Origin of the sequence: Marinobacter pelagius (genome assembly GCF_900114925.1) — a bacterium.
GTDB lineage: Bacteria > Pseudomonadota > Gammaproteobacteria > Pseudomonadales > Oleiphilaceae > Marinobacter > Marinobacter pelagius.
In genome coordinates this window covers 57,672-115,342 of the sequence record NZ_FOUR01000006.1, presented here as the reverse complement: position 1 = coordinate 115,342, position 57,671 = coordinate 57,672, and the positions used below count along the sequence as shown (strand labels likewise).

The window sequence follows — 57,671 nt, the reverse complement described above, 5'->3', positions numbered from 1 at the left end:
ACGTGTCAAGCAGAAGTCAATCGAAGGCCTGGATCAAAGAGTTTCTTTTCGTTCGTGGAATGATTTCTGGTCCCGATGGTTCCCCCCTCTATCAGTACCACGTGACTGATGAAGAGCTCTCCGAATTACCGTTAATTCTCAAGCGATCAATTGCAGACGTTGAGAGCCCCTCTTTCTCTCAATACTGGGCCGCAGCCTTCTGTTTGTATGTGGCTGAAAGATATCGCCGTGAGTATGACGGCACCAATCTCAGTTGGTCATGGCAGGGATTCGAAAAACCGTTATCCGTTGAACTGCCTAGCAGGCTCCACAGCGAAGTGGTTCATAAAGGTCTCGGTTTCTGGAAGCGGCCGCTTCGGGTTCGGGCTAACGGCAATGATTACCTTGGGTCCCTGTTTGATGAGGGCGGGTTGCCTTGGCGTCTTATTAAAAGTGAGACCCATGGATTTGGTCGTGCAGTCAGGGGCGCGATTGCTAACTATTATCGGGTGAAGTTGCTGGGTGGTGACGTCGTCTCAGTCATCGCAAACTACGAGCACTACTTTCCGCAGACATTCAGAACCCACGAGAAATACTTGCTGATTGCCTCGGTTGTCGAGTGGTTAATGGGATTGGCTGAAACCTATCCTATATCAACGGTTGATAACCCGGCAGATTACCTTGACGAGAAAGCGCCGGACTGGCGAAAGCAGTCGCCTCTGCCCGTCAGTGAAAGCAATGCGCGCAATCTGATCAACGAATGGCTCAAGGACGCAGGGAAAAGTCGTTCTGAGAAAAAACGTCTCGAGGCGGATGAGAAAAACTTTACCTGTGAACACTGGTTGAAAGGCAGCCACGAGAACTGGTCAATCGAAACAGAAGTTTTCCTGCCCGCAGAAATAACAATTGAGCTGGAAGGTCATAGCATTCAGAGCACCAGACTTGAAATTGCGTTTTACGAGGGTGACAGCCTTCTGAAGCGCTCTGGAATCGCCCACGGTAAAGTCAACGACGATCGCTCTCAAATCACCGTAAAGATCAACTCGCGGGCGATACCCGTGGTTCGTTCAAAACCTGAACTCCCGCTTACGGTTCAGTTCCTTTCGAATGGCCATCGTATTCACGCCTCCTATTTTGAGGGAAGCGAGCTTGATTATGACTCTTTGCCGATGGTTTTTGTTGAAGACGGTGACCAACTGAAGCTTATCTCAACCGCATCGGTGACCATTCCGGCCTCTCACGCTGTGGTGAGGATCCCGCCGCCACTGGATCTTGAGGATGGAGTTGAGTACGGCGAATTAGGGGAGGACCAGTCGGCTGGTAAGTGGATCGATATTTCGAACGACATTACGTTAAGTGGCCAGGGCTCAAAAGTAATGCTCCGTTTCGATCCAAACGCGACGATCTCAAAGCCCACTCTCGCTGGCACCGTGGCGCTCTACGATACTCTTCCGAACCTGGTTTATCGAGGCTGGCCAAGCGTCAAATCTTTCGGATTTGAAGGGGGATCAGGATGTCGACTGCTCGCAAACGGAATCCCCCTTGAGTTCGACTATCAACAAAATGAAGTAGGTAGTTTCCAGTTGAGCGCCCTTGGCGGGTCAGGCGAAACCTTACTTCGCAGGAAGATTGGCGTAATACCGAGGGATTTGAGGGTCATGTCCGTTCCGGCTTCCTCAAACAGCCACGCAAGGATCATCCTCAGAAGTTCCAGAAGGCTCTCCGTTCGGCTGATGGATGAAAGCATCAGAGCGGACGAGCAGGAGACCCCAGACGGTTACGTGATAACTATGGAACCGAGGTCAGGGCGCCAGGTGCCTGAAAAGGTCCGAGTCGCATTGGTGGACGGCATCCATCCGGGCGAGCCGGTGGTTCTGAGGTTGCCTTACCCAAAAACTGGAGTTCAGCTTTTCGATGACGAAGGCAAAGAGGTTAAGGGCGGCTTGATATCCCTGGATCAGCTCATCGAAATGTCGATGACGCTGACGCCAAAGCCGGATACTAAAGAACAATTCTTTGTTTCTCTGGAACTCATCTGCCAGCACCTTCCCAATTTTCGCCGTCATTATCCTTTCACGGTGAACAGCCAGGCCCAGAGAATTAGTCTCTATGCGTTCCAGGAAGATATTCAGCAAATGCTGGGGACCACCTCCAACCAGGATGCATTTGTTCGTATTAGCGTCGAGACAGATCGTATTCTCAAGCAGGTGAATATTGTCCGCTATAACGCCAGGCTTGAAGGTCCCAATACGTTGGGGCGGCTCGAAGTGGTCGCTGACACCCTGAGTGAGAGTGGAGATTCCGCACGGGTCTCTGGTATGCGGCTCGATGATCCCCGTGCGGCTCCGGTGGAAGTTCCAGAGAGATCATCCCAGGGGGTGGGCATGGGGGTATTTGAAATTCCCCCGAAAATGATGAAAAACGGCCCCTGGTTGCTCTTCCCCCCGGCTGAATCCAGCGTCAAGTTTCGGCCGACGGTGTGGGTTACGGAAGATTCAATGGATACAACCGAGGCCCAGGCGAGTACGTTGCACTCGGCTGCTAAAAAATTTCACCCCACGCACAACCCTCATGTTTTTGAGGAAGCCATCTCTGCGATGGCAGAGGATTTTTCACACAGTGGTTGGGATTATCTTCGGGCCCTCAAAGAGGAATACAGTGCGTTGCCGTTATCGGCATTTGAAAGCTGGAAGGCTCTGGCGAACAACACTTCAGCTATGGCAGCAGCTGTTTTTCGGCTTGAGTTTGATCCCGCATTCTGCCGGCGCCTGAGCAATGAGCTGGCGGTGATCTGGGAGACGGTGAATGTCCAGACTTGGATCAAGGTACGGTCGGCTCAGCATGATTTTCTTGTAGATCGGGGCATACCCGAAGATTTCTCAGAAAAGCTTGTTGAAGATCGGATCAACAGTGTCTCGAGCACAATCCCTTGTTTTATGCATCTCGCTGACTACCTGCGAGATCCGAAACCTGTGAATTTGGAACAAGCGCCTTTCGTCTTCGCCAAAATTTGTTTTGAAGATTTGCGCCGGAATCATGCTGACGATCAAAGATGGCCGGAATGGTTCGGCGTAGAGCTCACAAACTGGGTTCATCAACAGGATTTGCCAGCTGAAATTAAATCGCTCCCGGATGTCGGCTTTTCAAGAGCTGTGACATTTTTACCGGTATTCATGGCGGCAGTGACCGCAGGAAAAGCCAAGTTCACGGACCTCACAGAATCGCTTCCGGAACTGAGGTTCGCTGTCCGGGTTCTCTCGGATTTTGATCGTGACGCCTGGTATGAGCCCAGCTATTCGCTTGTGCTCTCAAACCTTTTGCTCGAAACAGAATAATAAGGAATCGAAATGAGTGGTTATTTCAAGGATCTCATTAACCAATCACTAGAGCGTACCCGAGAGTCCACGCTCAGCATCTTGGGCTTGGGGGATTCCGGGCTGCGAGCTCACCTTGCAAAGCAAATGAGCAATCAGCTTGGTGAAGAGGGCTGTTTTCTGGCTCCACCAGTGTTCGAGCACACGTTTGGATGGGAGCCTGGGAATATTACCTTTAAGGCCCTGGAGGGAGATTTGCTCAGCAGCGAGGTCATCTCTGCATTGGCTGATGCTCCCAACGAAAATTATCGGTTCGACCCGAATATAAAGCCCTACACGCACCAGCTGACGGCATGGCGAACTTTGCTTGCTGAAAAGCCCAAGTCTGCTGTAATCACCACCGGCACGGGGTCAGGCAAAACCGAGTGCTTCATGATCCCGATCTTGCAGGATCTGGTCAGTGAATATCAGCAGACAAAGAGACCACTGCAAGGCGTGCGAGCGCTGTTTCTCTACCCTCTGAACGCATTGATCAATTCCCAGCGGGAACGTCTCGATGCCTGGACCCGGCCGTTCGATAAGAACATCCGGTTCTGCCTATACAACGGCAACACGAAAGAATCGAGAACCTCTGTTCGGAAAGAGCAGGCCGATACTCCAAATCAAATTCTATCAAGGGAGGAGCTGAGGGAGCATCCGTCGCCTATTTTGATGACCAACGCGACCATGCTTGAATACATGCTGGTGCGTCAGGTCGATGACCCAATCATTCAGAAGTCGAGGGAAGCCCAATCTCTTCGCTGGATCGTCCTTGACGAGGCGCATACTTATATTGGATCTCAAGCAGCTGAGCTTTCTCTGCTGCTTCGCCGGGTAGTCGAAGCCTTCGGTCGCGAAGCGTCAGATATCCGGTTTGTCGCCACATCTGCGACCATCGCCGATGAGAAGGCTGAAGAACGATTGAGGGAATACCTTGCAGGTCTGGCGGGTGTTCCTACGAGCCAGGTTGTAGTAATCGGTGGTCAGCGTCAGGTTCCTGAAATCCGGTTTGACGGTGACGACAGTGGCATGTCGCTGGCACAGTTGAAGTCGATTGAGACGGGAAGCACAACCTCATCCAAGAGATTCGATGCCCTCTGTGAGTCCAGGACGGCACAGCTGATCCGAAATACGATAGTCAACTCACCAAAGCCGGTCAGCCTCAACGATCTCGTCGGCTCTGTGGGGCCTCTGTTGGTAAGTAAGGACGCTGTTGAGCAACAGCAGGAGCTGTTGGAATGGTTGGATCTGCTGACCGATACCAAGCCGTCGGATAAACAGGAACCTTTCCTCAAATTACGGGCCCACTTGTTTCAACGCATGCTTCATGGACTCTGGAGCTGCGTAAACCCCGGCTGCTCCGCAAAATCCGAGGATCTCAAAGACTGGCCATTCGGCCAGGTTTATGTTCAGCAGCGTGGGAAATGTGACTGTGGTTCGCCAATATACGAAGTCGGCTTTTGTGACGACTGCAAGACACCTCACCTGACGGCTGAGCATGCTCATCCGTATCTGCGTCAGGCCAGCCCCTATGTCGGTGATGAGTTCTCACTGCAGGAAGATGACTCGGATGACAGCGGGCTTTCGGACAGCGCCGGGAGCTCATTGAAAGGGCGTACCGTCATTGCGCCCAAGCCCCACGAAGCCTTCGTTTCTGAAGATCTGGATCTGGACACGGCAGAGCTTGGGAAGCTGGACGCCGAAAACAGCATCACGATTTCACAGGCGGACGAACATGAATCGATCTGCGTGAACTGTGGTAGCGCCGGCAAAACGCCAGGCGGCTTTCTGCGCAAGTCGTATCTCGGGTCGCCCTTTTACGTCAGCAACGCCGTGCCAACGGTTTTGGAGTTTTGTCCTGATCCATCTCGTGAAGATTGTGAGGGTGCCTCTCCCGAATCCCTGCCAGGCCGTGGCCGTAAACTGATCACCTTTACCGATAGCCGCCAAGGCACCGCCCGCATGGCGGTGCGTATGCAGCAGGAGGCGGAACGTTCACGTTTGCGGGGATTGGTTTTCCAGATACTGAGGAATAAACAGGCACAGTCTGATTTGGAACCCAAAGATGCACCGACTGGTAGTTATGAAGAGCAGATGGCGCTGGTTGAGCAGCTTGAAAAACTGGGCTATTCAGGGAAGGCGGCTGAGGTCAGATCGGCTGCGGAAAAACTTCGGAGTGGCGCTGCGTTAGAGAACAAGCTGGAAGTAACTTGGTCGGAACTGGTCGAGGATCTGGCCGCCACGAACGACCTCAAATACTCCATCCTGGATTACAACCGCTATGCCAATCCCCAACTGTTCAAAGGCAATGAGGGCAGTTATTCAATGGCACGGGTGCTCCTCTTACGAGAATACGCCCGCCGGCCCAAAAACCAGAACAGTACGGAAACGCTGGGTCTCGTGTCTGTTGGCTACAAAGGCCTGGAGCAGGTCACCAACACGCCAGACTTCTGGACGGAAACTCAGGCTCCGTCGGCGAATGGCAAAGGCGAAGCCCGGTTAACCCTGGAAGATTGGAGAGATTTTCTGAAAGTCGCCTTGGACTTTTACGTGCGGGAAAACACCTTTCTGCGCTTCGGTGAGACGGAGCGTTCCTGGATGGGGGCACGGTTTGCGCCGAAAGAGCTATACGCTCCGGGCAGCGATGTCAGCGGTACCAGAGACAAGGCGTGGCCTCAGCTTCAAAAGGGTTCGCAGTCGCGCTTGGTCAAGGTGCTTTCTCTCGGAACAGGATTGAACACCGAGCTGGAATCGCACCGAAACAAGCTGAACGGTTGGCTCAAGGCCGCCTGGCAAGCATTGGTAAAATCACAGATTCTGCAAACTCAGGGTGGGGGCTATGCGCTTTCCCGCGAAACGCTGACCTTTTCTCTGCCCAAGTCGGCTTGGGTATGCCCGGTCACAAACCGGCTCATCGACACTACATTCCGTGGGCTGACTCCCTACCTGCCCAACAAGGCCGAAGTAGAGAAGTATCGATGCACAAGAATTGAGATGCCTGAATTCACCTCGCTTGCCCCGGAAGGGGAGACGGAAGGTGTGCTCCGGGCTATCCGAAACCGCGTTGCGGCAAATGACGTTATTGCGTCACTTCGCGAGCAAAACCTCTGGACGGACATTTCAGATCGCACGGCTGAGGGCGGCTTTTACTATCGCACCGCCGAACACTCTGCACAGCAAGCTGCAGAGCGCCTGCAGAAATACGAGGACGACTTCAAAAAAGGCAAAATCAACGTTCTCAATTGTTCCACCACCATGGAAATGGGCGTCGATATTGGCGGTATTTCGGCGGTGGTCATGAATAACGTACCACCCCACCCAGCCAATTATCTCCAGCGAGCGGGTCGGGCTGGCCGGCGTAGCGAGCCGAGAGCCGTCGCCTACACGCTGTGTAAACCAGATCCCCACAACACCCGGGCCTTCCAGAACCCCCAATGGCCCTGGGTAACGGCCATTCCCGCACCGGTGATTACCCTCAGTGCGGCGCCGCTAGTGCAACGCCACGTAAACTCATTCTTGCTGGCGAACTTCCTCAAGTCCGAAACGGACAGTGATGATGATCGCACCCGATTGAACGTTCATTGGTTCTTCGGCGGCAACCCGTCGGTGTGCGAACGGTTTGTCGATTGGCTGGATACACTGGCATCCGGATCCTCTGAAAACGAGGTGGTAAAAGGGGTTGGCCGAATCACGCGAGAAAACACAGCGCTATCTGCCACATCCTTTGCCGTGTTGGCGGCTGACTGTAAAGAAGCGATCCAGCAATTGTCATCGTCTTGGCGGGAAGAATATCGCCGCTTGAACGAACGGCATCGCGATGCGTCGGATGATGCATACAAAAAAGCATTGGAACTTGAGAAAAAACGCCACGAAGAAGAATACCTGCTGCGGGACCTGGCGGCTCGCGCCTTCCTGCCTGGTTACGGCTTCCCCACAGACGTCGTGAACCTCAATACCTACAACGTCGAAGACTTCATTGATAAGAGCACCCGTAAGCAGGAGAAGTCTCGCGAAGACAACATCTTTACCTACAAGGAAAAACCATCACGGGGCCTGCCAATTGCCATCCGGGAATACGCACCCGGTGCCCAGGTCGTTATTGATGGCCGCGTGTACCGCTCTGCCGGGGTGACGCTGTATTCCTATTACGACAGCGCTCAGGGAGGAACACAGAAGTTCGATCTCGCCTGGAGTTGCCAGAATTGCGGTGCGCATGGCTACCGAGAGTACGCCTACGTGAACAGCGATGAGCTGTCATGCACACAATGCCACAACATGATTAACCCGAAATACGTCAAGCAGGTGCTCAGGCCGGCTGGCTTTACCACGGATTTCTACGATTCAACGAGCAACGATGTCACTTCTCAGAAGTTCATCCCCGTTGAGAAACCTCGGATCAGTGTAGATGAGAATGTGATTTCGCTGCCTGACGAACGCTGCGGTTTCATCCGGTTCGGTGACAAAGGGCATGTCTTCCATCACTCGGGCGGTGAACACGGGACGGGGTACGCCGTCTGCCTGAGCTGTGGGCGAGCGGATTCTATGTCCGCCAATCACGAAATACCGAGTGATCTCCAGCCTGACAAGTTCCACCGGCCCATTGGCGGAAATGCGGGTAGCCACAAAGAGAAGGATTGTTCTGGTGAACAGGTAAAGTCCGGGATTTACCTTGGTTATCAGGCCCAGACAGATGTGCTGGAGCTGATTCTCAAAAGCCCGATTACCGGTGAATGGATACCGGCCTCAGAAGACGGCCGGGTCATTGCCACAACCCTGGCGGTCGCGTTGAGGGATACCATTGCCGACCAACTCGGCATCGCGACCACAGAGATGGGCTTCGGGGTCCGGCAAGACAAAGATCTCGACACAGGAGCAACCCGTTATGTCATCCAGGTATACGACGACGTCGCCGGTGGCGCGGGCTTTGTTCTGACCGGATTAGAGAATCTGGCAGAACTGATTGAAAAGACCCTTAAAAAACTGGAGTGCCCGGCCAACTGTGACAACGTCTGTTCCGCCTGCCTTGCCAGCAAAGACAGCCGGGTAGAGTTCGATGAGCTCAACCGTAAGGCTGCACTGGAATGGGTGGCTCACAGCGGCATCAGAGATCACCTGAGCCTGCCTGAGCCATTCGCATCTGTTCCGGGCGCAGCCTACTGGCCGTACGATCCTGAGCGCTTCGTCCGGCATTGGATCAATAAAGGCGCTCAGGCGGTTGCGCTGAGACTGAAAGGTGAGCCTGAGGCATGGGATCTCGGTAATCCGGAGTTCCGGCGTAAACTGATGAGCTGGCGAGCAATCGATGGCCTCAGAGTTCGATTGATTCTACCGAAAGGCACTGATTTAACGGAAGAAGTGAAGCAGGAGCTCTCCATTCTCGGGCGGTTTGGGATTGACGTTGCTGAAACCAGCGACGACCATCCCAACCCGGACATCAGGATGCCACTGCAGTTTGAAATCGAGAGTGGTGAGCCTGTGACGCTGATTACCAACAGCACGACCTCCCAGAGCCCAGGTGAAGCTTGGCTGAGCGGAGACGATCAATCCCTCTGGGTATATACCCAACAGGAGCCCGTCTTCAGCAGTGAAGCATTGGATATGACAGGCTGGTCAGCACAGCCGACGGGCGCTGCAGTGGTAGAATTGACGACGGATTTGAACGGCTCCGTGAAGGATCTGCCCGGGAAGTTCTGGATGTTGCTGGAGCATCACGCGCCGAGCTATGCGGAAGCCATTGAGAAGGACAATGTCGTCTCACTGACCTATGAGGACCGTTACCTTAAATCGCCTTGGGCCGTGGTGTTGCTAGCCAGTGTTCTCAAAGCACTAAAGCCCTCTGCGGAAACCTCTGTTTCTGTCATCACGATGCCTGGCGACGGTCGGTTAGAAAGTCGGTTTGCCAAGCACGACTGGAAAGATGCCCAGACTCATCAGGTGGTTTCAGGAACTTTCCTTCGCGCCACACTGAAAGTTGGGCAGGTGGACTTCCGAGTGCATAACGACAGGCGCGATCTCACTCATCGTCGAGTTCTGAGTGTTGGGCTGGCATCCGGGCGCACCATCAAGCTCGCGTTCGACCAGGGAATGGGTTACTGGGACATGAAGTCCTTCCGCCGCGATCTCAAATGGTTCGATTTTGAGCTGGGTTTTGAAGGTCAGGTGCATAGAATGCTGGAACTCGAAACGGACGGCCGCCTCGTTAATATCGGTGGCTGGCCAACGGATATTGCTATTTACGAAGACAGTCACTAATTACCGGAATCTAAATGTTCGAACAAACCTTCAGAAATATTGATGACGTCCTCTGGAAAGAGGCGGGCTGTGCTACGGAGCTGGATTACACCGAGCAAACCTCTTGGATGCTGTTCCTCAAGTATCTGGACGACCTGGAGTTCGAACGTTCGCAGGAGGCCGAACTGAGAGGCCAGTCCTATCAGTTCATTATTGATGAAGACCATCGCTGGTCGAAATGGGCCGCGCCCAAGAAAGCCGATGGTAGCTTCGATCACGACAACGCGCTTACGGGCGATGACCTCATCCAGTACGTCAACTTCGAGCTGTTTCCGTACCTGCATGGCTTCAAGGAGCGTGCCTCAGGCACGGATACCATCGAATACAAGATTGGTGAGATCTTCGGCGAGATTCGCAACAAGTTCGCCAGCGGTTACAGCCTGCGGGATGCGCTGGAGTTGATCGACACCCTCAGTTTTGGCTCACAGGCGGAAAAGCACGAGCTTTCCCATCTATACGAGGTGAAGATTCGCAACATGGGCAACGCCGGTCGTAACGGTGGCGAGTATTACACCCCACGCCCGTTAATCCGCGCCATGATTAAAGTGATCAACCCCCGAATCGGCGAGCGTATCTACGATGCGGCTGCCGGCTCCGCGGGCTTCCTGTGCGAGGCCCACGATTACCTGCGCTATGGCCCGGACGGCGAGGGCGATGATCGTCGGCTTTCAACGGAAGATTTGGAGACCCTCCAGACCCGCACATTCTACGCCAAGGAAAAGAAGAGCCTGCCCTATGTGATCGGGATCATGAACATGATCCTGCACGGCATCGAAACACCTAACATCGTTCACACCAATAGCCTGACTGAAAACCTGAGCGATATTCAGGAGAAGGACCGTTTCGACATCATTCTTGCCAACCCGCCGTTTGGAGGCAAAGAGCGGAAGGAAATCCAGCAGAACTTTCCCATCAAGACCGGGGAAACGGCGTTTCTGTTCCTGCAGCATTTCATCAAGTATCTGAAGGCTGGCGGCCGTGCGGCCGTGGTGATTAAGAATACCTTCCTGTCGAACTCGGACAATGCCTCCAGAGCCTTGCGCAAGGAACTGCTGGAAAGCTGCAATCTCCACACAATATTGGATTGCCCCGGCGGCACCTTTCTCGGTGCCGGGGTCAAAACAGTGGTGCTGTTCTTCGAGAAAGGTGCCCCCACTCAGAACATTTGGTACTACCAGCTCGAACCCGGTCGTAGCCTGGGCAAGACTAACCCGCTGAATGACGACGACCTGAAAGACTTTGTCACGCGGCAGGAACGTTTTGAAGACTCCGAAAATTCCTGGACCGTCAGCATCAACGAGGTGGATCCGGAGACCGTTGACCTGTCGGTGAAAAACCCGAACAAGGCTGAGGAAGAGCCGCTGCGCGATCCAGAAGTGATCATCAACGAGATCGAGACGCTGGACAAGGAAAGCGAGGAAATCCTGGAAGGGATCCGGGGGATGTTATGAGTGACCGATGGGAATGGAAGTTCATAGAAGATGTCGCACAAGTTGTTAACGGTGGTACTCCCAAGACAAAAGTGCCTGAATTTTGGGACGGTGAAAATTTGTGGATTACACCCGCAGAAATGGGCAATCGCGAGACACCGTATTTGGGCGAGAGTCGACGAACTCTGTCAAGTCAAGGTTTAGACAACTGCTCCGCTTCTCTCGTGCCCGAAAAGTCCGTGATCTTATCTACTAGGGCACCGATTGGCCATTTGGTCATCAACACGGTGCCAATGGCGTTCAATCAAGGTTGCCGTGCACTCGTGACTGGAGATAGGCTCAACTACAAGTTCTTGTATTACTTTCTATTTAAGAATGTCGATACGTTGAATGATCTTGGAACTGGGACCACATTTAAAGAATTGGCTGCGGGGAAGCTAAAGAAACTTCGGATCCCAGTTCCCCCACTCGCCGAACAAAAACGCATCGTCGCCATCCTCGATGAATCCTTCGCAGGCATCGACGCGGCGATCGTCAACACCGAAAAGAACCTCGCCAATGCTCGGGAGTTGTTTGAGATATGTACAAGTGAAGTGATTTTTGGTGATCCTGAGAAGCGAGGCTGGCAAAGAAAACACGTATTTGAGTTGGCGCTACCAGAAAAGGGAGCAATCCGGACAGGACCTTTCGGGAGTCAGCTTCGGCATGGTGAGTTTGTAGAAAGTGGTGTCGCTGTCTTAGGAATTGACAACGCCGTCAACAACAAGTTCATGTGGGGAAAAAAACGATATATATCTGAAGAAAAGTACCAACAGCTCAAGCGATATACGGTTCGACCGGGAGATGTTCTCATAACGATTATGGGAACTTGTGGAAGATGTGCCATAGTGCCCGAGGATATACCCGCTGCAATCAACACCAAACATTTGTGCTGCATTTCTCTCGATAGAGGCCTCTGTCTACCTGAATTCCTTCATGCTTACTTTCTTTATCATCCCGTTGCTAGGCGATTTCTTGAGTCAAGGGCAAAGGGTTCGATAATGGCGGGCCTGAATATGGGGATCATTAAAGACCTACCGGTCTGGTTGCCTAGCCTCGAAGAACAAAAAGAAATTGTAGAGAGAGTCGGTGAGTTAGGTGAAGAAACACTGCGTCTGCGATCAGTTTATGAGCAGAAAAAGTTGGCACTGCTAGAACTAAAACAGTCATTCCTTCAGAAAGCCTTCTCAGGTGAACTTGCAGCAGAGAATAGCGAGAAAGAGTTGGATGGGGCCGTAGCATGAACGAAGCCGAAACCCGCGCCGAACTAATCGATCCCGCCCTGAAAGTTGCAGGGTGGGGTGTGATCGGTGCTAGCCGCATACGCCGTGAGGTCATCGCGCCGGGGCGGCTTCAGGGTGGCGGCCGGCGTGGGCAGTCGGACATTGCTGACTATGTGCTGATCTACAAGGGCCAGAAACTGGCGGTGATAGAAGCCAAGAAACGCTCTCTGTCAGCAACCGAAGGGCTGGCCCAGGCCAAACGCTATGCTGAGCGTTTACAGGCGCGTTTTGCCTACAGCACCAACGGTGATGGCATCTATAGGGTGGATCTGGCGACGGGTGAGGAAGGCCCGGTAGAAAGCTACCCCACGCCAGAGGAGCTTTGGGTGGAGACCTTCGCCGAACAGAATGTATGGCGTGAGCGCTTCGGTGCCGTGCCTTTTGAAGACAAAGGCGGTTTCTGGGAACCGCGGTATTACCAGCACAATGCCATCACTCAGGCTCTGGAAGCCATCGCGGACGGGCGTGACCGTGTTTTGCTGACGTTGGCTACCGGAACGGGCAAAACCGCCATCGCGTTCCAGATCACTTGGAAGTTGTTCCATGCCCGCTGGAGCCGGTCAGCTCAGGCGTCCGGAGAGCCCGGCCGTCGACCACGCATTCTTTTTCTGGCAGACCGGAATATCCTCGCCAATCAGGCTTTTAATGATTTCTCGGCTTTCCCGCAGGATGCGCTGGTACGCATTGATCCGGAAACCATTCGAAAGAGGGGCCGGGTGCCGAAGAATGGCAGCATCTTCTTTACCATTTTCCAGACCTTTATGACCGGTCGGGACAAAAATGGGGACCCCGCACCGAATTTTGGCGATTACCCGCCTGACTTTTTTGATTTCATCGTCATTGACGAGTGCCACCGGGGCGGTGCCAATGACGAAAGCAATTGGCGCGGCATTCTGGAGTATTTCAGCCCCGCCGTTCAGCTTGGCCTCACCGCAACCCCTAAGCGGGACCACAACGCCGATACCTACGCCTACTTTGGCGACCCGGTGTATGTCTATTCCCTGAAGGAAGGCATCAACGACGGCTACCTGACACCCTTCAAGGTTAGGCAGATAGCCACCACGGTGGACGATTATGTCTACACCAGTGATGACGATGTGGTGGAGGGCGAGATCGAGGAAGGTAAACGATACACGGAAACCGACTTTAACCGGGTGATCGAGATTGAGGCGCGGGAGAAGTACAGGGTCCGTGTTTTCATGGATCAGATCGATCAACGCGAAAAGACCATTGTGTTCTGTGCTACTCAAGAGCACGCACTGGCAGTGCGGGACCTGGTCAACCAGATGAAAGCCAGCAAGGACCCGCACTACTGCGAGCGGGTTACCGCCGATGACGGAGCAGAGGGCGAGCGCTTCCTGAAACAGTTCCAGGATAACGAGAAGACCATTCCCACCATTTTGACCACCTCACAGAAGCTATCCACGGGTGTGGACGCGCGTAACGTGCGCAACATTGTCTTGATGCGTCCGGTGAACTCGATGATTGAATTCAAACAGATCATCGGCCGGGGCACGCGGCTGTTCGACGGCAAGGATTACTTCACCATTTACGACTTCGTTCGGGCGCACGAGCATTTTAACGATCCGGAATGGGACGGCGACCCGATACCGCCAGAGCCTTGCGAGCAATGCGGTGAAACCCCGTGCAAATGCGCTGTCGAGCCACCCAAGCCTTGCCCGGTCTGCGAACAGCGGCCCTGCATCTGCGAAAAGAAGCCCCCGGAGCCCTGCCCGGAATGTGGCCAGCGCCCTTGCGTATGTCAGAAGAAAAAGAAAGTGAAGGTCAAACTGGCGGATGGCAAAGAGAGAACCATCCAGCACATGACCGCCACCAGTTTCTGGAGCCCCGACGGAAAGCCAATGTCTGCGGCCGAGTTCATTCATCGACTTTACGGTGACTTGCCGGAATGGTTCGCCGATGAGGAAAAGCTGCGGGATATCTGGAGTAAGCCGGACACGCGGAAGAAGTTGCTGGAGAGCTTGGAAGAAAAGGGCTATGGACTGGAGCAGCTGAAAGAAATCGGGAAGATGATTGAGGCAGAGAACAGCGATATCTATGACGTGCTGGCATTCATCGCTTTCAATCAACCACCTATTTCGCGCTCAGAACGTGTAGCTGCCCACGCTGAGGAGATATACAGCCACCTTAGCAACTATCGTCAGCATGAATTCCTGGAATTTGTATTGGGCCATTATGTTGCACGTGGTGTTACTGAACTGGATCCGGAAAAGCTGCCACAGCTGATTGAACTGAAATATCACACTGTGCGGGATGCGGTGAGAGAGCTTGGGCCAGTGGGGAGTATTCGCGAGGTATTCGTTGGGTTTCAGAAGGAACTGTACTGAGTTCCGGAACGGTGCGAAGGATATTTGGTATTCAGAGAATTTTAGGTGAGCGGGAAGACCTCGTTCGCATGAAACTAGAGATATGAATGGGAAACCAGTTCAAGGAGTCCTAGTGAAATCCGCAATATTGGAATCAGGCACCAAGAATTTGGCCCAGTTGTTCGAAGTCAGGTCAGATATACTCAAAGATTTAAGAAGTCTTATTGATTCCTGGAATGGTTTCAACGGGATGCTTAAGGGTGCTGCCACATTTTCGATAGTTTTAGATACAAATGTTGTGATCACCGATCTCCTATGGTTAGTAGTTAAACGACGGAATCCTGATGCCAGAACGGATCTCATGGAGATTGTTGATGCAGGAACAGCAGTTGTATATGTGCCCCCTCGTCTGTTGGAGGAGGTTCGTGAGCAGATACCTTTAATCGCAGAGGAGAAAGGTTTAGACCCGGAGAGATTATTTGCTGAGTGGGAAAGTTACAGAGCTAGTCTAGAGGTGGTAGACCCCGGTCAAGAGAGCATCAATGCTCATTCAAATGGGGTTGATCCTGACGATGCTGATTTTGTCGCACTGGAAAAAACTATTTCTGCTGCAGGTGTTTTTAGCAAAGACAAACACATTGCAATGATGGGCGGTAATAAGATTTCAATCGAAACTATTGCTTCGCTTCGTGGCTATTCCAGGGCAACGGCTATTGAGCTGACAATCAAGGTTAATGGACTGGTTATGACTCTTATCGGTGTGGCAACTATCCGCAGTCTTTTCTCTGCTTGTAGTGCATTGATTGAGAGCCTGGCTCGTGCTCCTGAATGGGTGAAGGTTGCGTTGTTGGTTGGTGGTGCTTTTGCAGCCTTACATCCGGGTACTCGAGAATATTTGACTCGTCAGTTTAGATATGCCTTTGACGGAATTCGTGGGGTCAGTCCACATGTCATGGAGGAGTTGGGGGCAGCGATTGCGCTAATGCAAAATCAGCAGAACCTCGCCAAGGAACATCTGGGTAACGCTATGAAGGAACTTGAAAGAAGTAGCCTTGGGGATTCCGAACCAACAATGGCACTGCACGGGAATAACACGCAAGGCCGGTAGTTCTCTCAAGAAAAATCATGATATTCACGTTTTAGGTCTTATAAGGTTGTTATGGACATTTCGCCGGATAAACAGAATATAGATGCGGTGTTTTCGAACACGCTTTATCACATCGATTTTTATCAGCGGGACTATCGATGGAATGACGAGCCGGTGCTTCGATTACTGGATGATATTTTCTATAAATTTAATGAGCATTACGAAGAAAATAGCTCTTTGCCTCCGAGCGCAGAAGTGATCGACGCAAAATATTCTTGGTATTATCTCAATACGTATGTAACCAACAAAGTCGATGGGAAAGTGTTTATTGTGGATGGGCAGCAGCGCCTTACCACTTTGTCTTTAATTCTCATCAAGCTTTTGCACTTGGCCAAGGAGCATGACTCTAAAGCCGCTAAATGGCTGGATAGTAAAATTTCAGGGCAGTCGGGTTTTGAAACCCGCTTCTGGATGAATCATGAGGCACATCGTTCGACTCAGCAGGCAATTTACGACAACGAGCTTGACAATGTTGATACATCGACAGGCATCACTTCGGTCAACATGGTGAGGAACTTTCAGACTATAAGTCGATGGTTGGAAAAGGACTTGGTAACCAAGCATAAATTGGAAACCTTCATCTTCTATTATCTGCGTCGGCTTGTTCTGATTAACCTTACAGTGGAGCAGACCGATGTTCCGATGGTTTTTGAGGTAATCAATGATCGCGGCGTCCGGCTGAAACCCTATGAGATTCTCAAGGGCAAGCTCCTTGGGCAGATTGATAAAACAGTGATGGCCTCAAAAAACTATAACCGTCTTTGGGAAGAAAATATTCGGGCGATTAATGCCTTTGATGAGGATGAGGCAGATCGGTTTTTCAGGTTTTACTTGAAAGCCAAGTACGCCAATTCAAGGGCAGAAGGGCAGAGATTCGATGGCGATTATCATCGATTGATTTTCAGCAACGAATTTGACGATAAGTTGTCCATTGCACACAACCAGGCTGGCGTTATTCAGTTCCTCGATGACCAATTTTCATATTACATAGAGCTCTATCGAAAAGCGCGCGACGCCTATACCAATGATGAGGCATCTGCCTTTACTTACAACCGGGTTAATGACCTAGACGGCGCCTTAATGTTGATCTTGTCGTCTTGTAGCCTATGGGAAGACGTTGAGAGTGAGAAGCTTAGCCTGATTCCAGCTGAGTTAGATCGGTTGTTTGCGCTGTTGCAGATACAAGGTGCATACGATAGCAATGCCTTTCAGGAAATGCTCTTCCGGATTTCAGCCACCATTCGAGATAAGGGTTTGGATGAGATTCGCCCAGCTTTTGATCACGAATTGATCTCTACATTGGCAAAGAGACGCCTGACGGAAGTTGAAGAGCCTTTCAAGTATGCGTTCTTCAAGCAAACGGGAATCGGCCTGAATACCCGCTTTAAAAGGTACTTTTTTGCCAGGATCGATGAGTTTCTCGCCAGGGAGCTTAATCTCAATATGAAACACAGTATTTCCGATCTTGTCTCGAAGACCGGCGCGAAAACTGGCTTTCATATTGAACATATCCTGGCGCACAACGAAGAAAACATGGCGCTGTTCGAGGGCGATGAAGAACGTTTCGACATGGAGAGGAACAGGCTAGGGGGTATCTTGTTGCTGAAAGGAAAGGACAATATTTCAAGCAATAACGAAGCCTACTCCGATAAACTGAAGACCTACGCCAATACACTCTATTGGAATGAAACCCTGCGGGCTGACGCATATAAATCAAAACTAGATATGACGCAGCTAAAGGAAAGATTTGGCCTTGAGTTAGAGCCTATTGATCATTTTGGCCCTGATGAACTTGAAGCGCGCCAGAAATTGTTGTTCAAAATAGCCTCCATCATATGGCGGTAATTTTTTAACCCAGATATTGAATATTCGGATGTGAGCGGACGGGAAAATGCCATTAAAGAATAGGGTAAACCCAATGGGCCTTATTGAGTCCTCCAAGGCTCGTGGCACATTAATGGGTAATCGCGGCGTACTGCATAATTCCAAAAAAGAGATCCGGCGTCAGTTCAAAAATCTGGCCTGGATTACCTGCCTATTGGAGTTCAAAGGACGAAAAAGGGAACTGATGTCTCCAGGCGGATACACAGAACTATTTTTCCTGGATGAGGTTACTGCATTTGCGGCTGGCCATCGTCCCTGTGCGGAATGCCGGAGGGCTCGCTATAACGAATTCCGCGATGCCTGGAGTACTGCGAATAACTGGTCGGGGACTTCCAAAGTCCGTGCTCCCGAGATGGACAAGGTGCTGCACCAGGAGCGCATCGAGAACGGGCAGAAGGTCACTTGGATAGGCAAGCTGGCTGATCTTCCACATGGTGCGATGTTTCAGGTGGATTCAGAAGGCTATGCCGTTTGCGAGGATCGAGTACTGGCCTGGAGCTTTGAGGGCTACCGCGAGGCATCAATTGAAGGGCTCCCGGAAATGGTGGATGTTCTGACGCCGCAATCAGTAGTGAAGACTTTTGCGGCAGGCTTCAGGCCAGAATTTCATTACAACGCGAGGAATTTGGGTTGATCGGTAATTATCCGGAGTGGGGTCCCGACGGCCATTGTTTGAACTCCATTCACGGACCATGATGCGGGAACCGACAAATCCAAAAAAAATCAGGACGATCCCATGCTCCAATCCCCCCTGGCCCAACCCCTGAAACTCCCTTGCGGCGCCGTCTTACCCAACCGAATCGCCAAGGCTGCGATGACCGAAGGGCTGTCAGACGACTATTTACATGCCACCCACCGCCACGAAACGCTCTATCGCCGCTGGTCCGACGGCGGTGCCGGACTGCTGATCACCGGCAACGTGATGATTGACCACCGGGTACTGGAGCGGCCGGGCAACGTGGCCATCGATCCGGCGCCGGCGGAGGGCGAGCCGGAGGGTATGGCGCAACTGCGTGCGTGGGCTAAAGCCGGTACCCGCAACGGCAACCATTTGTGGATGCAGATCTCCCATGCCGGTCGCCAGTCGCCGCGCTACGTTACTTCGCGGCCGATGGGGCCCTCTGCGGTCCAGCTGTCCTTGATGGGGAACTATGCCCGTCCGCGTGCGTTGACGGAGCCGGAGATCCTCGATTTTATCCAGCGCTTTGCCAACGTTGCGCGGATTGCCAAGGATGCGGGCTTCACCGGTGTTCAGGTGCATGGGGCGCACGGCTATCTGTTGTCGTCGTTTCTTTCGCCAGTGACCAATCAGCGGACGGATCGCTGGGGCGGTTCTCTGGAGAATCGCGCCCGGTTCCTGCTGGAAGTGGTCCGGGCGACTCGGGCGGCCGTGGGGCCGGAGTTTCCGGTGGCGGTCAAACTGAATTCTGACGATTTCCGCAAGGGCGGGTTCACCCTGGACGAGAGTGTGAAGGTGGTCCGCTGGCTCAACGAGGAGGGGATTGATCTGCTGGAGGTGTCCGGCGGCACCTATGAACAGCCCCGTCTGCTTGGTTACAGCGGTGATGCAGAAACCGCGAGCGAGGGGCCGGCCGTGCGGGAAAGCACCCGCAAGCGGGAGGCCTATTTCCTGGATTATGCCCAGAAGATTCGTGAAGTCTGCGATTGCCCGCTGATGGTCACGGGCGGATTTCGCACGCGGACGTTTATGGAAGAGGTAGTCGCCAACGGTGAGACCGATGTGATTGGCCTGGGCCGCCCGCTCTGCACGGATCCGGACACGCCCAGGGATCTGCTCGAGGGGCGCATCGACAAGACGGTTTGCCACGAGGATCACATCAAGCTCGCCCAGTCCGGCTTGTTCTCGCCGGCCAGTCCGCTGATGCCGCTCAAGGTGATTAATGTGCTGGGTGGCCAGGCCTGGTATTACCAGCAGATTTTCCGGCTCGCGGATAATGAGGAGGCTGATCCGGATCTGGGAATCCTCAAGGCCGTCGGTGCTTACCTGAAGGATGAACTCACCCGGGCCCGGCGGGTGACAAAAGCCCGCCGGCGGCGCAAGGCTGGCGGTGAATACTTGCGCCCGAAACTTTGAGAAACTTTTCATGGTTAGCCCATGGATTCGAAACAACTCGCCCAAGGGCTTCCTCTTGAGAGCGCTGTGATAGAATTAGTCAGAGTTTGTCTTGGTGGAGGCATGTGTTATGGAAATACAATCACTTACCGTATCTGAGCGCATCATTCTTGCAGAAGCGCTGTGGGACAGCGTGGTTGCGGAAGGCTCCGAAATTGAACTTACAGAGGCCCAGAAGCTGGAACTGGACCGGCGATTGAAAGCCTTCGAGTTAGATCAGGATCGAGGCGCTCCGTGGGCCGATGTCAAAGCTAGGATATTGTCAAAGTAATGGCTTACACCCTCACACTCCGAAAAGATCCTGCGTCCTGGTTCGACCGGGCATAGGCAACCCAATCTTTGATCCCTGTGGCACGAAAGTCGCCACGATGGTTCTTGCAGCTCGAATACACAGTCTCCCAGTTCACATCGTCGTACATGTAAACCAAAGCAATGCCCACACACATATGCACCGCGCGGCGGAACCGGGCACCAAGGCCATTGGTCCGGAAATTGGCATTTGTGTTTGTGTATGGGCGGATGAGCGAGTTGTTTTCGGGGCTTTCCGCCTGAGCGACCTGAACTGGATACAGGGCGTTGGGCCGTTTGCCGGAGCTATTAGGTGGGTCGGGCAATCCAGTTAACCACCGTTCTGTGAACCATGTTTACTGGAAGGAACTCTTGTTCCAGCCGGCCACGGTCCGACTGACGCAGCAGGTGGTAAAGCCCGGCTTCGCTCTCGGTCAGTCCTGGCGGGACGATAGCAGGTGCTGGCAGTGGTTCCTCAACAGCACTTTCATCGGCAAACCTTTCAAAGGTGGCCCTGTCCATAAGCAAGGGTGTTAGCTTCGGGAGATGCTCTCTGGCACGGCCAAGCATGGTCAGACCCCAGGTGTCCAGGTCACCCCAGTAGGCCACGGCTTTGTTGGATAGCCAGCTTGCCTGCAACCAGGACAGGTTGAGGCCGGATCCGAGCACCGCGATGGTATCGGGCACGGAGGGCAGCTGGTGAAGGCTACGTTCGTTTTCTACCAGGATCAGGCGCTGGCCTGGCAATGGGGTGCTTTGCAGTTCATACGCCCGGACCCGAATCTGTGAGAAGGGCAGCAGTGAGCCATCCAGATCCGCGATCAGTAGCCAGTGGTGGCCCTCGTCCTCGGCGCCCAGGAAGGTTTCCAGTCCGGTTTCGCTGGTCCGGCCGTCGAACAGGATATCCAGCATCAGGGTGACCAGCAGGTGATTACGTTCGAAGAATTTGCTGTCGGTACCGGCGACAGAAAGCGCCCTGAGGGGCTTTCCATTGGCGCAGCCCGGCTGGAGCTGAAGAGCCACTTCACCGCTCAGGATGACGTCACGCTCTGGTTTATCCATGACCAGGCTACGCCGGCGTACAATCAGTGAGTGAAAGCGCGGGTCCAGGGCAGAGGCGAGGCGATTGAGCGTATCGTATTCCCGCTTGATGTCACTGCTGCCGGTGGCCTTTACCCACTGGCTGGGAGACTCCAGCCTCCAGTTGGAGGGAATGTTGATGGCTTCGCTGGTGCTTTGAAAGCGGACAGGCTGCCACTGGACTTGCCCGATCGTAACCTCCCGCCATTGCTGGAGGTGTTTGCGAACCTCTCCGACCTGATCCCTTACCACGGTGCCAGTGGGCTTTCCGATTGTAAGGGTCAATGGCCAGCTCTCCGGCCTGAGCAGGCGTTGCTCGCGCAGGTCTGCATTCTGCCATTGCCGGGCCAGGCGACTTGCCAGTTCATCCGGAGATTTCATGGGCTTTCCGGGCTATTTTTTCGGCGTGGGCTTCTAGCTCTTCCCAGCTCAGTGAAGTAAGGGTGGCGCGCAGGTCTTTGCGGTGCACCAGGATGGCCGAGCGGGTATGAGCCCGCAGCAGCCGCATCTCTTTGTTGGGTGTGACGAACAGTGGGTGCAGGCCAAATTCGTTGAGGGCCGAGATGATGCGACCTGCTACCGCGTGGGAGCTTTTGGAGAATGCCTCGTCCAGCACGATGGTGCCAAACAGCGGCTGGGTGGCGCCGTCCGGGCAAAGGGCGTAGCTCAGGGAGGCAGTGAGGATATAGCTGGCGATGATTTCTTTTTCGCCACCGCTGCCGCCCTGGGAGCCGGTGCGGGTTTCGATCACCGTGCCGGAATCCCTATCAAGAACCGAGACCTCGAACTGCAGTCGGTAGCGTGGGTCCAGCAAGGCCCGAGCACCTACGGTGCGTTTGTTGTCTGCGGCATCCCGCAGCAAGGCTACCATGTTCTGCAGGGCCTTGAAGTGGCTTTCGCCCTGGTCGTCTTTCAGGGCGTCAGCGCGGAGCTGTCTCTGGGCCCGCTCCAGGGTCCGGAGGGATTCGTGGGTAACCCTGCGTGGCTCCAGGCGCAGGTACCGGCCCTGCTGGAAGTCGACCCGCCGCAGGGTGGCGTTCAGGTCGGAGATACGTTCCTCAATGATGGCTACCTGGTTCTGGATATGGGCCAGCAACTGGGTGACCCCCTGATCCGATGACTGGTTCAGGTAACTGAGGAAACGCTCGAGTTTCTGGGGGAGTGCCTCTTCTTCCAGCACCCGCAGGCGTTCGAGGTATTCGGGAATGTCCCGGATATCGCTGCCGGTTTCCGCGAGCGCTCCGGTATCGATGGTGCGGGCTTCTCCCATCAGTCGGGTCAGGTTGAGCTCGTAACCCTGAATCTGTTTGCCCAGTTTGCCGATGGCCCTATCCAGCTGTTCGCGCTGGTCCCGCTCCAGGGCTTCCAGACGTTCGTACTGGTCTGCTGCCGGGGCGCGGAAGTGTCCGGCGGCCAGTGTTTGCTGGTCGTCTGTCAGGCCCTCGCCAATCCGGTCCAACAGTTCCGTGCATGTCCGAGCGGCCTGGTTGCGTTTTTCTTCAAGCAAGGCATTGGCGGTCTTTTGTTCTGAAAGCCTGTTTTGACTCTGTTCAAGCTCCTTCCGGACGGACTCAAACTCCCGCCGGGCTTTCTCAACATCCGAGTCCGGAGCAGTCAGCGCCTCCATCCGGTTTTGAAGGGCATCCAGTTCTCGCTGTGCGCTGGGCAGGTCGATGGTGCTGAATTCGGTTTCGCCAAGGAGCTCGTAAAGCCTTATCTGGTCCTGGGTGTCCTTCAGGTTTCTGCGGGCTGTTTTGAGTTGCTGCTCCAGGGTGTCCGCTTCCTGGCGGGTTTCTGTCAGCTCGTTGTTAAGGGCAGCGAGACGGTCACGATTGTTGAACCCGGTCATCCAGCCCTTGTCGAGCCGCTGGTTGTCCCGTTTTTCGAAATAGCCCTTCTTGCCAGACATGAGGCCTTGTTGCGTCATGCCTTGGGGGGTCTGGCGCAGGGTTTCCGGAGAACCCACGCAGTGCCGGTCGATTCCGGCCAGCAGGTGTTTCAGGGCTTCCCGGTGAGGATGGTCCTTGAAATTCAGCTTGCGGGTGAAGCCGTCGTCCATGAACCGGGCCGGGGCCTGGGGTGTCTGGGCCTCCAGAAGTCGCACGTGAAGCCGGTTGTCACGGCTGTTTACTCTGTCCAGGGCGGATTGCATTGCCGCCGGGGGCACCAGCAGGCGCAAACGGTGCCCGCCAATGGCCCGTTCGATCGCGCCGCGCCAGTCGCGTTCTTCGGCTTTGACTTCCACCAGTTCTGCCACGAAGGGCAGGCTCTGCTCGTCCAGGTTCAGCGCCCGGGCCAGTTCGCTGCGGAACTCCTGGTAACGCCCGTCGATGTTGGAACCCGGGCGGGCCTTGATGCGATCGATTTCTTCACTGAGTTCGGCCAGCGTTTCATTGAGCTTGCCGTAACGGATGCGCAGGTCCAGCAGGGATTTGTCCTGCGTGTCTGCGAGTTCGGACAATTCACGCAGCTTTGTCTCGGCGAGCTGGCGGTTCCGGGCCAGAGCCTCGGGGGCCAGTGTGCTGTCCAAATCAAGTTTGCCAGTCAGGGTTTGATAATCCCTGGCGTGGCGGTCTCGTTCTTCCACCCAGCGCTTCTGTTGGGAAATCTGCTCTTTGAGTTGTTCAATGCTGGCGCCGCCGGCCTGCAGGTAGATATCTTTCAGGGTGTCGGCTTTGCTGTTCAGTTCCTGGACGGTCTCATCTAATGAGTGGAGGGCTTTTCGGCCCTCGTCGAGCTGCTTTTCAAGTTCCTGTTTCCGGCTGTTCCATAGCTCGTAACCGGTTTGGGCAAACCACACTGGCAGAATTTCTTTCAGGGCCAGTTGCTGGTCCAGCTCGGTAGCGACGGCCTGGTGTTTTTCATGGGTTTCCGCAATGGGCAAGAGCGATTGGTGCTGTTTGCGGGCGGTTTCCAGTTCGCTGTGAATGGCGGCCAGGTCGTCGAACTCACTGGCTACTTCAGCGGCTCGGTCGAATGCAGAGTGGTCGTCCAGCACCAGTTCCCGGAAGATTTCGTCAATGCTGTTGAGTTGTTTCAGGCCCGCGGCGCGGTTGAGCAGAGTGAAGGCATTTTCCCCCACTTCGAAAAAGCGACGTACCTGGGCCAAATAAGCTTTCTTGCTGTCGTTGGCCTGCAATCCCGGGTTATCCCTTGCGTGCTGTTTAAGCTCCCGGGCCCCGCCCTCATGGTGGATGGCCAGCCAGGTATCCAGGCTCTGGTCATCCCGTTCGGAGAACAGCCACAGGCGCTTGAGGTCGCTGGCGGCGGAGCTGCTGCCGTCTATCCAGAACAACGCACCGATGCGAATGGCCTCGTCACCGTTGGAGAAGCGGGCGCTCACAGCGGTAACGGTTTTGCCGGGGCGGGCAATGTGGCTGTTATCGCCGCTGTTGTTACCGGCACCGGATACGCCCCGGATGTAGGAGATGAGGTCACGGTCGCTTTCATGGCCCCCGGTGGAGGCCAGGTTATACCGGGGCTGATGGGTGAGCAAGGTCATCAGCGCATCTACCAGAGTCGTTTTGCCGCTGCCGGTGGGGCCGATGATAGCGGTGCCTTTGGGGTCGATCTCGGCACAGTGCCGACCGCCGAAGGGCCCCCAGTTGTACAGGTCCAGGTGGGTCAGAATATAGGCCGTGGGCGGAAGAAGTTCAGTGGCAAAGAGGTCGGTCTGGGATTGGCTCATAGATCCTCTCCGTCAGCTTCTTCCGGGGCGGATTGGCCGGCCATGCGCCGGAAATGGTGCAACAGGTTCTGCAGGTTTTCAGGGTTTGCCAGATGGGTGATGATCGGGCGTATGACAACCTGGTCATTGCCGTCGATGTCCGAGACAATGCCGTGGTTTTTCAGGTTGTCCAGCAGGCTGCGCAGGCGCTTCTGGTCGCGGGTGTCGCTGCCGGTGTCGCCCAGGTACAGCTGTAGTTGAGGCAGTAATTCATCCAGTTCTACTGTAGCCTCACCGGCTCCGATCCCGGCTTCCTGTTCGTGGGCGATGAAGTGCTGTCGCAGTATGGCGACCAGCAGGGACTGTTCCATGGTTAGGCGCTGGCGGCGAACCAGGGGGTGGGACCACTCGTCATCCTTTTCTTCACCTTCTGTGAATAGCTGTTCAGAGACCACCAGAAAGGCCAGCCCGCGCACGTCATCCACCTTCAGGCGCAGGTCGAGCGGCTCCAGGATCTGGTCGATGGCGGCGGTCTGGGTAATGGCGACCTGGTAGAGATTGGGCTTCCGGTCCGCTTCAAGCAGTCCGTATTTCAGCAGCTCCTGGGTGGTGGCTTTCACATTGGCGGGCGTGTAGTGGCCAGCCTCTGTCAGCGGCCGTTGCTGGTCTGCATCGTCCGGGGCCTCTGATGTTTGTTGCGGTTCTTCCGTAGCTTGTTCGTTATCGGCCTGGCGTGTCAGGCGGTCAAAATAGTCAGACATGCGGCTTTACAGCTCCCAGTCGATGGATTCTGCGTCTTGTAGGGTCAGCATCAGTTGCGGCACGTGGAAGCGCAGCCGCTGGCCATTGCTGTCGGTAATGTCGACGGCTTCCCGGTCTTCAGTGATCTCCACTTCCGCCTCACGGGCCATCGCCAGCCAGAGGGCAATGGTTTCCAGGTCATGGGTGGGCGGCAAATGAGTGGCCAGGTCGCCAATGGTCATGGGACGGTCGGTGACTTTCAGCAGCTCCACCGTTTCCTGATACAGGGCTTCCCGGTCGAGACCATCAAAAGCACGCCAGAAGTCTTCATCGACTTCTTCCAGATTTACGCTCTGGTCGGTCAACTCCAGACTTTGTTCCTGTTCTTCGGTGGCCGATTTGAATCTCAGTCGTTCAACTAGTGGCAGGCTGGAAACCGCCACGGCAACCGGTGGCAGGGGAGTCTCGCTTTTGCGGACCCTGTGGCTGGACCAGTCAATGTCGAGCGCAGCATTCAGTATGCTGCTGAGCAGTTCGCCGACCCTGTGGTTCTCGGCGGCCAGGCCCGTTTTCAGGAAGCCTTTGACGTCTTTTTCGCTACGAGCCCTTGCCCTTATTACGGCAGCGGACTCCTGAATCAGCCGGATGACCAGCCAGCGCAATTCATCCTGCTGCTGCCGGGACAGGGCGTGGCGGGTGGCCGGATTTTTCAGGATAGTCCGCAGCCGGTGTTTCATATTGTCCAGCTCGGTGGACCGGCTGAGTTGCTCGTTGAAGTTGTGGAAGACCTTGCCTTCGGCGGTTTCCAGCAGGGTGTCGTGACCATCCAGCAAGCGGTCAACGATTTCGCCCCGGTGATGCTGTTCGCTGACGATGGACTGGCGCAACTGCCGGTCAGCCTCCCGGTAGGAGTCCTCCACCCGGCGGAAGTCGGCCCGCAGGCTGGTGGCAAGATTGTAAACTTCGCGAATGCCTTCTGCCGCTTCGGCACCTGCCAGCACTTTGAATCGACCGGCTTCCACTTCAGCCAATTCGCGCTCCAGGTCTTTTATCTTGCGGCGTATATGGTCGGCGCGGCTTTGGGCATTCGGATTCAGGCGGGTTTCCAGGTTTTCGATTTCCCGCTGCACAGTGGCCAGGCGTGAGGCCGTGGACGTCATGATTTTTTCATCGAGGCCCTCAACAAAGGCAAGGGCCTTTTGCAGGGCATCGGTGGCCATCAGGCGGCCGTCCCGCTCAACAATCAGCCCTTTGCGAATCCAGGAGCGCAGCTCTTTTCTGGCATCGGCGGCCGGGTCGTCAGTGGATAGCTCGAGGTCATCGCTGTTGGCGTGCTCCCGCAGGATATCCGTCAGCATTTGCTGGGCATCCTCGAACAGGATTTCTTCCCGGTTCTGCTCCATTAACGCCTGCAGGCAGCTGAGCACCAGGGGGCCTCTGGTGGCTGAAAGCAGCTTCCAGGCCGGATGCTGGTGTCGGGCGACCAGGTAGGCGCGGGTTCTCAGGTGGGTTTGTTCGTCCATGGGCAATCGGAAGTACCATCTGAAAAGGTTGGGCGAGAATGATAACCCCTATAGTAATGGTGGGGCGGTTCCCGCTACAACGGAATAGTCACAAGCACACCCGGGCTCTACTTTGCAGGCTCCGGTTTCGGATACCCCGTGTCTCGTTAATCTGGCATTTGTGGTAAATTCCGCCGCCCGTTCAATCCTTTCAACCGGAGCCTATGATGTCCAGCGGGCAAACCACGTTCTTCCGTCCCCTTCTGCAGTTGGGTCTGATTCCCCAGATCATGCTCGGCATCATTGCCGGGGTAGCACTGGCACTGCTTTCTCCTGAAACCGCCAAATCGTTTTCGCTACTCGGTCAGTTGTTTATTTCAGCACTCAAGGCCGTCGCGCCTATCCTTGTGTTTGTGCTGGTGGCCGCCGCTATTGCGGCCCATGAAAAAGGTCAGCCAACGCATATCCGCGGCGTACTGGTGCTATACGTAGTTGGTACGCTCATCGCTGCACTGGTCGCGGTTGTTGCCAGCTTTCTGTTCCCGACGGAACTGACGCTGGACCTGCCGGAAGTCACTGGTGAGCCCCCCGGGAGCATCACCGAAATCCTGAGAGACCTGTTGCTCAGCATGGTGGCCAATCCGGTAACGGCGTTAATGGAAGGCAACTTTATTGCCATTCTGGCCTGGGCTGTGGGGCTCGGATTCATGCTTCGCCAGGCCAGTGATGCCACCAGCAAGGTGTTGAAAGACCTATCAGATGCGGTTTCCGATATTGTCCATATTGTGATTCGCTTTGCCCCTCTCGGTATTCTGGGACTGGTCGCCAATACATTGGCCGAGACCGGCGTTGGCGCCTTGCTGGAGTATGGTCAGCTTCTGGGCGTAATCGTGGGTTGTATGCTGTTCGTGGCGCTGGTGACCAACCCGCTGATTGTTTTCCTGAAAACCCGCCAGAATCCTTTCCCGCTGGTTTTTGCCTGCCTTCGGGGCAGTGCCGTCACAGCCTTCTTTACCCGCAGTTCTGCCGCTAATATCCCGGTTAACATGGAGCTGTGCGAGCAATTGGAACTGGACCCCGATACCTACTCCATTTCTATTCCGCTGGGTGCCACCATCAACATGGCTGGCGCGGCCATCACCATTTCTGTGATCACCCTGGCCGCGGCGAATACGCTCGGCATCCCCGTGGATTTCGCTACCGCCATGTTGCTGTGCGTGGTGTCAGCTCTTGCAGCTTGCGGGGTGTCAGGTGTTGCGGGCGGGTCTTTGCTGTTGATTCCGCTCGCGACCAGCCTGTTCGGTATTTCAACGGAAGTGGCCATGCAGGTGGTGGCCATTGGCTTTGTGATCAGCGTGGTTCAGGATTCCACGGAAACCGCCCTGAACTCATCCACCGATGTTTTGTTCACCGCAGCCGCCTGTCGCGCGGCCGAGCAAAAAGAGGGGTAACCAGTCGATGGCTCGAAACCTGGTCTTTATCGGTATGCCCGGCAGCGGCAAAAGCACCGTCGGAGTGCTGGTCGCCAAGCGACTGGGGCTGGGCTTCGTGGATACCGACCTGCTCATCCAGCAGGAAGCGGGACGCACATTGCAGGAGATCGTGGACCAGAACGGCTACCAGGCGTTACGGAAAATCGAGGAGCAGGTGTTGCTGAACCTGACCATCGAGAACCACGTTATAAGTACCGGCGGCAGCGCGGTATACAGTGATGTAGCCATGCGCCACCTGAAAAGCAACGGAACCGTGGTTTTCCTGGATATCCCGCTGGACGTGGTGATCGAACGTATTGGCGACTACAGCCTGCGGGGCATTTCGCGCCGACCGGATCAGTCGCTGGCCGAGTTGTTTGACGAGCGTTTTGCGCTGTATTCCCGTTATGCAGATGTAACGGTGAAAGGGGCTGGCCTCACTCACGATGAGGTGTGTGAGGCGGTGCTTTCGGCGGTGAGTTAAGACATGAGGAGCTACATCGCGCGCGCAAACACCTTGAACGGCAACGCCTTGATCACGTAGCTCAGCGGCGTCCACGGCCACCAGGGCACGTAGGCGCGGCGTTTTTCCTTGTCGATGGCGCTCACCAGCGCGGCGACGCCCGTCTCCAGATCCACCCGGAAGGGGGCGTTTTTGGTGCTGCGGTTGATGTCGGTGAGGATGTAGCCGGGCATGATGTTGGTGACCCGGATGGGGGTGCCTTCAGTGTCCAGCTGCAGGCCTTCGGCCAGTGAGGCCACGGCGGCTTTGGTGGCGGCGTAGACGTTCATGGCGCCCCGGAAGCCGCGCACGCCACTGACGGAGGAAATCAGCACCAGGTGGCCCGCGTTCTGGGCCCGGAAAATCTCCATGGCGGCTTCGCACTGGGCGATCGCTGCGACGAAGTTGGTCTCTGCCGCCTGACGGTTGGATTCGAAGTGCCCCTGGCCAATGCCGTGGCTGCTCGCCATGCCGGCGTTGACCACGATGCGGTCGAGGCTGCCCAGCTCCTCTTTGAAGCTCTGAAATACCTCCGGCACCCGGTCGTAATCGCACACGTCCAGAGCCTGGATGACCACTCGGATGTTCGGGTAGCTCGTGGTCAGCTCATGCTGGAGCGCTTCCAGGTTCTCCTCGCGTCGGGCACACAGGGCCAGGTTGCAACCTTTGGCCGCCCACGCCCGGGCCATGCCCATGCCCAGACCACTGCTGGCTCCGGTAATCAGGATGTTACGTCGCATTCTCCACTCCTAGTATTGGCGCCGGCTTAGCCGGGACTCTTTATGTAAACCACATTCTTATCGCCAACCCGGATCTCGAACAGTTCACTGGCCTTGATCAGGTCGCTCAGTTTCTTGTAACCGTAGTTCACCGGCGAGAAGGAGCTGTTGTTGGAGATGTATTGGCCCACCTTGCCAAGGTGCGCCCAGCCATCGTCATCGGCGGTTTGCTCGACGGCTGTACGCAAGGTTCTTACCAGCACCGAGTCGCCCCGGAGCTGGTTGCGGCCCCATTTTTTCTGGGTTCTGGCGGCCGGCTCTGTGCCGTTGTCACCTTCCTCTTCATCCGCTTCGTCCCGGAGATTCTCGGTGTAGATGAACTGGGAACAGGCATTCACGAAGGGCAGGGGTGTCTTCCGCTCGCCAAATCCGAATACGGGCAAGCCCGCTTCCAGGATGCGCATCACCAAAGGTGTGAAGTCGCTGTCACTGGTCATCAGGGCGAAGGCGTCCACATTGCCGCTGTAGAGCAGGTCCATCGCGTCGATGATCATCGAGGCGTCGGTGGCATTTTTGCCGGTGGTGTAGGCGAACTGCTGGATGGGGCGGATGGCATTGGGGTGGAGTTTCTCGATCCAGCCGCCCAGCTGCGGGCCGTTCCAGTTGCCGTGGGCGTGCCGTATGTTCACGGCACCGTACTTGGCCAGTTCCTGGAGCACACCCTCAATGGCTTGGTGGCTGACGTTGTCGCAGTCGATCAGCAGGGCAATTCGGTAGTTGGAGCTCATCTTCCTTGAGGTTTCCTTTTGGTTGGGGGGGCTGAATACGGTTAGTTGTCACTCTAACCGTACTCGAAGTGTGCAGTCTCAGGCCAGTGGGTCGGCCATCGGTAGCTTCAGGGTGAACGAGGTTCCCTCTCCGGGAGTCGAAGCGACCGAAATCTCTCCCCGATGTTTTTCCACTACCGTCTTCACGAATGACAGCCCCAGCCCCGCGCCGTGAATGCCGGCCAGTTCGCTGCTTTTCTGGCGCATGAAGCGGTCAAACAGGTAGGGCAGTTCCTGCTGGTCAATACCGGTGCCTTCATCGGTTACCGTCAGGCAGGCCTGGTGCCCGGCACGGAATACCTGCACGTTAATGGTCGAGCCGGGTGGGCTGTACTGCACGGCGTTGGTCATCAGGTTGATCACGGCCCGTTCCAGCAACTCCGCATTACCCCGCAGCCAGAGATCCTCGGTGCCTTGCAGGGAAAATTCGATGTGTTTCTCGGCGGCTTGTTCGCTGACGCTGTCCCGGGCGTTCTCGGCAATGGCCAGGAATTCGCACTCGTAGAAACGGGTTTCGGTCAGCTGTTCGGCGCGGGCCAGCTGCACGAACTCCTCGGCCAGGTTGTAGCTGCGCCGGGCCAGCTTGCCCAGCTGTTCCAGTTGTGCCGGTTCAATGTTGGAAGGATCCCGCTTCAGCTGCTCGATGAGGGCGAGCTGAGACACCAGTGGCGAGCGCACATCGTGGGAGATGAAGTCGATAGCCTCCCGGTGTTGCCGCTGTTGTTCCCGCAACTCGGAGATGTCCGAGATGTTGGCGATGATGCCGTGCTGGTTTGTATCCGGCAGGGCGAACGGCGCAAAGTGGATGAGGAAGTCCTTGTCATGGATGTGCAGGTCCACCGTGCGGCTCTGCTGCATGGTCAGGGTTTCCGAGATGGTTTCGTGCCAGGGCGGAATTTCCCGGGGGTCGTGACCTTCAAGGAGTCGGGCCAGCGGCATGCCATCAAGGCTCGGCATGGGGTCACCGAACCATTCCTCGATGTGGCCGTTGGCGAAGCGGATAACGCCCAGCTCGTCGGTCACGATGATTCCATCGGGCATGTGCTCGAAGCTGCGACGGATGAACTGTTGCATCCTGTTCATGCGCTCGGTTGCCGTACGCAGCCTTTCTATGCGCGCTGAAATGTTTTCCCGGATCTCGGAATGATCGGCAATGGGCGGCGATTCTTCCAGCCGCAGGCGCCTGAGGTAGCGCTGAATCGCCTCCCGGCCCAGGTCGTTGGGCATGGTAAAGCCCAGTGTGTATCGGGTGTCGCCCCGGTCCAGCCGGATCCAGCTTACCCGGGGTTGATGCAGCCACTGCCCGGTGGTCAGGGAGTCGGGGATATCCGCCACGGTGAGGTCGCGGGCAGAGAGAATATCCTGGCCGTCGGTGAGCAGCCAGCCCTCGGGCTGGAACAGCACCCGGAGGTAGTTCAGCAACTGGGCCGGATGGTTCCGGGAAGGTGCCTGGAGGTTGACCCTCGGGCTGGTGACCAGCCTGTCCAGTTGCTGGTTGAGAAAGCGGTTCGCCGTGGCCAGGCGAAGGCCGCTGGAGACCGGGAAGGCGATCAGGGGAATCAGTATGGCGTTCGCCACAGGTATCCAGACCCCGGCTCCGAACAGTACCACCATGCATATCGCGGTGGCGGAACCTGCGATGGCAATGCAGGTCAACAAGGTGCGGCTCGGGCGAATCCGGGGCAGCAGGATAGAAACCAGCACCAGCACGATCAGGCTCAGCAACGCGCCGGCCCACGCGGGAGCCTCCCGGATAAACAGGGCCTTGCTTTGTTCCGGGAAGGCCAGCTGGCTGCTGGAGAGTGCGGTTTCCAGCAGCCCCTGGTCAAGAATCTTGGGCAGGACTGACAGTTGGATCAGCAGCAGTATCGCGAGCAGGATCAGACCCAGGTTCCAGGGAGTCGTTCGGATGATTGGCAAGTCCCGGCTCATGCGCCCTGCTGTCGGTGTTGGTCGTTCAAGGTATTGTTCCAGAAAGAACTCTCAGCCGGACAAAATACCGTTTTCAGGGACGAGTTCCAAGGTTTGGATCGTATTGTTCTAGCCGCGATTGCCGCGGTCGGGAAGCGACGTAACCTGTTCGCCGGAAACATCGCCCGAATTGCCAGGATTGGCGATGCGGTTGGGATAGACGGTGAGAGCGCGGGGTTCGGTCGCCGCCACCGACTTTCCGCCGGCTTCCGTCACTACGCGCCAGTAATACACGCCCGGCTCAAGGGGCCTTGAGGGCAGGGCCTGGGTCTCGGGCGCCCACTCGCTGGTGGCAATAACGTTCCGGAAATTCCTGTCACTGGCGACCTCCACCCTGGCGATCTCGTTCTCGCCATTGAGCTGCCAGCGGAATTCGGGCATGTCGTCGTCGGCGCTGGCACCCGGGGCGGGGTAAGACAGCGTGGCGGTTTGCGCCTGCAGGCGGACTTCCATCGGAACGGTGGCGGGCATGCCTGCCAGGCCGCTGGCGTCCAGAGTTGCGATTTGGATCTGGTAGCCGCCGTTGTCCAGCAGGCCGATATCGAACCGGTTGCCGGTGACTTCACGACTGCCGATCCATTCGCCGCTGGCGGTCTCGAAGATATCGAGCCGGTAGCCGGAGGCATCCTCGCCTTGCCAGGTCACTTCGAGTGGAAGTGTTGAGACCACTTCTGGCAGGGAGGTGACGTCGGGAGCATCAGGCAGCTGCCGGATGGTAACCCCGGTGTGTCCATCGGTGCCGACGCTGGCCCGGTACCCGGCCGGAATCCGCTGGGCTTTACCCGGAGCTCCGAAATCCACCATGCCTTCGGTAACCCGCACCAGCGTTGACTCGGCAGAAGCCTGAACTGTGAAGGTCGAGTGCTGCGTCAAGGCTACGGCAGTTGCTGTCTCGATGTATACGGGAAGGGGATTCCAGTCGCCGGAGTGTGCCCGGGCATGAACCTTTCCTTCGATCAGCCGTACCCGGGGTGAGCTTTCGGTTGCCAGTTCGACAATCTGCAGGCGTGTGCGGGGGAACAGGCGTAGCTCGACGTCTTCGTTCAGCTGGATCGTGGCAGTGCCCGCGCCGGATACAATTTCGTCGCCGGCCCGGAGGGAGGTTCCCCCGTTCAGCGGTACCGAGCGTTCGGACTGGCTGGGCAGAAGCTGCACGCTTGCCGTGGTGTAGGACACCCGGGTCGTTTCCGCCGCGCTGTAAGTCGCTGCCATTGCCAGCGAAGCTGTCAAGGCAAGCAGGGGCAGGGTTCGGCGGAGCAGGGCGTCACTCATTGGCTGCCAGGGGTCTGTCCAGTTCGTCGTTGTCCAGGGCTTTCATGGACTCAAGCCGGTAGCCCCGTTGGTAAATGGTCTTGATCCGGAAGCCGTTCTCCGGGTTCAGGCCCAGGCGGCGGCGCAGGCGGCTCATGTGAGTATCCACCGTGCGGGTGTTGATATCACGGGCCAGGCCCCAGACGCGTTCGAGCAGCATTTCCCGGGTCAGCAGGCGGCCCTGGTTCTGGAACAGGAACAGGGTCAGGTCAAAGTCCTTGTCTGTGAGGGTCAGTTCCTCACCGTGCAGGGAGATAGAGCGCTGCTGGGTATTGATCTCGAACGGGCCGTACACCAGGACTTCTTTCTCGTTGTCCGGGTTGGTGCGGCGGGCCAGCGCGTTGATCCGGGCAGACAGCTCGGCGGCACGGGGAGGTTTGGCCAGGTAATCGTCGGCACCGGCATCCAGCGCCCGAACGATGTCGGATTCACTATCGCGCTGGGTCAGAAAGATGACCGGGATAGGCCAGTTCAGCTGCGCCCGAACACTCTCCAGCACATCGATGCCCGTCATGTCGGGGATCTGCCAGTCCAGGATCAGCAGGTCGTAACTGCGGTGCAGTACGGCACTCAGAAAACTCTGGCCGGTCGGAAAGCTGTCGCAGTGGTGCCCACGTTCCGCCAGGATGTTTTGCACGTTCTGCGCCTGTTCGTGTTCGTCTTCAAGCAGAGCAATGCGCATGGTGATGTTCTCCCTTCGATATCAACCGATTATGGCAAAAAGCAAGGGTCGGTTCAGTATCGTTATGTATTATTGCGTAAACCCAATGCGGGTTTGCCGTTGTCATCGTCGACTGTTTGCCGGCAACCCGGGAAATTGCTGCAGCCCCAGAACCAGCCTTTCTTGCCTTTGCGCCGCACCAGGGGCGAAAAGCAGTGGGGGCAGGGGATGGGCTTCTGGCCGGTGCCATCGGCCGGGGCGTTGTCCTCGATCGGGCGGGTGCCCTTGCAGTCCGGGTAGCGGGTGCAGGCGTGGAAACGGCCGAACTTGCCTTCCCGCTCCACCATCGGAGCGCGGCATTTGGGGCAGTGGATTGCCTGGCCGGCTCCTTTGGATTCTGGCTCCGGGCTGGCCTTGCCCTGGGGCCGGTTCATCAGGTCCCGGATTTCCTGCTTGAGGGTGTCGAGGAATTTGCGCGGGTCATCCTCGCCCCGGCGAATGCCCTCCAGCGTCGCTTCCCAGACTGCCGTGCGATCCGGCTTGCTGACGGATTCCGGGAGTGCCTCGATCAGGGTCTTGCCCTTGGCGGTGGCCCGGATGTGTCGTCCTTCCCGGAACAGATAGTCGCGCTTGAACAGGGTTTCGATGATGGCCGCGCGGGTGGCTTCGGTACCCAGACCATCGGTTTCCCGCAGGGTCTTGCGCAACTCCGCATCGCTGACAAACCTGGCGATGTTGGTCATCGCCGAGAGCAGGGTGGCGTCGGTGAAATGCTGTGGTGGCTGGGTCTTGCGCTCGGAGACCGTTGCCGCGTCACAGTGCACCGGTTCGTTTTTCTCCAGCCGGGGCAGCGGTGCTTTCTGGGGTTCCTGGCGCTGTTCCCGAAGTTTCAGTTCCAGGTTCTTCCAGCCCGGCTCGAGGATGGCGGTTTCCGTGGCCCGGAACCGGTGGTCTGCCACGCGGACGGTCAGCCGGCCTTCCCGGTGGATGGCATCCGGGGCGAACTGCATCAGGTAGAAGCGGCTTATCAGGCCGTAGATATTCTCTTCGGCCTGGGTCAGCTTGCCATTGGGAGAGGGACGGTTGGTGGGGATGATCGCGTGGTGCGCATCCACCTGTTTGTCGTTCCAGGCCGCGCTCTTGCGGTCAAAGTCGGCTTGCCCGCAGTGGCTGGCAAGCGCCGGTGCTACCCGGGAGATGGCCTGCACTACCTGCTGGCGCTGGCCGAAATGTTCCTCCGGCAGGTAACGGCAATCGGACCGGGGATAGGTGATCAGCTGGTGCCGTTCGTACAGGTTCTGGGCAGTATCCAGAACGTCTTTCGCGCCCATGCGAAACAGGCGGCCGGCCTCGATCTGCAGGGCAGAGAGGGAGAGCGGCAATGGTGGCGCTTCAGGCCGGTCCCGGAAGCGGGATTCGACGATGGTGCCCGGCCGGTCCTGGACACTGGCGGCGATCTGCTCGGCCACCTCCCGGTCCATCAGGCGGTTTTCTTCGTCCAGGTAGTCCTGGAATTGCTCGTCCGGCAGCCAGCGGGCGTTGAACGGTTTCGGGTCCACGCCTTCTTCGTGGGCCCGGAATTGGCCTTCGATGCGGAAGTAGGGCTTGGGCTCGAAGTTTTCGATGGTGTTGTCCCGCTCCACCACCAGGCCCAGAACCGGGGTCTGTACCCGCCCCACGGAATAGACCCCCTGTTCGCCCTGTTGCTGGTAGTTGAGGGTGTAGAAGCGGGTGAGGTTGATGCCGTAGAGCCAGTCGGCCCGTTGCCGTGCCAGGGCGGAGTGGGACAGGCGACGGAATTCGCGGTTGTCCCGGGTGCTGCGGATGGCCTTGGCGACGGCTGAGGGCGTGAGATCGTTGATCAGCAGCCGCTGGATTGGCGCCTGGGTGCCCACGTAGCGCAGCACCTCGTCCACCAGGAGCTGGCCCTCGCGGTCCGGGTCGCCGGCATGGACAATGGAATCGGCCTGGCGAATGAGGGATTCGAGGACTTTCAGTTGCTGGCGGACGCTGTCCTTGGGGGTTACCTCCCAGCGTTCCGGAAACAGGGGCAGGTCTTCGGCCCGCCATTTTTTCCACACCGGGTTGTAGCGCGCGGGTTCCGCCGGTTCCAGCAGATGGCCGATACACCAGCTAACCGTGGCCGCGTCTTCGCCCTGGCCACAGCGGATCCAGCCCTGGCCTTTCTGGTGCGGACCGGGCAGGGCGGCGGCGATGGCGCGGGCGAGGCTGGGTTTTTCGGCTATGTAGAGGTGCATGGCTTTTGGTGTTTGCTGATTGGCGAGGGAATGTGGCGTGTTAGCCGGTTGCTGTCAAGCGGCTCGGGTTACGGTTGAAATCTGTAGTAGACTGATGAGTGTGGAGTAAGTGGCTGTGGGAGAGGAGTTTCCAAAACACGCCGTGAACCCATCCATGGGGGCTTGGTGTTGCCATCCCTGGCAACACACAGTTTTGGAAACTCCTCTCCCACATCCACTTTAAACTCCGTGCAATTCGCCACATCAATATTCGAGTGTTGGAGCCCGGTATTAATGAAAGTACAGCAAGCCATTGAATCAAAACTGAAGGGTGCATTCGATGCAAACATCCTTCAGGTGGAAAACGAGAGCCACATGCACAGTGTGCCGCCGAATTCGGAGACCCATTTCAAGGTGACCCTGGTGTCGCCGGCTTTTGAGGGGCAGATGAAGGTGAAGCGGCACCAGACTATCTATAAGGTACTGGCGGATGAGTTGGCGGGGCCGGTTCATGCGTTGGCGCTGCATCTGTATACACCGGAGGAGTGGGAGGCCAGTGGCCACGCCACACCGGATTCACCGAACTGTATGGGCGGGTCGAAGGGCGATCCGGCCATGGCGATGAAAACCGGTCAGGGAGAAGGTTCATGAGTCAGTTTTTCCAGATTCATCCGGAAACGCCCCAGAAGCGTCTGATCAACCAGGCGGTGGAGATTCTTCGCCGGGGTGGGGTGATTGTCTACCCTACGGATTCGGCTTACGCCATTGGCTGCCATCTGGGTGACAAGCAGGCGGCGGATCGGATCAAGCGGATTCGTAAGTTGGATGACAAGCACAACTTCACCCTGGTGTGCCGGGATCTTTCGGACATCGGCGTTTACGCCAAGGTGGACAATACCCAGTACCGGTTGCTGAAGACGTTCACGCCCGGGCCCTACACGTTCATTCTGGACGCGACCACGGAGGTGCCGCGCCGGTTGATGCACCCGAAACGCCGCTCGATCGGGGTTCGGGTTCCGGACAACGCGATTGTCCAGGAGCTGTTGGGTGAGCTGGGCGAGCCGATCATGAGCAGTACCCTGATCCTGCCGGGTGAAACCGAGCCCATGACCGATCCGGAGGAGATCCGGGATGTGCTGGGCCATGAGCTGGATCTGATTATTGACGGCGGTTTCTGTGGCATGGAAGCGACCACGGTGGTGAATTTCACCGGGGAGGTGCCGGAGGTGACCCGGGTAGGCAAGGGTGATCCCGAGCCGTTCCAGGTCTGATCTGGCGCCTTTCGGACAGATCGCGGGGCTGGTTTCAGCCCCGGCGATCGGAAACAAACGGGTTGGTGGCGCGTTCCTGGCCGAAGGTGGACATGGGGCCGTGGCCGGGGATGAATGAGACCTGGTCTCCGAGCGGGAACAGCTTTTCCCGGATGGACCGGATCAGGGTGTTGTGATCGCCCTTGGGGAAGTCGGTACGGCCGATGGAACCCTGGAACAGCACGTCGCCCACCAGCGCCAGCCCGGATTCCCGGTGGAAGAACACCACGTGCCCCGGTGTGTGGCCCGGGCAGTGCAGTACTTCCAGGGTCTGGTTGCCAACGCTCACTTCTTCACCATCTTCCAGCCAGCGATCCGGCGTGAATACTTCCGGCGCCGGGAAACCGAACATCTGCGCCTGCTGGGGCAGGCCCTGGATCCAGAAATTGTCTTCCTTGTGGGGGCCTTCGATCGGCAGCCCAAGTTCCTTTGCCAGCTCCGCTGTGCCGCCAGCGTGGTCGATGTGGGCGTGGGTCAGCAGGATTTTCTCGACGGTCACGCCTTCTTCCCTGACCGCCGCCCGGATGCGGTCCAGATCTCCACCGGGATCTACCACGGCAGCCTTGCCGGTTTCCTCGCACCAGATCAGTGAGCAGTTTTGCTGGAACGGCGTGACGGGAATGATTCTGTATTTCAGGGACATACCTTTTCTCGGATGGTGTCGGAAATTGATGAAGGCCTTATGGTACCAGTTTCCGGCGGCATCAGGATTCAGGCAAAGCTGACCCCACCACGCCCGGAGGCCTTGGCCCGGTACATGGCGGCATCGGAGGCTTGCAGGAGTTCGGTCACGGTGGTGCCGTTGTCCGGATAGATGGCCACGCCCACGGAGGCGCCCACCCGCACGGCGTCATCTTCGATCCGGAACGGTTGGGCGGCCACGGCAATGATTTTTTGCGCGATGACCTCGGCATCATCGTTGTTGGCCAGGGGCGAGGTGATCACAAGGAATTCATCACCGCCGTGGCGGCCGACGATATCTCCTTCCCGGACACACCCGCCCAGTCGCTTGGCGATGACTTTGAGCAGCTCATCCCCGGTCTGGTGGCCGTATCGGTCGTTGACCGGTTTGAAGTGGTCCAGGTCGACAAACATCAGGGCGAAACGGCTGTTATTCCCTTTGGCGCGCGCGATGGCCTGCCCCAGAGAGTTGAGCAGTGCTGCCCGGTTTGGCAGGCCGGTGAGCAGGTCATAGTCGGCCTGCCGGCGGATCTTGCGCTGCGCAAGCTGGAGCTCTTCATTGAATTTGGCAAGTTCGGACGCCTGGTGGGCCATTCGATGCAAAACCGGTCTCAGGGATCGCCACACCAGCAAGCCGGCCAGCAGCGAAAGCGCGAGGGTGACCAGAACGCTGAACACAATGTCCCGGACAACCGTGCCGAAGATTTCGTTGGTTTCGGCCCACACATGCATTTCCCAGTCATAGCCGGGCAGGGGGCGAAGGAAGGACATCACCCGGGTTCCGTCTTCCAGCTTCGCCCGGAAGGATTCACCGGCTTCTCCCGTTGGCACCTCCAGCTGATCTGCCAGGCAAGGATCCGCGCCGCTCATCACAAACTCACCGGTAGTTCGGTCAATGGTGATTCGTTTGGTTCGGTCGCTGTCCAGCAGGCAGATCTGTGAGTTGTCCGGGCCCTCGAAAATGCTCCGGAGTGAATCCAGGCTGAACAACAGCAGGTCAAAGCCCACCACCTGGTCCTCTGAGGAAATCGGGCTGGCCACATGCAGCAGGGGCGGGCTGTCCGCTCCGCTTTCCAATGGATAGACCAGAATGTCGAGCTGCTCCCGGAACGGCAGGCGGGCAGGCAGAATGTCTGCCATCGGGCCGATGCGAATCAGCTCGGTGCCATTGGCGTCATAGCGAAGGATGGCCTGCAGGTTGGTAAGGCCTGCGGCGGCGTCCTCAAGGCGTGGCCGGGTGAAGTCCGCCAGTTCCGTTTTTGTGAAGTCTCCATCGTGGTATTGGGCCAGTTTTCGGGCCAGTTCCGAGCGGCTTGCGGTCTGTGCGGCCAGGTTCCGGTGCTGGTCGAAGGCGGTCTGGATGCTGGCTGCCTCGGCATCGGCGAAGCTGGCAGCGGAGAGTTCGGCCCGGGAGTGGATCTGGTTGATCAGTGGCGTGGCCACAATGGTGGCGACCAGTATGCCAGTGAGTACAACAGCGGCGACGGCCGTGATGATGATATGGCGCTTGTGTTCAGTGATATCCATCGATAGCCGTGCCGGGAAAAACTGTTGCAATAAGTGACATATTATAACCGATTTTTCTGTCTGCAGGGATGGTTAGCCAAAGGCCCATTGGAGAGTTGGCCTGGCCGCCCATGCTGGAAATTTTCCGTGTAGACTGAGCCCTCGTTTACCCTGAGTGGTATCAAAGCATTCACCCGATGGAGAGAACATGAAAGCATTGCAGACCCTGCAAATCGGAACCGGCGAAGATCCCCGTGTGGCTGTTATCTGGCTGCACGGCCTGGGCGCCAGTGGTCATGATTTCGAGCCGGTGGTACCGGAACTCGCGTTTGCCAGGGAGCAGGCTGTCCGGTTCATTTTTCCCCATGCGCCGGAGCTGCCGGTGACCGTGAATGGCGGCATGGTGATGCCCGCCTGGTACGACATCCTCGCCATGGATATCGACCGGAAAGTGGACACGCCCCAGCTCAAGGCCTCCGCCGATGCGGTTGCCCAGCTGATCGAACAGGAACTGGAGAAAGGAATTCCCAGTGAGAACATCCTGATTGGCGGTTTCTCCCAGGGTGGGGCTGTGGCCTATGAGCTGGCACTGAGCTATCCGCAAAAACTGGGCGGATTGTTCGTGCTCTCCACCTATTTCGCCACCGCTGACAGCATCCAACTGGCAGAGGCCAATCGCAACATCCCGGTGTTTGTCGGCCACGGCAGCCATGATCCGGTGGTGCCCGAGTCACTGGGCCGGGCCGCCACGGGTACGCTGGAAGAGCTCGGGTTCGAGCCCGAGTACCGCAGCTACCCCATGGAACACAGCCTGTGCCTGGAGGAGGTCCGGGATCTGGATCGGTTCTTCAGCCGCTGCCTGGGTAGTTAACGGCGAGGCTGCCAGCCGGCAGCCCGCGCCTTTGCCTTAATTCGTGGCTGGCTGATAGGTCACCACGAAGGCACCCCTGAGGTCACCCTCGGAAAAGCCCGTCGCCTGGTCATTCGGGTACAGCTCGGCCAGTTTGGCTTGTACGTCCGGATCAATGTTTTTGCCATGACAGCCCAGGCACAGCTCCTGGGTCGGAATGGCGCTCATGTACTGGAACGTCGGCTGCCCGGATGCCTCGGAGACCTGCCAGACTTCCACCGGCTTGCTGTTCTTCACCGGCTGCTTGTCCATTGCGAGCAGCTGCAGCTCTTGCCAGTCGGTCGGAGCGTTATCCGGGTTACGGACCTTCAGGCTGGTCCTGCTGATGGTCCATTCCTCGCTGCTGTTATCGGCGGCAATTTCAGGGGCCACGGTGTTGCAGACGCCGATACCGTTGGTGAGTCCGCCCTCCTTGATGGCCTGCTGGAGGGCCTGTTTCAGGGAACCGCCAAAGGCTTTTACCTTTGCGCGCGCCTCGGTGACCAGTTCTTCAGACGAGTGCGCCTGAGTTTCGGCCAGGACGGGCACGGAAAGCATCGATAGCAGCGCAGCCGCGGTGATAATTTGTTTGGCCATTAGGTATCCTCCCTGTTGATCCTGTTATTGCTGCATAAGTATATAACATGATCGTGGCCCACAACTTGAGCCAGGGCAGGGGCGCGACGATTTACCGTCCTATACTGAATGAAAACAGGAGATTGCCATGAAAACCCTTTTACAGGTTGATTTTCCCTTTACCGGACCGTTTGGCGAAGAAATGGCTACTGCCATGAAAGACCTGGCCGAGTCGATTGCGCAAGAGCCGGGGTTTATCTGGAAAGTATGGACCGAGAATCCGGAAACCCAGGAAGCCGGTGGTATCTATCTGTTCGAAGACGAGGCCAGTGCCCTTGCGTACCTGAAAAAGCACACCGAGCGGCTGAAGGGGTTCGGGGTTCCGGTGGTGAACGGCAAGGTCTTTCAGGTGAACGAAGCCCTGTCGGCGATTGATAACGGGCCGGTGTAGGACTGGCAGTAGCGCCAGCCCTCATCTTCCGGAACACCCCGTCCCTTTTTCTCAGATTTCAGGGCCCCAATGCTTTTACGGAGCGAGCGGGATTTCTGCGATCTTAAAGAAGCTGAGACGTTAATACTTGGTTACCAAGGAAAACTTGTAGCATCTGTAGTCGAATACTACTCTGTTTGCTAGTGTCGTCAGGATCCGATCTGGCTGCATGGACCTTTCCCCCTCGTCTGCCGCCAGCCAAGGACTGCCCTTATGCGACGACCATTGCTGTCTATTCTCCTGACCTGTGTCTATCTGACTCCTTTTCCTGCCTCCGCACAAAGTTACAGCCTGGGTGAAGATTACGATAAGGAACTGTATCTTTCGGTGCCCAAGGTGGCGCCGCTGTCTCGGGGTAATTTCGATGAACTGCCCACAAGAGTGAGTTTGCTGGACTATGCTCCTCCCGTTGGCGATCAGGGGAGCGCAGGCAGTTGCGTGGGTTGGGCCAGCACCTACGCGGTCGCAAGCATTGCCTGGGGGTTGACGGTGGAGCAGTCTCAGGGGCGCCTGGAGTCGAGCGGGCCCTTCTCCCCGTCGTTCGTGTTTAACCGGATCAAGGTCAGTGAAAACTGCGATGGTGGAAGCAATATTGGTCGGGCCCTGAAGGACTTATCGTCGAACGGTACCCTGCCGTTATCCCGCTTTTCATACACTCCCAGTGACTGCACTCGTATGCCTACCAGCGGTGAATATGCCGACGCCAGGCAATTTGCCATTGAGGGTTTTCGCCGCCTGAGCTCTGAATACTCCCGTCGGTCCTTGCATCTTTCGGTGCGCCGCGCTCTCGCCCAGCGGCATCCGGTGGTTTTCGGTATGGTGGTGGGGCCTTCTTTCCAGTCCTACAAAACCCATGATCGGGTTCTACGCATCAGTGAAGAGGAGCAAGCCCTCTACGATAAGTTGGGCCTAAACGGTATATATCAACACGAGGGATTCGGTGGTCATGCCATGGCAGTGGTTGGTTATGATGATGACCGCGGTGGTGGCGCGTTCCACATCATGAATTCCTGGGGGAATGGTTGGGGGGAGCGCGGTTTTGCCTGGGTTAGCTATGGGGATTTCATCCGCTGGGTAAGCAGTGCCTACGAAGTGGTTCCGAGAATTGCCAAAGCGCCCGAGCCGAAAAAACCTGACTTTGCAGGCCGCACCGTACTCAAGGGGTTTCGGCAGACCGATTTGCCTTTGTCTGCTTCGGAGCGGGGTTACAGTCTTCGAACAGCGCTTCACTCGGGTGCCCGTCTTCGGGCTGAAGTGAGTGTATCAAGCGACAGCTATGTTTACGTAATTGGTACTGACGATAGCAGTGGAAGGCACACGGTCTTGTTTCCGCAGCAGGGTGAGGTCAGTCCGCTGGTGAGCGCTGGTGACACGATTTTGTTGCCGGGCCCCACCGAGGACTTTTACTCCCGCCTTGATCAGAACGCCGGAACCGATTACCTGATCGTGTTGCACAGTCGAAAGTCGCTCGACATAGGTCAGTTGGCGAAAGCTATGGACCGTTCAGGAAGCGACAATGTGTATAAGCGGCTGCAGGCCGTTATCGGCAAGCGCCTGGTGACCAGTGGCAATGTTGGCTTTGATGACAGCCATTATGAAGCGATTATGGGTAACGATGGCATCCTCGCTAACGTAGTCAGCATCAATCATCTGGCAACCCCGGTGGGTGGTAGCGACCAGAATGGGCCTTTGATTGTGATTGTCTCTCCTGAAGTGGATAACGCCGACGCCTACGCCGATGGAGATCAGACGGTGCGATATGTCGCGGGTGACGAAGTGGTTATCAAAGGCATTGCTCAAGACGAAAGCGAGATTACGGACCTCGAAGTCACGAATGGCTTTGATATCAAGTTTTCGTCCCGAGGTCCTTTTGTCGCTCGAGTGGATCTTACCGACATACCTCTGGGCAGCAGCAAGGAAATTATCGTGCGAAGCCGTGATGCAAATAACAATGAATCCTCTCAAGCCATTACCATCCAGCGGGTGAAACCATGAGTAAGCCAAGCACGCGGTTTTCTGGCCGATTTATTTTAAACGTCCTGTTAACGGTCCTGGTCTTTGGGGCGCCTTGGGCTACAGCGCGCGACGATGCCAAAACCTTGTATGAGAACAGTTTGACAGCCAATGATGCCGATCTCCGTGGTTATTATCGGAAAAAGCTGGCAGACCAATACCCGAACACTGCACATGGGTTATTTGCCCGAGGGTGGCTCGCGAACGGTAATGGCGATGTTCAGGCTGCACATGATTTCTATAGGCGATCGGTTGAGGCTGGTGATATAGCGACGGCATACAACAATTTGGGAGTCGTGGATGAAGATGCAGACGAGTCCGACAAAGATCGTTACCGAAAACTGGCGATGGAATATGCCATCAAACACGACGATCCGGTCGAGAACTTCGTGGTTCATGAGTATTACTCGAATTTACATAGCCGAATGGACTCGCAAAGTGAAAAGCAACTGCTCTACAGCCAGCTTGGTCAATCGAAGCGGGAGTCAGTGCGCATTGCGGGAATGCAAATCAGGGTTCAGGAACTGGAATCCCAGGGGCGTTATCAGGAAGCACTCAATGTTATTCAGGAAGAGGATCCTTACAGTACCAGTAATGATTTGCTCGACCTGGAATTGAAACTCATCAATAAAATTGGCCAACAACAGCGTTCTGATGCAGGTTCGATTATCAAGGCCATGCTCAATAAACGTTCCTACTTGCATCAGGGCTACGCTGAAAATAATCCGATTCTGGAGTACTACTACAAGCGTGTTTATGACTACACCCGAAAGCTCGTAAAAGATCCCGCGTTTCAGGTCAAGTTGCTTAGAATGGCTTTTGAAGTTCGCCAATCCCCGGGTCTTATCGATGAATTGTACTCTCCAATGTCGGTGGTAGACATTCATGGATTTAAAGCGGATCTGGATATTCTGCTTGAACAATATCCCGACTACGGGCCTCTGTATTCGTATCTGGGACTCTATTACAAGAACGGCGTCAAGGATTCCGCCCGCGCATTCGCCGCTAACGAAAAAGCCATTGAGTTTGCCTACAGTGATAAAACAAAAGCGGACAACATTAGTTGGGCTGTAGGTGACGCAATCCATTTTGGCATGATGGATGAGGCAGAAGCGCTGTTGGAACGGGAAGCAAACGGGCTGCAGCAGGAATCTGCTTATCGAGCCCGCATGCGTGTTGCGCTTCTGAATCAACAGTTCGGCGAAGCCCGTAAACTGATTGCCTCGGCACAAAAGCACCAGATTGATATTGATAAAGACGATGTCTGGCTGACCCAATTGGGGGAGGCCAATGAAGAAACCCTTCGGCAAAATGCCCAGCAGAATCCATTCCTGACCAACTGGGATAAAGAGTTTGGTGGTTCACTCAGCCTGGCTATCGAGTTCCCCGTCAACTCAGCTGAGATTCCGACCGGAGCATACAGAGCACTCGACAAGGCCGCCAGCGCGCTAAAACGCCGGGGCGGTGAGCGGTATATATTTCGGGTTGAGGGGCACACGGACCCCAGTGGTGGCAACAAGATTAACATCCCGCTATCCCAGCGGCGGGCTGAATCGGTGAAACGCTATCTGATTGAACGGCACGACATTGATGCAGGCCGTTTGCAGGCTATTGGTATGGGGGATATCCAGCCGGTAGCGACCAACTATACGGAAGAAGGTCGCAAGCGCAATCGACGGGTGGATATCCGTCCGTACGGAAACATCAGTGAGCCTCAATTGGTGACCAGGGGCTATCTCGATACCACTTCTGCTGAGTTCAGCACCGATGGACGGTTTGTCGCTACGGGACAAATGCCCATCACCTTGTGGGACACCCGTTACGGAGTTCGCCTGCGCGAACTCTATATGGGTGGCAACGAGCGCCGTTTTTCCCCGAATAACCGGTACTTGGCGGTGGTGTCCGACGCCACGGACGTTCGTGGAACCCGGGCAAAGGCAATCTATGTCACTGATATAAAAACAGGCAATTTCAAGGCCATTATACCGCTTTACGAAGAGGGTGGCGGAATTGCCTGGAGTCCGGATGGCAGACAGTTGGCCTACACGGACGTTAAAGGCGTTCTGTCGGTGTTTGACCTCGAGAAGCAAAAGCTTGTAATGGCCACCCCGATGAGTAACAAACGAATCATAGGCCGGGTGGTTTGGACCAAGGATGGCCGATATGTGGTGGTGGGACAGGCGCAACGCAAACAGATTGATATTTTTGATGCCCTGACTCTGGAAAAGGCCCGGTCTGTTGACGGAGTTGATTGGCCACATGCTATGGGGCTGAGCGATGACGGCCGGGTACTACTGGTGTCCAATAATAATCGGACGCTCACACTCTATGACACGGAGAAGTGGGCGTTAATCGACAATGTGCCGCTAAAGTCTCCCATCGCGGAAAATATCTATCCGATTCCGGGTACGACCAAAGTTGTCATGGATGACAAGTTCGACGACCAGGGCGTTGCCGTTTTTGACTATAAGACCCGTACCTGGGATTTTGCATCCAGAACAGATGAAAAATCGAGGCTGGGGGCTACACCGGATGGCGATGGCCTCTGGGTAGCAAGTGATCACCGGGTACAGTTGATTAAACGCAGTGACCTGAAAGTCATAAGCGGATTCGTGAGCGCGGCCGAACCAGCTCGAAAGGGGCTTGATTGGGATGAATCCGACGACCTTCTGTTTGCCCAGGATGAAGCTGGTGTCAACGTTTGGCACGTCAGTCAGGCCCGTCTGGTGCAGAGGGTGGAGGAAGAAACCATTCGTTGGGTAAAGGACTCGCGAGATGGTAAACGCTGGTGGACCTTTGCCAAGAACGGTGAACTACTGAGTTTCTCGACCCGGGACTACGCCGTGCAGCGATACAAAGGCGTGGGTTTTAGGCCGAATATGGTCATTCAGAGAGGCCACTGGTTGGTTGTTTCCGAGGATGTTGAGTCCGAGGGCGCGACCTCAGCACGAGTTGCGACGTTTGATTTGCGTAAACCTGGCAAACAGTCGGAATTTAGCGTTGATCTGATTACAGCTTCGTTGCGTCGTGGCAATGCTGTCGCGTATTCAGGCATTAGTACCATGGCTATCAATGGCGATAGCGATACTTTGGCACTGTCGACCTGGTGGAACGATCTTTTTGAAGTGACCCATTCAAAGAACATACAGCGTTTTCGTTTGAGTGATGGGGCGCCGGTAGGCAAAGATGTGCTGAGTCCCTCGCCAATCCGGGGGCTTACCTATAACGGTGTGGATTCGGGTGACATCAAAGTGTCGGCACTGAGCCAATCCTTTATTCTGGACCTGAACACGGGACGTCATCGCGACGTCACCCCGAAAGGATGGCGGACCGTTGAGTTGGAAAATGGTAAGAAGGTTGAATTCGGAAGCTTTATTCTGGAGTACAACGGCCAACGCCGAGTGGTAAAGGACAGTATCTATGATGTTGTGGCCGACAGTAAGCGAAATGTGCTCATTGCCCAGTCAAAGAGCAACGTTCTGACCTACTATAGCTTGGATACGCTGGAACCACGTCTGTTCGTTCATTTCAAAAAAAATGGCGAGTGGCTGGCTGCGGATAACCGGGGCTATTTCACCAGCTCTCTGAATGGCACCTCGAACACCTATTGGTCACTTGGCGATAACTTCCTGCCGTTTGAAGCGTTGCGGGAGAAATACGAAAACTCACGTTTCGTGAAGGAGTCACTGGCGGCTTTGTTTAACGGGGAAGCGCCGATTGATCCAGAGCCTATCATTGAGCCCGATGTTCTTGATTTTCCGTTTGATATTGCAGTAACCAGCGAGACTTCGACGTCGACGAAGGACGAGACTTACAAGCTCCGGATCAAGATCACCAAACAGGATAAGAGCGTTCCTGATCCGACGGTTCACTATCTGGTAAACGGGCGCAAGTCCCGAGGCTTCGATAGCGATCCATTTGCAGATATGGATGAATCGCTCACCTTCGTGCGTACTATTCCACTTAGCGTGGGTGAAAATACCATTGAGGCCATTGTTCAGTATAAAGGGGTTGATGTCGCGAAGAAGGTGGTGGCCATTACTCGCGAAGAAGATCGTCAAAAGCAGATAGGCAACAACACTCTCTGGTATTTCGGTGTTGGAGTGTCGGAGTATGCCAACGCTATGCAGAACCTGGATTTTGCTGACCGTGACGCACTGGAGCTGGAAAAGGCGTTCAAGGCGCAGAAAGGACGTCTTTTTGAGGACGTGCGCACCAAGGTGTTGGTGAACGGGGATGCAACTGCTCGGGATATAAAAATTCAGCTGTACGATTTTCTGTCTCAGGCGCAACCGGAAGATAACGTTGTGATCTTCATTGCCGGCCATGGCGTGCAGGATAGTAACCAGACCCTTTACTACATGCCCCATGACGGAGAGCTGAAGCGCCCCTTCACCGGTATGGCCATGGATGATTTCAAGAACTTCCTTGACCAGCGCCCGATAAACCAGAAGGCGCTGTTCCTGATGGATATATGCCATGCCGGCGCTTTTGATAATACCGACAATGGCCGTGTGACTTCTGAAGATGTAATCAAAAAGCTCTCATACGGTACTGCCACCACAGTATTCTCATCGTCCACAGGCGCGCAGCAGTCATTGGAAGATGAGCGGTTTGGTGGAGGTCATGGTGCGTTTACCTATGCCATTCTTCAGGCCATTGAAGGTGCTGCGGATAAACAGGCGGGTGATGAAAATGGGTTTGTGTCGCTCATGGAGATGATCTTCTTCACCAAAAAAGAGGTGGCGAGTCTGACAAATAAAGCTCAACAGCCTACAGTCCCGGTGATGAGCGGCTTCCAGGATTATTCCATTTCGGCATCGAACTGAAGCGTATGCCTGTTATCAGCCTTTTGAATAGCTGCCGGAGGTCCCCGCCTCTGGTGGCCATGCCTCTGGTTTTTACCATTTCATTGGGTGCCGGATGTGCCTCTATGGGCACTGATTACGACGTCAACGCCAGCCATCCTGATTCCAATGCGGAGTTGATGCCCGCGTTTGAGGACTATCCGGTTTCCCGATTTTCGTCGGCAGCGGTTGAACGGGTCGTGCCAACGTTCCTTTCTCCGGTGGACGAGATGTTCCTGGAGCGCAAAATCGGTTCATCAGCGAACTATGCAGGGAAGTATGTTTTGACTTATTGGGGGTGCGGCACGGCCTGTCAGCGTATTGCGGCGATCAATGTTGAAACCGGCGCAGTGCTATATCCCGGAGAGGGAGCTGCCTCCAGTGGCGTTTGCTTCGAACGCCACAGTCGATTGCTGATTGTGAATCCTGTTGTCAGAGAACCGGACGATGAGATTCCTGATTGGTTTTATACGTATTTCTATGAGATTACGGACGAAGGGTTCCGGTTGCTGGGCAAGACTCGCGCAGGGCTGGCAAATCCATGCGGACTTGAATAGGTTATTTGTGCAATGACGGACCAGGTTCTCGATAGTATTCAGGTTTTTGGTGTTGGCTATGAGCTTGTCGCTGAAGATCCGGGGGTGTTCTCTCCATGGGATTACGGCATTGAGCCGCACAGCATCTGCTCGTCCAACTGGTCTGGTTACGTTGCGGGCTTTGAGGTCCGGGATAGGCGGCTTTACCTTTCGTCCCTTAGTGTTGGCTGGGCGCCTCCCAAAAGGATAACAGGGCGCGATCCTGCAGAGAATGATCCACTGGGGCTTGATCAGTACCAACCACAAACCCTACCTGAGTTGAACGGTGTTGCACCGAAACCCATCAGCGGCAGCTACATGCTGTATACCGGTGTTGGTATGCCGCTTGATTACACTGGCCGTCTGATTGGAAGCGGAGACTACCCTGATTCGCTGGAGGGTCTCATGGAGTTTGTTTTCGAATCGGGCGTACTGATCGAAGTTATTGAACGCTCACAGGATGCCCTGGGAAATAGTTCTTGATCTGGATGACTGGAAGGGGGACCACGAGGTGCTTTGTGAGTTTCAGTGCACAGATGAATGGTACCCCCGGCAGGACTCAATATTAGTTTTAAGGCATTGAAAATAAACGTTAAAGAGTTTGGAGTCTGAATATGTACCCCCTGTTATACCCCCATTTCACATCATTTAAGCGAGATTGGAGCTTCGGGTACACAAAACAAAAAGCCTGCTGACGCTGAGGGGAAACTAGCCCAAACCAACTTTGATTCCTTTATCAATAATCCCTTCACGGTTTCTCAAATCAGGGGGTGGGCTTACAAAAATTAGATCCAATCCATGTGCCAGGGATAAGTCCCGCCGCGAAACCTCCTCTGTTCACGCCAAAAAGCTACCTTCTGGAAAAATGCCAATTATGGAGAAAGGTGCACTCCGAAATGAGGAGTGCGAGTTCCTGTCTTCATATTCGACTGCCAGGCTAAAACTTACTCATTATATCAACAGACTACCCTCCTAATCGCACAGCCGCTCTGCACCGCTCAGGGTGTTGACGTGTATGCGGCGTATTTCTCCCGTCGCACTAGGGAGCTTCCAAGCCCAAATTGCAGTAACTCCTTAAACTCTTAACGTCCGGATTGAGCCAGAAAAGATAATTAATTCAATTATTTATGGGCTTACAAACTGGCTTCGTGTGTCTGAAAAGGCTAATCCGTCAATTTTTTTATCCAGAATTCTTGACATGGATAGGTTTCGATGCGAATCTCTTCTAAACAAACAGACTGGACGGTCTGTAATGTGACAAAGATAAAAACAGAGGTCAGTGCGAGATGAGCACTAAAGAGGCACATATCATTATCGTCGGCGCTGGTCAGGCAGGTGCAGCCTCAGCAATGCAGCTAAGAGCCGATGGCTTTAACGGCACTATTACCCTTATAGGGGAAGAGTGTCACTTGCCATACGAGCGGCCACAGTTATCTAAGGAATTGCTCCTTCAAGACAACTACGAACTCAAGTCAATCCATGCTTACGCTGAATTTGAGCAGTCAGACATTACACTGATTCTTGGGCGCAAGGTCATTGATGTCCGGTCGGACCAACAAACTGTTGTCCTGGACAGCGGACAGAGCCTGAAGTATGACTTTTTGATCATTGCCTCTGGCGTGCGTCCGAGAGCTCTGCCGAATATCCAGGGCGAGAACATCATTTACTTACGCACGTTTGAAGAAGCTCAGAAGATCAAATCCTTCATCCATGATCGAGAAAAGCTAGTAATTATCGGTGGTGGCGTAATCGGGCTTGAGGTAGCAGCCGCTGCGTTAGTCAAGGAGTGTGATGTAACAGTCATCGAAGCCTCAGATCGGTTGATGGCCAGAAGCCTCACGCATCAAACATCAAATTTTCTGCAGAAAATTCATTCTGAAAAAGGGATTAAATTCAAGCTTGGTGTAGGCGTGGAACGAGTCGACGATCAAGGTGAATTAATTCTGTCGGACGGTACAACACTAATCGCTGACAAGGTTTTGGTCGCTGTAGGTGTTATTCCAAACAGTGAGCCATTTTCAGGTTTAGGGATCACTGACGAATTCGGAATTCGAGTTGATCGTTATGGTCGTACTTCTATTCCCAATATCTTTGCCACTGGTGATATAGCCTCTCAGCCTCAATACGGTTCTTTCGGGAGAGTCGAAACGTGGGCTAATGCACAACAACATGCTGTTACCGTTGCAAGAAACATCATTGGAAAAGAAGAGCCATACGACAAATTAACCTGGTTCTGGTCGGACCAAGGTGATTTAAATCTACAAGTCGTCGGGACATGTGCTTCTGATCATAAAGTTGCTCGATTGTCCTCAGAGTCTCAGAAATTCTCCGAATTCGCATTGGATAAAGATTCGAAGCTTGTCGGATGTATTTCCTTCAATAGCCCTAAAGATATAGCTTTTGCGCGCAAATGGATCCAAAAGAGTTCAAAGCTTGACGCTAATCTTCTGGCAGATCCTTCCGTCAATCTTAAGCAGTGTGAGATTAGATAAATTGTTGAGGTTAAAATCATGAAAGATCAAAAAGAATACGTAAAAATCGACTGCGATAGAAATACGTTCCACGTATCCAGGTCCGCTTTTGTAGAAAGTGATGTTTTCGATCGGGAGTATGAGAAAATATTCGACAAGTGTTGGCTTTATCTTGGACACGAGTCTGAAGTGAAGAAAAAAGGCGACTTCGTTACTAGAACGGTCGCAAAGAGAAACATCATCCTGACTCGCGATACTAAAGGAAACCTGAACGCGCTACTGAATACCTGTCCTCATCGTGGCGCTACCGTTTGCCGGGAATCTTCGGGCAATAGCAAAAACTTCCAATGCTTCTATCATGGTTGGGTTTTTGGTTGTGATGGAAAACTGAAAAATCAACCTGGTAAAGAGAGTTACGACGTCGAGTTCAATAATGATGGTAGTAGTGACCTCGCATCAGTTCCGCGTTTCGATATTTACGCTGGATTTTGTTTTATTAGTTTTGATCCCGACATTATTCCATTGCCTGAGTATCTCGCAGGTGCGAAGGAGTATTTAGACCTAATTGCTAGCCACTCTGAGTCAGGCATGGGTGTCGTTGATGGTTCCCAAGAGTATGCAATCCGAGCGAACTGGAAACTGCTCGTCGAAAATAGCATCGATGGTTATCACGCAGTAACAACTCACGCTAGTTACCTCGATTACCTGATGAATACAAATGGTGGTCTAACGGACGTTGCCCTCGAAGGTAAGAGTTATGACTTGGGCAATGGCCATGCCGTTCTTGAATACTCAGCTCCGTGGGGGCGTCCAATTGCGCAATGGGTTCCTCTGTTTGGAGAAGAGGGGAAAAAAGAAATGCAGGGGATCTATGACCGGCTGGTCGAGCTCCATGGTGAGGATATTGCACATCGAATCGCCAATAAAAATCGAAACCTTTTGATCTTTCCCAACCTCGTTATTAACGACATCATGGCTGTGACTGTTCGTACTTTTTATCCTGCAGAACCCGGCTATATGGTGGTTAATGGATGGGCGTTGGCGCCTAATCAGGAAAGCGAGTGGGCTAGGAAATATCGTTTATATAACTTCCTTGAATTTCTTGGTCCTGGTGGATTTGCCACCCCTGATGATGTTGAAGCACTTGAGTCCTGCCAAACGGGGTATCGAAATTTTAAATTGGTGGAATGGAATGATATTTCAAAGGGAATGGGATTGGAAGCACCTTCCTATGACGATGAGCTTCAGATGAGGGTTTTCTGGAGTCAGTGGGATAAATATATGCAAGCTGGGTCCCAAATTATTTCTTCACTTTAAGAATATGTGAGGCATTTATGTCAAAAGAATTCAATAGACACGAAATTGAAGACTTGTTGTTCCTTGAAGCAGACTTGCTGGACGAGTGGAAGCTAAAAGAGTGGCTAGAGCTGTATACGAAGGATGCATCTTACTACGTTCCATCCACTGACTTGCCGAAAGACGCAAAAGCAGACAACTCCCTTTTTTATATTGCTGACGACAGGCTAAGAATGGAGGAGCGAGTGACTCGGCTGATGAAGAAAACGGCTCACTCAGAGTATCCTAGATCCAAGACTCGTCATTTAGTGAGCAATGTCAGAATCCGAAATATTGATACGGATAATGATGAAGCCGAAGTTTCCGCTGCAGTTGTAACATTTAGAACAAAAGGCGGAAATACTGATCCGTACATTGGAAGTAATTATTACCGTATATGTCGAGAAAATGGGGTTTTGAAAATACGGGAAAAACTTTGCCGCTTGGATCTGGACGGCCTTAGGCCTCATGGTCGTGTGAGTATAATTCTTTAAAGTGCGGAGTTCGCTCTATGTCTGTTCCATTTCGATATAAAAAGCTAGCTTATGCTGCGGTAAACGTCACGGACGTAAAACGATCCGTAGAATTCTATAAAAATGTTGTTGGCCTAGACCTCGTAGATGAATCTGAAGGCGTTGCATTCTTTAGGTGTAGTAAAGACCATCACAATATTGTTTTGTGTCAATCCCAGGAACCAGGGCTTAAGAGAGTTGCATTTGAAGTAGAGAGAGACTCAGATCTTGAATCCGCCTTTGAACACTTTCATCAATCAAACATGTCCCCCGAATGGGTAGAGGAAAAGGAGCGAAAGTTTTATAAGCAAGGTAAAACCTTCAGAGTAAAGGAACCCGTCAGCGGTTTAACAGTTGAGCTTTTTAGCAGCATTACACAAATGGCGAATGAGTTTGTTCCTACAGTTGCCAAGATCGCTCGCCTTGGGCACGTTGTCATCGGAAGTAAGAACTTTGATGTGGCTTGTGAGTCATTTGTCGAGAAATTTGGGTTTCGAATTTCGGATTTCATAGAAGACCGAATCTGCTTTATGCGGTGTTTTCCAAATCCATTTCATCACACATTTGCGGTTGGTCCTTCCAGCAAGAATCGTCTTCACCACATCAACTTTATGGTGACGGATATTGATGATGTCGGTAAGGCTCTCTATAGGCTCAAAAAGAATGACGTCAAGATCGTTTACGGTCCAGGGCGGCACCCTCCTTCTAACAGTGTGTTCATTTATTTTCTTGATCCCGATGGCACGACACTCGAATACAGTTTCGGGATGGAAGAATTCCCGGAGGCCGATGCGAGGGAGCCTCGTATGCTTGAGGCAGTTCCTGAGTCTTTGGATACCTGGGGGGCAGTGCCTGACCCGCTGTTTGGTGTGGGTGGCCCAATCGAGGAGGCGCTATGAGGGCGCATGCTTGGTCGAAAGGTTGTCTTCAGGGGCAAGTGGCCGTTGTTACCGGAGCCGCACAAGGGATTGGGCGAACAATATCGGAACAGCTCGCGTACACCGGCGTCAATCTGATGCTGGCCGACCTCTCTGAAGAGAAACTGGACAAGTTAAGAGGGGAGTTAACTTCGGAATATGGCATTGACTGTGCCCATTTCGTTGGGGATCTCTCTAATGAGTCAACGGTTAAAGAGCTGGGGCATCGCGCAAGAGCGGAACTGGGACCGGTGGATATATTGGTTAACTGTGCTGGTGGGGGTGTGATTCTCCCTTTCCTTGAGCACACAGCCGAGACGTTGAAGCAGACGGTCGACCGTAACCTGTGGACCGTGATCTGGTGCACCAGGGAATTTATTCCGGACATGCGGGACCGTAAATATGGTCGCGTCATCAACCTTGGAGCTGACTCTGTTCGCAATGGATTGCCCGACCACGCTGGCTATAACGCTGCGAAAGGCGGTGTTCACGGACTGACTACTGGATTAGCGAGGGAGTTTGCACGATATGGAGTAACCGTAAATACCGTTGCTCCCTGTGCGGTTGCAACCCCCCAGCTAGCTCATTTTCTGGAATCACAGCCAGAGTTGGCTCAAAAATTTATCGATGTAATTCCCTTGGGGCGAGCTGGTGAGTTAGATGAGATCGCATCAGCAGTGATTTATCTCGCTCTGCCAGAGGCATCTTTTATAACTGGCCAGGTTCTGAGTGTAAACGGTGGGAGCACAATGCTATGAATCAGCAGATAATAGCTACCAATAATACTAACAAGTGGGTTCCGATTTGTTCTTTCTCCGAGGTAGAGCCCGGAGATGTTATGCAGGCGGAGCTACCGGATGGTCATAAACTTGCTGTCTATAACCTCGACGGTGATATTTATGTGACAGATGACAGATGCACGCATGGTGAGGCATCGCTCTCGGAAGACGGCATGGTCGAAGGTGAGGAAATAGAGTGCACCTGGCACTTTGGAAGGTTTGATATTCGAACAGGTAAAGCCTGTGCAATGCCCTGCACGGTACCCCTTAAAACATGGAATGTTGAGGTTCAGGGTGACCAGGTTTTTGTGGAGGATGATCGGTCATGAGTCTTCCTGCAGGGCGCCAACCACTTCCGGTATTGCAGCAGCGCGTTCGTATTGTTTCGAGAGCGCTTGCCCGCCATGGTTTGGTTGGCGCTTGGGGCCACTGTAGTGCCCGAATAGATGAGAACCGTTTTTTGGTCTGTGCTGCAAAGCCCATGGGGCAGATTGGCTCTCATGACGATGGGGTCATTGTGAATGTCGATCAACCTTTGCCTGAGGGCGTTCTGGGTGAAGTGAGAATTCATCAAAGAATCTATGCCCGGCGTCAAGATGTAGGAGGGATATGTCGGGTTATGCCTCCCATTACCATGGCGTTATCCACGTTAAAGCGTGTCCCTAAGCCTCGCCATGGGGTTGGGGCGTTCATCGCCGATTGTCAGTTTTGGGATGATCCACGTCTCCTTCGTGACGATTCCTTGGCAGACGAGTTGGCAATTGAGATAGCTAATGAAGATGCCTTGGTCATGCGTGGAAACGGCGCGGTGACTGTTGGAGGAAGTATTGAAGAGGCCATGTGTAAAGCCTGGTGTCTTGAGGACGCAGCTAGGATTGAGCGATATGTCAGTGATCTGTCTGATGATTTAAGCCAATCGCTGCTTTCGAAGGATGAAGTGTTGGCTCGCCAAGTATCGTCGGGGAGAGTGTTTGAAAGACTCTGGGAATATCTGACTGCAGGTGACCCGGAGCCTCTGGATGAAAGCTTGGCGTTTCCGTCTGAGAGTGAGGTCTGGCTATGAAGGCGGGCGTGAATAACGTTGGGTTGTCGTGGCTAAGCAGAACCTACTTATTAGTTGATGCTAAGATTCGCATCGCGGTCGGTGCTTTGCTAACTACACTGACCGAGTTGAAAAGTGACGTTACCGAGTCCTTATATTTTAGAGAGTGGGATGCGAATGAGCACGATCAGCACAAATTCAAACGCTTCGAAGACCAAGCAACCTTCGCCACGGCGTACTCAGGAGCAGCGGCGAGAGGCGACACGCAAACAGATCTTAGCTGCTGCCATTTCTCTTCTACGAGAGAAAGGGTATGCCGGCTTTCGGATATCCGAAGTGGCAGAGAAGGCGCAGGTTTCTCGTGGGGCACAGACGCATCATTTTCCGACCAAAGACAGCCTCTTGTTAGCTGCGTTGGAGCAGGTTTATTCAGATGCGCGAGAAGATACGTTCAAGTTAATCAAATCTCTGACACCGGAGAGCGATCTCATTACAGCCCTATTTCAGGATGGCGAGAATTTCTTTCTTGGCCCTTATTTCTCGATGGCACTGAGCTTGCTAAATGTAGGGGATGGGAACACTTCTCTTGGTCGCCAAGTTCAGGAAATGTCCAAGGACAATCGCAGACCCCTGGAGATAGCGTGGGTCAATGCATTTGTAGAGAGAGGAATAAATCAAAGTTTGGCGGAAAATATTGTCTCTTCAGCCTATTGCTTGTTTCGTGGTTTGGCTGTTCGACAACTCTTGCACGTAGATCCACACCACGTAAAACAACAAGCGGAGTTCTGGGGAAAGCTACTCCGAAAAGAACTCGAGCAGAAAGCGTAACGTTTCAATCTTGGGGCGTCCCTAGAACACGGGGCGCTCACATTACTCCCCTTTA

The 57,671-nt window shown here is 54.8% G+C and carries 41 protein-coding genes (1 of these 41 only partly in view); 28 read left to right on the top strand and 13 right to left on the bottom strand.

Going from position 1 to position 57,671, the window contains the following annotated elements; all coding sequences use genetic code 11:
* The 10 genes from BM254_RS12825 to BM254_RS12780 all read left to right on the top strand — a co-directional run.
* Positions 1-3,314, top strand: the 3' portion of a protein-coding gene (locus BM254_RS12825; RefSeq protein WP_092004250.1) for an STY4851/ECs_5259 family protein. 4 nt of this gene lie to the left of the window's left edge; only the last 3,314 of its 3,318 coding nucleotides appear in the window; its start codon lies beyond the left edge, outside the window; the stop codon is at positions 3,312-3,314.
* A gap of 12 nt (positions 3,315-3,326) precedes the next feature.
* Complete coding sequence (locus BM254_RS12820; RefSeq protein WP_092004247.1) at positions 3,327-9,584, top strand: DEAD/DEAH box helicase; 6,258 nt, start codon at positions 3,327-3,329, stop codon at positions 9,582-9,584.
* A 14-nt stretch (positions 9,585-9,598) separates the two neighbouring features.
* Positions 9,599-11,074: a class I SAM-dependent DNA methyltransferase gene (locus tag BM254_RS12815; RefSeq protein ID WP_092004243.1), complete on the top strand. Its 1,476-nt coding sequence runs from the start codon at positions 9,599-9,601 to the stop codon at positions 11,072-11,074.
* A complete protein-coding gene (locus BM254_RS12810; protein ID WP_092004240.1) occupies positions 11,071-12,336 on the top strand; it encodes a restriction endonuclease subunit S in 1,266 nt (421 codons plus the stop codon). The genes BM254_RS12815 and BM254_RS12810 overlap by 4 nt, the downstream gene beginning before the upstream one ends.
* The gene (gene hsdR / locus BM254_RS12805) at positions 12,333-14,723 is read left to right on the top strand and encodes an EcoAI/FtnUII family type I restriction enzme subunit R (protein ID WP_092004236.1); all 2,391 of its coding nucleotides are present in this window, start codon (positions 12,333-12,335) and stop codon (positions 14,721-14,723) included. Before BM254_RS12810 ends, hsdR begins: the two co-directional genes overlap by 4 nt.
* A 112-nt stretch (positions 14,724-14,835) precedes the next feature.
* Complete coding sequence (locus BM254_RS12800) at positions 14,836-15,810, top strand: PIN domain-containing protein (RefSeq protein WP_092004233.1); 975 nt, start codon at positions 14,836-14,838, stop codon at positions 15,808-15,810.
* A 51-nt stretch (positions 15,811-15,861) separates the two neighbouring features.
* Positions 15,862-17,694, top strand: a complete 1,833-nt coding sequence (locus tag BM254_RS12795; protein ID WP_092004230.1) for a DUF262 domain-containing protein — start codon at positions 15,862-15,864, stop codon at positions 17,692-17,694.
* A 73-nt stretch (positions 17,695-17,767) separates the two neighbouring features.
* Positions 17,768-18,367 (top strand): hypothetical protein, encoded by a 600-nt coding sequence (locus BM254_RS12790; protein ID WP_217647756.1) that lies wholly within the window; start codon positions 17,768-17,770, stop codon positions 18,365-18,367.
* Positions 18,368-18,469: 102 nt separating this feature from the next.
* Positions 18,470-19,828, top strand: coding sequence for an NADH:flavin oxidoreductase/NADH oxidase family protein (locus BM254_RS12785; RefSeq protein WP_092004226.1), 1,359 nt, complete (start codon positions 18,470-18,472; stop codon positions 19,826-19,828).
* 109 nt (positions 19,829-19,937) lie between these two features.
* A complete protein-coding gene (locus BM254_RS12780) occupies positions 19,938-20,138 on the top strand; it encodes an addiction module protein (RefSeq protein ID WP_092004222.1) in 201 nt (66 codons plus the stop codon).
* A gap of 326 nt (positions 20,139-20,464) precedes the next feature.
* Here the strand turns inward: BM254_RS12780 and BM254_RS12775 are convergent, their stop codons facing one another.
* Genes BM254_RS12775 through BM254_RS12760 form a run of 4 tightly spaced genes read right to left on the bottom strand, consistent with a single transcriptional unit; the run spans position 20,465 to position 27,166 of the window.
* Positions 20,465-21,616 (bottom strand): Wadjet anti-phage system protein JetD domain-containing protein, encoded by a 1,152-nt coding sequence (locus BM254_RS12775; protein WP_092004219.1) that lies wholly within the window; start codon positions 21,614-21,616, stop codon positions 20,465-20,467.
* The gene (locus BM254_RS12770) at positions 21,600-24,923 is read right to left on the bottom strand and encodes an ATP-binding protein (RefSeq protein ID WP_092004216.1); all 3,324 of its coding nucleotides are present in this window, start codon (positions 24,921-24,923) and stop codon (positions 21,600-21,602) included. Before BM254_RS12770 ends, BM254_RS12775 begins: the two co-directional genes overlap by 17 nt.
* Complete coding sequence (locus BM254_RS12765; RefSeq protein WP_092004212.1) at positions 24,920-25,663, bottom strand: DUF4194 domain-containing protein; 744 nt, start codon at positions 25,661-25,663, stop codon at positions 24,920-24,922. The genes BM254_RS12770 and BM254_RS12765 overlap by 4 nt, the downstream gene beginning before the upstream one ends.
* Positions 25,664-25,669: 6 nt before the next feature.
* A complete protein-coding gene (locus BM254_RS12760) occupies positions 25,670-27,166 on the bottom strand; it encodes a DUF3375 domain-containing protein (RefSeq protein ID WP_092004209.1) in 1,497 nt (498 codons plus the stop codon).
* A 206-nt stretch (positions 27,167-27,372) separates the two neighbouring features.
* Here BM254_RS12760 and sstT point away from each other — a divergent pair, with 206 nt between their 5' ends.
* Together sstT and BM254_RS12750 are read left to right on the top strand one after the other, a co-directional pair.
* Positions 27,373-28,596 (top strand): serine/threonine transporter SstT, encoded by a 1,224-nt coding sequence (gene sstT / locus BM254_RS12755; RefSeq protein WP_092004206.1) that lies wholly within the window; start codon positions 27,373-27,375, stop codon positions 28,594-28,596.
* 7 nt (positions 28,597-28,603) lie between these two features.
* Positions 28,604-29,101, top strand: coding sequence for a shikimate kinase (locus BM254_RS12750; RefSeq protein ID WP_092004204.1), 498 nt, complete (start codon positions 28,604-28,606; stop codon positions 29,099-29,101).
* A gap of 11 nt (positions 29,102-29,112) precedes the next feature.
* On the opposite strand, the gene BM254_RS12745 is transcribed toward BM254_RS12750, so the two are convergent.
* From BM254_RS12745 to BM254_RS12720, 6 genes are all read right to left on the bottom strand, one after another.
* The gene (locus BM254_RS12745; RefSeq protein WP_092004201.1) at positions 29,113-29,859 is read right to left on the bottom strand and encodes an SDR family oxidoreductase; all 747 of its coding nucleotides are present in this window, start codon (positions 29,857-29,859) and stop codon (positions 29,113-29,115) included.
* Positions 29,860-29,885: 26 nt separating this feature from the next.
* A complete protein-coding gene (locus BM254_RS12740; RefSeq protein WP_092004197.1) occupies positions 29,886-30,626 on the bottom strand; it encodes an NYN domain-containing protein in 741 nt (246 codons plus the stop codon).
* Between the two features lie 78 nt (positions 30,627-30,704).
* Positions 30,705-32,597 (bottom strand): PAS domain-containing sensor histidine kinase, encoded by a 1,893-nt coding sequence (locus BM254_RS12735; protein WP_092004195.1) that lies wholly within the window; start codon positions 32,595-32,597, stop codon positions 30,705-30,707.
* A gap of 108 nt (positions 32,598-32,705) precedes the next feature.
* Complete coding sequence (locus tag BM254_RS12730) at positions 32,706-33,908, bottom strand: FecR domain-containing protein (RefSeq protein WP_092004192.1); 1,203 nt, start codon at positions 33,906-33,908, stop codon at positions 32,706-32,708.
* On the bottom strand, positions 33,901-34,629 hold the full coding sequence (locus BM254_RS12725) for a response regulator transcription factor (RefSeq protein WP_092004188.1): 729 nt from the start codon (positions 34,627-34,629) through the stop codon (positions 33,901-33,903). Before BM254_RS12725 ends, BM254_RS12730 begins: the two co-directional genes overlap by 8 nt.
* A 62-nt stretch (positions 34,630-34,691) precedes the next feature.
* Positions 34,692-36,866, bottom strand: coding sequence for a DNA topoisomerase III (locus tag BM254_RS12720; RefSeq protein ID WP_092004185.1), 2,175 nt, complete (start codon positions 36,864-36,866; stop codon positions 34,692-34,694).
* Between the two features lie 273 nt (positions 36,867-37,139).
* Here BM254_RS12720 and BM254_RS12715 point away from each other — a divergent pair, with 273 nt between their 5' ends.
* Complete coding sequence (locus BM254_RS12715) at positions 37,140-37,496, top strand: BolA family protein (RefSeq protein ID WP_092004182.1); 357 nt, start codon at positions 37,140-37,142, stop codon at positions 37,494-37,496.
* Positions 37,493-38,116, top strand: a complete 624-nt coding sequence (locus BM254_RS12710; protein WP_092004180.1) for an L-threonylcarbamoyladenylate synthase — start codon at positions 37,493-37,495, stop codon at positions 38,114-38,116. The genes BM254_RS12715 and BM254_RS12710 overlap by 4 nt, the downstream gene beginning before the upstream one ends.
* Positions 38,117-38,150: 34 nt before the next feature.
* Here the strand turns inward: BM254_RS12710 and BM254_RS12705 are convergent, their stop codons facing one another.
* Together BM254_RS12705 and BM254_RS12700 are read right to left on the bottom strand one after the other, a co-directional pair.
* Complete coding sequence (locus tag BM254_RS12705; protein WP_092004177.1) at positions 38,151-38,798, bottom strand: MBL fold metallo-hydrolase; 648 nt, start codon at positions 38,796-38,798, stop codon at positions 38,151-38,153.
* Positions 38,799-38,866: 68 nt separating this feature from the next.
* Positions 38,867-40,363, bottom strand: coding sequence for a GGDEF domain-containing protein (locus tag BM254_RS12700; RefSeq protein WP_092004174.1), 1,497 nt, complete (start codon positions 40,361-40,363; stop codon positions 38,867-38,869).
* A gap of 187 nt (positions 40,364-40,550) precedes the next feature.
* Here BM254_RS12700 and BM254_RS12695 point away from each other — a divergent pair, with 187 nt between their 5' ends.
* The gene (locus BM254_RS12695; RefSeq protein WP_092004171.1) at positions 40,551-41,213 is read left to right on the top strand and encodes an alpha/beta hydrolase; all 663 of its coding nucleotides are present in this window, start codon (positions 40,551-40,553) and stop codon (positions 41,211-41,213) included.
* Between the two features lie 36 nt (positions 41,214-41,249).
* On the opposite strand, the gene BM254_RS12690 is transcribed toward BM254_RS12695, so the two are convergent.
* A complete protein-coding gene (locus BM254_RS12690; protein WP_092004167.1) occupies positions 41,250-41,828 on the bottom strand; it encodes a Tll0287-like domain-containing protein in 579 nt (192 codons plus the stop codon).
* 127 nt (positions 41,829-41,955) lie between these two features.
* On the opposite strand from BM254_RS12690, the gene BM254_RS12685 reads away from it, so the two are divergent.
* From BM254_RS12685 to BM254_RS12625, 13 genes are all read left to right on the top strand, one after another.
* Positions 41,956-42,258: a monooxygenase gene (locus tag BM254_RS12685; protein WP_092004164.1), complete on the top strand. Its 303-nt coding sequence runs from the start codon at positions 41,956-41,958 to the stop codon at positions 42,256-42,258.
* Between the two features lie 252 nt (positions 42,259-42,510).
* Positions 42,511-44,292, top strand: a complete 1,782-nt coding sequence (locus BM254_RS12680; protein WP_092004161.1) for a C1 family peptidase — start codon at positions 42,511-42,513, stop codon at positions 44,290-44,292.
* Positions 44,289-49,139 carry an OmpA family protein gene (locus tag BM254_RS12675; RefSeq protein ID WP_092004158.1) on the top strand — a complete coding sequence of 1,617 codons (4,851 nt, stop codon included), beginning with the start codon at positions 44,289-44,291 and terminating at the stop codon, positions 49,137-49,139. Before BM254_RS12680 ends, BM254_RS12675 begins: the two co-directional genes overlap by 4 nt.
* 104 nt (positions 49,140-49,243) lie before the next feature.
* A complete protein-coding gene (locus BM254_RS12670; protein WP_092004155.1) occupies positions 49,244-49,714 on the top strand; it encodes a hypothetical protein in 471 nt (156 codons plus the stop codon).
* Positions 49,715-49,726: 12 nt separating this feature from the next.
* The gene (locus BM254_RS17695; protein WP_139227073.1) at positions 49,727-50,215 is read left to right on the top strand and encodes a hypothetical protein; all 489 of its coding nucleotides are present in this window, start codon (positions 49,727-49,729) and stop codon (positions 50,213-50,215) included.
* A gap of 803 nt (positions 50,216-51,018) precedes the next feature.
* Entirely contained in the window at positions 51,019-52,224 is a 1,206-nt protein-coding gene (locus tag BM254_RS12660) for an NAD(P)/FAD-dependent oxidoreductase (RefSeq protein WP_092004149.1), read from the top strand.
* Positions 52,225-52,242: 18 nt separating this feature from the next.
* The gene (locus BM254_RS12655) at positions 52,243-53,520 is read left to right on the top strand and encodes an aromatic ring-hydroxylating oxygenase subunit alpha (RefSeq protein WP_092004146.1); all 1,278 of its coding nucleotides are present in this window, start codon (positions 52,243-52,245) and stop codon (positions 53,518-53,520) included.
* Between the two features lie 17 nt (positions 53,521-53,537).
* Positions 53,538-54,032 (top strand): aromatic-ring-hydroxylating dioxygenase subunit beta, encoded by a 495-nt coding sequence (locus BM254_RS12650; RefSeq protein ID WP_092004143.1) that lies wholly within the window; start codon positions 53,538-53,540, stop codon positions 54,030-54,032.
* Between the two features lie 17 nt (positions 54,033-54,049).
* On the top strand, positions 54,050-54,949 hold the full coding sequence (locus BM254_RS12645) for a VOC family protein (RefSeq protein WP_092004140.1): 900 nt from the start codon (positions 54,050-54,052) through the stop codon (positions 54,947-54,949).
* Complete coding sequence (locus BM254_RS12640) at positions 54,946-55,725, top strand: SDR family NAD(P)-dependent oxidoreductase (RefSeq protein WP_092004137.1); 780 nt, start codon at positions 54,946-54,948, stop codon at positions 55,723-55,725. The genes BM254_RS12645 and BM254_RS12640 overlap by 4 nt, the downstream gene beginning before the upstream one ends.
* Positions 55,722-56,075 carry a non-heme iron oxygenase ferredoxin subunit gene (locus BM254_RS12635; RefSeq protein ID WP_092004134.1) on the top strand — a complete coding sequence of 118 codons (354 nt, stop codon included), beginning with the start codon at positions 55,722-55,724 and terminating at the stop codon, positions 56,073-56,075. The genes BM254_RS12640 and BM254_RS12635 overlap by 4 nt, the downstream gene beginning before the upstream one ends.
* A complete protein-coding gene (locus tag BM254_RS12630; protein ID WP_092004132.1) occupies positions 56,072-56,809 on the top strand; it encodes a class II aldolase/adducin family protein in 738 nt (245 codons plus the stop codon). Before BM254_RS12635 ends, BM254_RS12630 begins: the two co-directional genes overlap by 4 nt.
* A 156-nt stretch (positions 56,810-56,965) precedes the next feature.
* A complete protein-coding gene (locus tag BM254_RS12625) occupies positions 56,966-57,616 on the top strand; it encodes a TetR/AcrR family transcriptional regulator (RefSeq protein ID WP_175497269.1) in 651 nt (216 codons plus the stop codon).
* Positions 57,617-57,671: the final 55 nt, after the last annotated feature.

Excerpts from the sequence above, each read along its gene's own strand:
- BM254_RS12770 (WP_092004216.1), bottom strand. The coding sequence starts at position 24,923 with ATGAGCCAATCCCAGACCGACCTCTTTGCCACTGAACTTCTTCCGCCC.
- BM254_RS12785 (WP_092004226.1), top strand. The coding sequence starts at position 18,470 with ATGCTCCAATCCCCCCTGGCCCAACCCCTGAAACTCCCTTGCGGCGCC.
- BM254_RS12750 (WP_092004204.1), top strand. The coding sequence starts at position 28,604 with ATGGCTCGAAACCTGGTCTTTATCGGTATGCCCGGCAGCGGCAAAAGC.
- BM254_RS12725 (WP_092004188.1), bottom strand. The coding sequence starts at position 34,629 with ATGCGCATTGCTCTGCTTGAAGACGAACACGAACAGGCGCAGAACGTG.
- BM254_RS12650 (WP_092004143.1), top strand. The coding sequence starts at position 53,538 with ATGTCAAAAGAATTCAATAGACACGAAATTGAAGACTTGTTGTTCCTT.
- BM254_RS12745 (WP_092004201.1), bottom strand. The coding sequence starts at position 29,859 with ATGCGACGTAACATCCTGATTACCGGAGCCAGCAGTGGTCTGGGCATG.
- BM254_RS12815 (WP_092004243.1), top strand. The coding sequence starts at position 9,599 with ATGTTCGAACAAACCTTCAGAAATATTGATGACGTCCTCTGGAAAGAG.
- BM254_RS17695 (WP_139227073.1), top strand. The coding sequence starts at position 49,727 with ATGACGGACCAGGTTCTCGATAGTATTCAGGTTTTTGGTGTTGGCTAT.
- BM254_RS12625 (WP_175497269.1), top strand. The coding sequence starts at position 56,966 with ATGAGCACGATCAGCACAAATTCAAACGCTTCGAAGACCAAGCAACCT.
- hsdR (WP_092004236.1), top strand. The coding sequence starts at position 12,333 with ATGAACGAAGCCGAAACCCGCGCCGAACTAATCGATCCCGCCCTGAAA.
- BM254_RS12780 (WP_092004222.1), top strand. The coding sequence starts at position 19,938 with ATGGAAATACAATCACTTACCGTATCTGAGCGCATCATTCTTGCAGAA.
- BM254_RS12700 (WP_092004174.1), bottom strand. The coding sequence starts at position 40,363 with ATGGATATCACTGAACACAAGCGCCATATCATCATCACGGCCGTCGCC.
- BM254_RS12820 (WP_092004247.1), top strand. The coding sequence starts at position 3,327 with ATGAGTGGTTATTTCAAGGATCTCATTAACCAATCACTAGAGCGTACC.
- BM254_RS12720 (WP_092004185.1), bottom strand. The coding sequence starts at position 36,866 with ATGCACCTCTACATAGCCGAAAAACCCAGCCTCGCCCGCGCCATCGCC.
- BM254_RS12775 (WP_092004219.1), bottom strand. The coding sequence starts at position 21,616 with ATGAAATCTCCGGATGAACTGGCAAGTCGCCTGGCCCGGCAATGGCAG.
- BM254_RS12635 (WP_092004134.1), top strand. The coding sequence starts at position 55,722 with ATGAATCAGCAGATAATAGCTACCAATAATACTAACAAGTGGGTTCCG.
- BM254_RS12640 (WP_092004137.1), top strand. The coding sequence starts at position 54,946 with ATGAGGGCGCATGCTTGGTCGAAAGGTTGTCTTCAGGGGCAAGTGGCC.
- BM254_RS12735 (WP_092004195.1), bottom strand. The coding sequence starts at position 32,597 with ATGAGCCGGGACTTGCCAATCATCCGAACGACTCCCTGGAACCTGGGT.
- BM254_RS12790 (WP_217647756.1), top strand. The coding sequence starts at position 17,768 with ATGGGCCTTATTGAGTCCTCCAAGGCTCGTGGCACATTAATGGGTAAT.
- BM254_RS12645 (WP_092004140.1), top strand. The coding sequence starts at position 54,050 with ATGTCTGTTCCATTTCGATATAAAAAGCTAGCTTATGCTGCGGTAAAC.
- BM254_RS12705 (WP_092004177.1), bottom strand. The coding sequence starts at position 38,798 with ATGTCCCTGAAATACAGAATCATTCCCGTCACGCCGTTCCAGCAAAAC.
- BM254_RS12675 (WP_092004158.1), top strand. The coding sequence starts at position 44,289 with ATGAGTAAGCCAAGCACGCGGTTTTCTGGCCGATTTATTTTAAACGTC.
- BM254_RS12760 (WP_092004209.1), bottom strand. The coding sequence starts at position 27,166 with ATGGACGAACAAACCCACCTGAGAACCCGCGCCTACCTGGTCGCCCGA.
- BM254_RS12795 (WP_092004230.1), top strand. The coding sequence starts at position 15,862 with ATGGACATTTCGCCGGATAAACAGAATATAGATGCGGTGTTTTCGAAC.
- BM254_RS12740 (WP_092004197.1), bottom strand. The coding sequence starts at position 30,626 with ATGAGCTCCAACTACCGAATTGCCCTGCTGATCGACTGCGACAACGTC.
- BM254_RS12690 (WP_092004167.1), bottom strand. The coding sequence starts at position 41,828 with ATGGCCAAACAAATTATCACCGCGGCTGCGCTGCTATCGATGCTTTCC.
- BM254_RS12670 (WP_092004155.1), top strand. The coding sequence starts at position 49,244 with ATGGGCACTGATTACGACGTCAACGCCAGCCATCCTGATTCCAATGCG.
- BM254_RS12710 (WP_092004180.1), top strand. The coding sequence starts at position 37,493 with ATGAGTCAGTTTTTCCAGATTCATCCGGAAACGCCCCAGAAGCGTCTG.
- BM254_RS12660 (WP_092004149.1), top strand. The coding sequence starts at position 51,019 with ATGAGCACTAAAGAGGCACATATCATTATCGTCGGCGCTGGTCAGGCA.
- BM254_RS12685 (WP_092004164.1), top strand. The coding sequence starts at position 41,956 with ATGAAAACCCTTTTACAGGTTGATTTTCCCTTTACCGGACCGTTTGGC.
- BM254_RS12730 (WP_092004192.1), bottom strand. The coding sequence starts at position 33,908 with ATGAGTGACGCCCTGCTCCGCCGAACCCTGCCCCTGCTTGCCTTGACA.
- BM254_RS12810 (WP_092004240.1), top strand. The coding sequence starts at position 11,071 with ATGAGTGACCGATGGGAATGGAAGTTCATAGAAGATGTCGCACAAGTT.
- BM254_RS12630 (WP_092004132.1), top strand. The coding sequence starts at position 56,072 with ATGAGTCTTCCTGCAGGGCGCCAACCACTTCCGGTATTGCAGCAGCGC.
- BM254_RS12765 (WP_092004212.1), bottom strand. The coding sequence starts at position 25,663 with ATGTCTGACTATTTTGACCGCCTGACACGCCAGGCCGATAACGAACAA.
- BM254_RS12695 (WP_092004171.1), top strand. The coding sequence starts at position 40,551 with ATGAAAGCATTGCAGACCCTGCAAATCGGAACCGGCGAAGATCCCCGT.
- BM254_RS12655 (WP_092004146.1), top strand. The coding sequence starts at position 52,243 with ATGAAAGATCAAAAAGAATACGTAAAAATCGACTGCGATAGAAATACG.
- sstT (WP_092004206.1), top strand. The coding sequence starts at position 27,373 with ATGTCCAGCGGGCAAACCACGTTCTTCCGTCCCCTTCTGCAGTTGGGT.
- BM254_RS12680 (WP_092004161.1), top strand. The coding sequence starts at position 42,511 with ATGCGACGACCATTGCTGTCTATTCTCCTGACCTGTGTCTATCTGACT.
- BM254_RS12715 (WP_092004182.1), top strand. The coding sequence starts at position 37,140 with ATGAAAGTACAGCAAGCCATTGAATCAAAACTGAAGGGTGCATTCGAT.